This is a genomic window from Gordonia sp. CPCC 205333 (genome assembly GCF_048537885.1).
Classification (GTDB): Bacteria; Actinomycetota; Actinomycetes; order Mycobacteriales; family Mycobacteriaceae; genus Gordonia.
On sequence record NZ_JBCLVI010000004.1, the window covers coordinates 230686 to 288356 of the forward strand.

Below are 57671 nucleotides of genomic sequence, written 5' to 3' on the forward strand. Positions count from 1 at the left end.
TCTTTCATCACTCGATCCGATTCGGTAAAGGTCGGGTTGGAGACGACGCCGAGCATCCGCCGCGCCTGGTCGTAATACGGCGACAGTTCGTCTTCCCAGTCGGTGATGTGGTTCCACTGGGGGTCGGTGAAGAACGGCGTCGGGGGCTTGTACAGCGTGTTGGCATAGTTCAGCGAGCCGCCGCCGACTCCGGCACCGGCCAGGATCATGACGTCTTTGAGCAAATGGATGCGCTGAATGCCGAGGAGTCCCAGTTTGGGCGCCCATACGAACTTGCGCAGTCGCCAGCTGGTCTTAGCGAACTGTCGGTCCTCGAAGCGGCGCCCCGCTTCAATCACGCCAACGCGGTACCCCTTCTCCACCAGGCGCAACGCGGTGACACTGCCACCGAACCCGCTGCCGATAATGAGGACGTCATAGTGGCTGTTCGACATGGAGTCATCGTACTTATGCGCAAGTCGCCCGGTAAGGCAGGCAACCCTAAGTCGACAATGAGCGTTGTCGAGGTCGGCGTGAGCGAGTTGGCTGGGCTGTCAGGCTGAAGTCTGCGCGGTCGTCGTCGGAGACGTGAATTTTCCCCCGCAGTGTTTCAGGCCGCAGTCTTCAGCCGGCAGACCCTTCGGCTGAAGGCTGCGCTCCTAGCCGAGGCGAGGGAACCCCTCCCTGGAGACGCCTCTGAAGACAGGCTGCAGATGTCACCAGCTCGAATCTGCGCGCACAGCCGCACAGAGGGCAATGCCCCCTCCTAGCACCCCACGCCACAGAATTCAGTCCGCACAGCCGCCCGGCCCCGCGCAAAATTCGCCAGACCGCCCGGCCCGACTTCGGCGGCAACAGTCGGAGCGTGCGGAACGCGATGCGCAGGTGCTGAGCCTGTTCGGAAGACGTCGTCCGACTATCCCGAGCCGTAAATCTCGTCCCTGTAAGTGCCCTCGGAGGGCATATTGCCCTTCAATCCTGTTGAGCGGGATGAGATTTCGCGTGGGTACTGGACCCAATAATTTGAGCCCCAGATCCGTTCGGGATTTCACAACTGCTCTCCGCACCAACAGGTCTATCAAGGGAGATTTTCCCTCGGCTCACCTCTTGCCGCAGAATTCAGCCGGCCAGCTCAGCCCCGCCCTCAGGCCCGGACGTTCAGCCCGACCTTCTGGAACTCCTTGAGATCGGAATAACCGGCCTTGGCCATCGAACGTCGGAGCGCGCCAACGATATTCAACTCACCATAGGGGTCATCCGACGGTCCGTTGAGAATCTGCTCAAGGCTAGGACGAGCATCGCCTGCCTCAACTTGCAACAGCGCACCACGCGGCGTCGACGGATGCGCTGCCGCCGACGACCAGTACCAACCACGTCCCGGAGCGCTACTCGCCGCGGCCAGCGGCGTACCGAGCACTGCAGCGTCAGCGCCACAGGCGATGGCTTTCGCCAAGTCACCGGAGGTGTGGATATCTCCATCGGCGAGCACGTGCACATAACGACCGCCGGTCTCGTCGAGGTATTCACGACGCGCGGCTGCGGCGTCTGCGATGGCGGTCGCCATCGAAACACCAATGCCCAGAACCTCATTCGTCGACGTCGCGCCGGCGGCCGAGCCATATCCGACGATGACGCCGGCCGCACCGGTACGCATCAGATGCAGCGCGGTGCGGTGATCGTGGACGCCGCCGGCGATGACCGGAACATCGAGATCGGCGATGAATGTCTTGAGGTTGAGCGGTGTGCGGTCGGACTCATCCTCGTCGTCGGCAGAAACATGCTCCGCGGAGATGATGGTGCCGTGTACGACGAGCAATTCGATGCCGGCCGCGAGCAGGGCTGGCGTCAGCAGTTGGGCGTTCTGCGGGCTGACCCGAACGGCGGTGGTGACTCCGGCATCGCGAACCTGCGCAACGGCCTCACCCAATAGCTCGGGATTCAGGGGGGCGGCATGCAGCTTCTGCAGAAACCGCACGGCGGCTCGTGGATCCGGGTTGTTTTCGGCCACATCGAGCAGCGCTGCCAACTTATCGCCGACGTCGCGGTGCCGAGCCCACAGGCCCTCGCCGTTGAGTACACCGAGTGCACCTAGTTTGCCCAGTTCGATGGCCGTCTCGGGCGAAACCAGCGCGTCGGTCGGATGCGAGAGGATCGGCGAGGAGAACCGGTAGGCATCGATCTGCCAGGCAGTCGACACATCCTTCGAGGAACGGGTCCGACGGGACGGGATTATCGAAATGTCGTCCAGTTCGAAGGTTCGGCGGGCCGTCCTGCCCATGCCGATGTCGACGAGGTCACGCACCTTTGCGCCTTTCGTTGAAACTGCTGGTACACCGACAGGAAAGGATACCGGTTAGTGCGTGTAGTAGTTCGGAGCCTCTGCGGTCAGCGTGATGTCGTGCGGGTGAGATTCCTTGAGTCCGGCCGCGGTGATTTGCACAAACTGGGCCCGCTGCAGGTCCGATATCGACGACGATCCGGTGTATCCCATCGCCGCGCGAAGACCACCGACGAGTTGATGCACCACCTGTGACAGCGGACCGCGGAACGGTACCCGCCCTTCAATACCCTCTGGTACGAGCTTCTCCTCTTTGAGCACGTCGTCTTGGAAGTAGCGGTCTTTGGAATATGACTTGCCCTGCCCACGGCCCTGCATCGCACCAAGCGACCCCATGCCGCGGTAGCTCTTGAACTGCTTGCCGTTGACGAAAATCAGCTCACCGGGCGATTCAGCGGTACCCGCGAGCAACGAACCGAGCATCGCTGTCGACGCGCCGGCCGCCAGTGCCTTGGCGATGTCACCGGAGTACTGCAGGCCACCGTCGGCGATAACTGGAACGCCTGCCTTCTGACAAACTGTCACCGCTTCGAGGATGGCGGTGATCTGCGGGGCTCCCACGCCCGCTACCACGCGGGTGGTGCAGATGGAGCCGGGGCCGACGCCGACCTTCACTGCATCGGCGCCTGCGTCGATCAGGGCTTGCGACGCCTCGCGAGTCGCGACGTTACCGCCGACGACGTCGATCCGGTCGCCGACTTCCTTCTTCAGACGCGAGACCATGTCGAGGACGAGTCGATTGTGGGCGTGGGCGGTGTCGACGATGATGACGTCGACCCCCGCGTCGGCCAGCGCCATCGCGCGTGACCACTGTTCCCCGCCGGTGCCGACCGCGGCGCCGACGAGCAGTCGTCCATCGGCGTCTTTGGTCGCCAATGGATGCTGTTCGGTCTTGACGAAGTCTTTGACGGTAATCAGGCCGGTGAGCGTGCCGTTGCCGTCGACGATCGGCAGCTTCTCAATCTTGTTGCGGCGCAACAGTCCCAGTGCGGCTTCAGCCGAGACACCCTCCTGTGCGGTGATCAGCGGAGCCTTGGTCATCACCTCGGCGACCGGCCGATCGGTGTCAACCTCGAAACGCATATCGCGGTTGGTGATGATGCCGACGAGGCTGTTGCGGTCATCGACGACCGGTAGCCCGGAGATGCGGTAGCGCGCGCACATCGCGTCGACCTCGGCGAGAGTGTCGGTCGGCGAACAGGTAACCGGATCGGTGACCATACCCGCCTCGGATCGCTTCACGGTCTCGACCTGCCCGGCCTGGTCGTCGATGGAGAGATTGCGGTGCAGCACACCCATACCGCCCGCACGCGCCATCGCGATCGCCATCCTCGACTCGGTAACCGTGTCCATCGCTGAGGACACCAGCGGAACGCGCAGGCTGATGTTGCGGGTTACCTGCGTCGACGTATCGACCTCACTGGGGATTACATCCGACGCCGACGGCAGTAACAGCACGTCATCGAAGGTCAGGCCGAGCATCGCAACCTTGCCGGGATCGTCGCCACCGGTGCGTACGTTCGTCATCACATCATCCTATCGAGTTGCCGTTGCTACCGAAGAATCGCGTCGCGAGTCAACGACACTGCGCCATCGACCGCGATACGCCGCCTACCAGTGCAATCAGAAACACTGACCCGGCCACCGATGTTCCCTTCTGTGGCGTACGCCGCACCGTGGTCCGCTCAGGGCGCGTCAACAGGCAGCCGAATTACGCACAGCGCGAACTCTCCGAGGAGTGCATCACGCCTGGCATCGGCTACCGTGGGTATGTGCGCGATCATTTTCCACCCGGCCTTCCGCCGGACCCATTTGCCGACGACCCGAGCGATCCAGCGATGGCGCTCGATTCCGTCGAGCCGGGTGTGCCACTCGATTCGAATGAGCGGCTCGCTGTCGAAGAAGACCTCGCCGACCTCGCCGTATACGAGGCCCTACTGGCCAGGCGAGGTGTCCGGGGTCTTGTCGTCGTCTGCGAGGACTGCCACGAGGACCACTACCACGACTGGGATATGTTGCGCGCCAACCTTCTTCAGCTACTGATCGACGGAACCGTACGTCCGCACGAACCTGCCGTCGATCCTAGCCCCGAGGCGTATGTCACCTGGGACTACTGCCGCGGGTACGCGGACGCGCAAGAGAACTGATCCCGCACAACGTCGAGATTCCTTACCGAAGCGGTCGAATGGACTAGTTCGGCCGGATACTGAGCGGCGGCAGGCCCGTAGTCGGTCGAGGCCTCGGAGTCGCAGTTCTGGTCGATGGTGTCGGCACCGCGGTCTGATCGGTGGTGCTCGGAACCTCAGGAACCGTACTCGGCACCGTCTGGCTGGTCTGCGGCGGCTCAGTGGTCTGCGACGAGCGCAACTGGTTACGAATATCCGGTGGAATAGTGGCCGGATCACTGCTCTTGTCGGACGGTTCGGTCTTGGTATCGGTTGCCGACGCACTCGACTTGGACGTCGCTGCGGTATTCGGCGCGCTCGCACGCAGCCGGCCGATCCAATCGTCCATCTGCTTGCGGGTCTTCTCGTCGCGCACTGGTTTGAGGTCTTGCGCTGCCTTGTCGACCAGCTGCTGCGCCTGTGTGGTTTCGCCGCGTGCCATCGCCTCTTCGGCGAGTTCGAGGTTCTGCTGAGCGTTGGTGGCCGCTTGAGTCTGGCTGGCCTGCTCGGCAAAGACGACCTTCTTCACACCCCACAGCGGGTCACCGGGGGCGGCGCCTTGAGAGAGCACGGTAAGACCGGCGGCCGCGACCACCACGACGGCGGCCGCACCGGAGGCGAGTCGCAAATGCCGGACCGCTTTACGCGCCGGGCGCGGTTGCGATGCGATGATCGCACGTTCGACATCATCGACGGACGGAAACTCCGGGGCGGGCTCGCTGAGCATGTCGTGTCGCCAGCCAGCCAGCAATCCGGCCAGTTGGTATTCGGCGTCGTCGGCGGTCGACACTGGCATGTCCCGCGCGAGCGCCTCAAGAAATTCGTCGTCGGCGCGGACAGCGTTCATGTCCAATGGCTCTTCGGTGCCGTGGTGTTGCCAGCCCGACGAGTCACCCACGTCATTCGACGGCTGGTTGGGTACTGACCCCAACCTGCGGCGACTAAGCTCGTCGCTCATCGATACCTCCGGACCTGTTCAGTTCATCCTTCAATTTGGTGAGGGCGCGATGCTGGGCGACCCGTACAGCGCCGGGCGTACTGCCCACCATCTGAGCGGTTTCATCGGCTGACATTCCGACGACCATGCGCAAGATGAGCACCTCGCGCTGCTTCTCCGGCAGGATGTCGAGCAATTGCTTCATCCGCTCGCTGGTGTCTGCCTGGATGGCCATCTGCTCGGGGCCGCCGGATACCGACGGGGTTTCGGGCACGAGGTCGACCGGGTCTGCCTTAGTTCGGCCGACGACGCGCATAGCGTCGGCAACCTTGTGGGAAGCGATGCCGTATACGAATGCCATGAAGGGGCGCCCCTGATCCCGATACCGGGGCAGGGCAGTCATCACCGCCATCAAGGCCTCCTGCGCGATGTCGTCCGCGGAGAACAGGTGTCGTTCTCCGATTCCAATGCGTCCTCTGCAGTACCGAAGTATCGGTTCCTGCACACTTTCAAGCACTGATTCAAGTGCCGCGCGATCACCCTGCCCTGCGGCAAGGACTGCGGCGTCCAATTCAGCACCCGTCAAGTTCATCGGTAAGGAAGGCCCCTGTGTTACATCGGCTGTTACGGTCGGTGTCAAACGAGCAGGTCGAAGGCGTGGCTGTGGCAGACTCCCGCACGTTGCGACCAATGGCTGCTCGGCTGCGGTCGACCACCGGGTCCGACCCGGCCCTTACTCTAGCGGCGTCAGTGTGAGCGGCCCGAATCGCCCGTTCAGTCGAATGAGTGCGTCACAATGAAAACGCAGGTCACACCTGTCACGCCAATCCATCACATATACATACCCCGACGACGCAATTCTGTTGCGATGTCCGCGAGTTCGGTTCCTACTCCCTCCCGTTCTCCCTCCCGTTGCCCAGCCTGGTCTGCCATCCCCGACAACATGGTCAGGGCGGCCCAACGCAGGGGCAGCAACCCGTTGCCCGCGCAGCGTCGCGCGCACGACGCCGCCAACGCACGCGCTGTATCGACGTCATCGTTTGCCGCCGATGTCGCCGCCGCGATCAGGTCGGTTTTGATCCGATGACGTTCGGACGGCACCGATCGCGCCGCGTCGACGCCACGTCCGCTGTGTTCGACGGCGGCGGCGAAGTCACCACGATAGAGCGCAAGTTCGGTACTGACCCAACACCAACGAAGGTGGATGCGATCGCCGAAGATAAATCCGGCGTCGGACCCTATTGCCGGCAATACCTCTTCCTCGACTCGATTCAGCAGTCGCCCGCTCGCCCCGAATCTGCCGATCCCCAGGTTGTCGGCGGCTAACCCGGTGAGTGCGTCGCCGAGTGCCGCGACCGTCGACGCCGACGGATCAGCGTCGGTCCCCGCGAACGCGAACGATGCCGCCGCACCGTCAACGGTCGCGGCATCGGAGTGCCGGCCAGCTTGCCTGATCCAGGACGCACGTGTGCTGGCACACAGTGACGCAACGACCGGATCGGTGCCTCGAAAGGCATCCGACAATTGCCGCATTCTGCCTTCACCTGCACGAACATAACCTTGCGCACCAAGCGTTACGACGTTGTCCCACCACTGCCGCACAAACGCTGAGTTTGGAGTTTGCATGAATTTAACCTGCCGAATTCTCGCCGATATTCGTCACACTAGTCACCAGGGGATGGCACCGCTATTTCCCTGATGTTAATCGACATCGCCGAGGGTCACGGTGACGCCATGCCTGAACTACCTCGCAAGCAGCGGCATCGAGGCTGGTCAGCCCAGTTTGCGCAGCTCAGATCCATCGATGATGGCAACACCAAACTCGTGGAACTCGTTTGATCAGAAGCCAACTAAACAGTTAACAACCGGGAAACAAATACACGTTTTCGACACGAAATAGCCGAATTGACTCTATTTCTCGGCGCTGCCTAATGTGTGCATTGCACTTCGATAGCAGTCGCTGAGACAGCCGTCTTTCCGAAGAGGAGAACGCAATGCCGTTGCCACATGAGCTACCCGGTCCTAACGCCGATATCTGGGACTGGCAGATGCAAGGGATGTGCCGCGGCGTCGAGTCGTCGGTGTTCTTCCATCCCGACGGAGAGCGTGGCCGCGCCCGCGCCCAACGCGAGCGTCGCGCCAAACAACTGTGCAACCAGTGCCCGGTACTCGCGTCCTGCCGTGAGCACGCGCTGGCCGTGGCCGAACCGTACGGAATTTGGGGCGGGTTGTCCGAGTCAGAGCGCGCGATGCTGATCAAGCGCGGTCGACGTCGAATGGTCAGCTGAGCGCATTCGTTCCTACCCGACTTCGAGCTACTCAGCGTCGCTCCTCAATCGAAAAGTCCGCCCCGGCTCCTGATGGAGGCCGGGGCGGACTTGTCTGTAGTGCGAGTTGCTAGCTGACGACAGCGAGCACGTCGCGGGCCGAGAGGATCAGGTAATCCTCGCCGCCGTACTTGATCTCGGTGCCGCCGTACTTGCTGTAGATCACGACATCGCCCTCGGCGACGTCGAGCGGGATGCGCTTGTCGCCATCCTCGTCCCAGCGGCCGGGTCCAACAGCGATGACCTTGCCCTCTTGGGGCTTTTCCTTGGCCGTATCGGGGATAACTAGGCCCGACGCGGTGGTGGTCTCAGCCTCGACGGCCTGCACCAGGATCTTGTCCTCAAGCGGCTTGATGTTCACGCTCGCCACGATGTGAGTCCTCTTCTTTCGTTGGAGAAGTAAAGTTTGCGGCCCTGATGTGATCGCCTCGCCGTCGCGGGTGAACGAGGATTTCTCACAGTGCCACCTAGCACTCTATACAGGAGAGTGCCAGCACTCAAGGGGGGCGGGTGACAGCTTCCCAACCCTACGAATTAATCGCGCTCAATGCCTTCGCCTTCGCGCCGACAACGAGCGCTCCGACGAGACCTATCAACGACAACCCGCTGACTACCCAGATTGCCGTGGACATACCCGGCAACGGTTGGCCGGGCACCACCGCTTCGTGCGACGAAGCCAAGATGGCTGTTACCACCGCCATCATGACCGCTCCGCCGACTTGCGCGAAGGTGTTGACCAATCCCGAGGCCAGGCCCTGCTCATCGTCGTCTACGCCGGCGGTTCCCTGCGACATGACCGACGGGAAGGTCAGGGCGAAGCCGACACCGAGCAGAATTATCGTCGGCAGCAGGAAGCCCGCGTACGAACCGCCGCTCTCATGCGACCGCTCGAACCACAGGTACGCACCGAGGAACGCCGCAAAGCCCACCACCAGCAGTAGCTGGGTCGGCACTCGGTCGAGTACCTTGTCCATCTTGGTCGCGCTCAATGCGACGATCAGCCCAGCGGGCAGAAAGCCCAATGCCATCGCCAGCGGCGACCAGCCAAGTGATCGCTGCAGGTACAGGGTGACCACGAACTGGAATGCTACGTAGCCGCCGAACATCAACGCAGCTGAGATATTCGCCTGCACCAGCGACACTGATCGCAGAATTCCCAAGCGCAGCAACGGATGTCGATGCCTCATTTCGACGACGACGAACACGGCCATCAACACCGCAGCGGCTACCAGGGTCACGACGGTCGCCGGTGCGGCCCAGCCGACGTCAGGCGCGCGAACCACGCCGAACACCAACAGCAGAAGCGATCCGGTGCTCGTCAGCGCGCCGATCACGTCGAATTGCGCCCATCGGAACGACGGTGCGGCAATCTTGGGAATCACCCGCATACCGACGACGAACAGCAGAAGTGCAACTGGTCCAGGGAACAATAGCGTTGCCCGCCAGGACAATTCGGTCAACAGACCGCCGAAGACGAGGCCAAGGGAAAATCCACTCGCGCCGCAGACCGTATAGATACTGAGCGCACGGTTGCGAGCGGGACCTTCAGCGAAGGTGGTGGTAATGATCGACAAGCCGGCCGGAACCGTGAATGCCGCCGCGATCCCCTTGATGAAGCGCAACGCGATGATCAGCCCGTTGATATCGACGACGGCGCTGATTACCGACGCGACGCCGAAAACCCCCAGTGCGGCAAGGAATACGCGACGTCGACCGAATAGGTCGCTGGCCCGGCCGCCGAGCAGCAACAGCCCGCCGTAGCCAAGTACATAGCCGCTGACGATCCACTGCAGTTGCGACGAAGTCATGCCGAGGTCGTCGCCGATCGACGGTAGCGCTACCCCGACCATGGAGATGTCGAGGCCGTCGAGGAATAGTGCGCCGGCCAATACGACCAGCAGGAGCCACACCTTCGGTGACCACCCCGAGCCGGTCGTGATGTGCATTCTCGGGCCGAGACGCGCCTGCGTCTCGACGGTGGACAGTTCTGCGGAGACAACCTGTGATGAAGTCACGTCGGCAACTATATGCGTTCGCATCTAATGCGTCTACATTAAATGTTGGTGGATATATTTCCGCTGCATGTGATAGCATGCGGCTATGGGTTCGAAGGCGGACGCGGTCAAAGACGACGAGCTGGCAGCGGCATGGCAGGAGCTTTCGGTCCGCTACCACCGCATTCAATGCACCCTCGACCGCGAATTGCAGGCGAACCACCAGCTCACATCGAGCGAATTCGAGGTTCTGGAGCTGCTGATGCGTGGCAACGAACACTCCGCACGGATGAGCGAATTGGCCGATCACGTCCACCTGAGTCAGAGCGCGACGTCGCGCGTTGTCGCTCGTCTGGAAGCGGATGGCCTGCTGGCCCGCAGCATGTGCAGCAACGATCGTCGGTCGGTTTTCGCCGCGCTCACCGATGCGGGTGTGCAGCGGTACACCGAGGCACGGCCGACGCAACGTCGGGTATTGAATGATCAATCAGTCGGCTGCCAACAACTCCTGGTGACTGCGAAAGTCCAATAGCCCCAACACAACTGGACGCAAGGCATGAATTTCCGACCACGAAAACGGCGCCGTGGAGGGCGGGATTCTGCCAACTGAATCCGGGTGAGGGGCCCGCTCCCCCACACTCGACCATTCCGCAGATTTCAGTTCGCTTCAGTGACTAGGCGACGCTTATCTGAACCGACATTCCCGGGTCCGTCGCCACCGTCAGCGCCGACGGACGCGCTCCACCCGCGATCACATGAGCGCCGAGCGTCGCGATCATGACGCCGTTATCGGTACATAGTCGCGGCTTAGGCACCCGCAGTGTGATTCCTGCTGCGACACAACGCTCTTCGGCGAGACTTCGCAGACGAGAGTTGGCCGTGGCTCCCCCGCCGAGTACCAGGGTCTTGACACCGAGATCTGCACACGCACGGAGCGCCTTCATCGTGAGTACATCGGCCACGGCCTCTTGAAACGACGCCGCGACATCGGCGACCGGCACCGGCACCGCGTCGCGATCGCATTTCTCCACATAGCGTGCGACGGCCGTCTTCAGCCCGCTAAACGAGAAGTCATAGCGCGCGTCGCGCGGGCCGGTCATACCGCGCGGGAACGGGATCGACGTCGGATCCCCCTCGCGCGCTAGGGTATCGAGCACCGGTCCGCCGGGATAGCCGAGACCGAGCAACCGTGCGACCTTATCGAACGCCTCACCGGCCGCATCGTCGACGGTGGTCCCCAGCTCGATGATCGGTTGCGCTAAGTCCGACACATGCAGCAGATGTGTATGTCCACCGGAGACCAGCAACGCAACACATTCGGGCATAGGTCCATGCTCGAGTGTGTCAACCGCGACGTGTCCACCGAGATGATTGACCGCATACAGCGGCACTTCCCACGCGAGCGCATACGCTTTCGCGGCCGCGACCCCCACCAGAAGCGCACCGGCCAGGCCCGGGCCGATGGTCACCGCGATCGCGTCGGGCTTATTGATCCCCGCAGCCGCCAACGCTCGCCGCATCGTCGGCACCATTTCCTCCAGATGCGCGCGCGAAGCCACTTCTGGAACCACGCCACCGTAGCGCGCATGCTGCTCGACGCTCGACGCCACCTCATCTGCCAACAGGGTCGTCGTACCGTCGCCATTCCAGCGGACAATGCCGACTCCCGTTTCATCACAAGAGCTTTCGATTCCCAGCACTATCATGAGGGCTCCTCGCCGCCGGCCGCCATCGCGGCCACGCCGGCCGCCTGACGGATCATCGTGTACGCGTCCGCTCCCGACGGCTGGTAGTACCCTTTGCGCACCCCCGACGTCACGAACCCGTTGCGTTCGTAGAGCGCGATGGCCGCGTCGTTGTCGACCCGAACCTCCAGAAACACCGGCGCTCCAAGGTGATCGGCCACCGCCAGCAGTTCTGCCAGTAAGGCCCATCCCAATCCCAGGCTGCGGTGGGTAGGCGCCACCGCGATGGTGTGGATTTCGCACTCGTGCGCGCCCTCGGGACCGAGGATTGAAATGCCTGCATAACCGATGACGTCGCCGTCAATCGACTCTCGGGCGGCGAAGTAGCGGTTGTACGGTGCGTCGAGTTCAGCCCGGAAAGCCGCTGCGGGCCAAGGAGAATCACCCGCGAACATCTGCTGTTCGAGGACCGCGCACCGCTCGACGTCCGAGCGGCGCAGTGCGCCGATGAAGGTCATCGACGCTTCTTCTGATCTTTGAGTTCCACCGCATCTGGACGTCGAAGATACAGTGGCACAAGAGGGTCGGGCGCTCTTCGTGCCAGCACCGCGTTGGCGGCCACCGCCGCGAGTCCAGCGACCGACGGCCGCCGGACTCGGCCGACCGGAACGCCGAATCGATCGGTGAAACCATCGGTACCCACCACCAGGTCGACCGACCTATCGGCAAGGTCATCAGCCAGCGACTGTGGCGCAAGTACATTCGGCCCCTCGATACGCTGCGCGCCGCAATACAACGCCCAGTACACCTCGCGACGACGTGCGTCGGTAACCGCCAACACTGTGGACGTATCGACTACACCGTCGGAAAGTTCTTCTGACACCAGGGCATCAAGGGAACACACGCCATATACCGGCAGATCGAGTGCGTCTGCGTAGGCGGCTGCGGTCGCCAGCCCGACTCGCAGCCCGGTGAACGGGCCAGGGCCGCATCCAACGACGACGGCGTCGAGCTCGGATCCCGCCACGCCGGCATCAACAAGTGATCCGGCGATCAGGGTGGTGAGCAGTTCAGCATGCCTGCGATGATCGGTGACCGTACGCTCGGCGACGGTCGTCACCTGACCGTCGACCGATATCTCCGCGACACCGGTGACCACCGCATCGGTCGCGGTGTCGATGGCCAAAACCCTCACGCCGACTCCTTGTACGTCATCCCGCAGTACTCATTTCGCAGTACTTCATCCGCAGTACATCATTTCGCAGTACTTCATCCCGCAGATCGTCATCGCGCCGCTTCACACCATTCCCAGCTCACTTCGCGCACATCCGAATCAGGTTGTCGCCGTAGCCGAACCATCAGGTATCTCGACACGAGTCGTTCGGCGACCCCCTCACCCCATTCGACGACCACCACCGAGTCGGCGAGGTCGGTGTCGAGGTCGAGGGCATCGAGTTCTTCGTCGAGCGGTACCGCCGAGTCGGTCAGTCGGTATGCGTCGACATGCACCAGGCCCGGCCGATCCGGTGCGCCGGCCCGATGAACACGCGCAATGATGAAGGTCGGTGACGAGACTCGACCCTGCACTCCAAGACCTGCGGCGATACCTCGGGTCAACGCGGTCTTACCCGCGCCAAGCGGCCCGTCCAGAATTACGACATCACCCGCGCTCAGTGTCGCTGCCAACCGAATTCCGAACGCTTCGGTATCGGCTACGTCAGGCAATGTAATCGTCTGTGCCATTAGGCCCGCCGTCCCGCACGAGTTTTGCGCTTGGTGGTGTTCACCTGCGCCAGTACCCGGTGGACAAGTTCGACGATCGGTTCGGTAACCGATTCGGGCTGTTCCATCAAGACCATATGCCCGGCGGCCTGGACGATCGTCAGTCGTGTTGTAGAACCAAGTTCCCCGTAGAGGTCATAGGAGTTGTAGTAGGGCGTCATCCGGTCTTCGTCGCCACAGACGACGATGGTCGGGAGTTTTGCGAGGACGCTCAGCGCATCGGACTCGTCATGTGATTCCAAGGCGTGCAAGAAATTGACGATGGTGTGGATCGGCGTGTTCTGCAGCATCGACTCCACCGCGCGATCGGTTGCCGGACTGTAGAAGTCAGATCCCCAGCTCGCCGCAAGCAGGACCGGCTCGAGCAGTTTGCGAGTGCTACCGCGACCAGCCTGGACTAATCTCGGTGCGCGACGCACCGCGAGCCGAAAGGCGTCGATGACCGGATTTGACAGACCTTCACCGAGGCCGGCTTCGGTCAATCCTCTTGCAGCGGTGGCAATGAGCCCAACCCCGACGATCTGACCGTCAGGTGCGAATAGGGTGGGATGCCGGCGCGCGGCTCCCATGATCGCCATACCGCCCATCGAATGTCCCACCAGCACAACGCGACCGGAGGGAACCAACTGTTTGACAACCGCCGCGACATCGTCACCCAATTGCGAGATGGTGCAGGTGTCGTCGGGTGCGGGATCGCTCTTCCCGTGTCCGCGATGGTCGTAGAAGACCATCGCAATCGACAATCCTTCTTCGGCCCAACGCTTTTCGAGGGCGAATCGCTGAAAATGCCAACTCGCCATTCGCAAGCTGAAGCCGTGCACGAAGACCAGCGTCAAGTCGGGCTCTTTCGGTCCGACCCGACGAACCTCCAACCGCAGGCCGTCGTCAGTACGGGCCGACAGCGGCTCGCCGTCGTAGATCGCGCGGAAGTTCTCACCGGCCTGGGGATCGACGAGTAAGGAATCTCGGCGCGCTCTCCTGCTGGTGGTCACCCGCCGCGTTACTCCGGAAGCGGTTGCGGCACCTAGTGATCCGACGCTACCGGTACCGGCCCGCCACATCCGCTTGCGCTCACGCCTGGTCATTGTCGATCACTTCCGATCGCGCCCCACCGACGTACTGGCGGAACACTCGGGTCCCCAACCCGGACACAATCTCGTAGTCGATGGTGCCAGTGGCCTCGGCCCAGTCCCGCGCCGTCGGACCGCCGTCAGCACCGGTGCCGAATAGTATTGCCCGGTCCCCTTCGGCCACGCCCCCGCCGTCGGGGCCGAGATCGACGACAAACTGATCCATACACACCCGGCCGACTCCGGCGAAGGATTGACCGTTGATGAAGACCCGGATCCGCCCCGACAACGTCCGCGGCACACCGTCGGCATAGCCCGCCGGGATTACCGCGATCATGCTGTCTCGCTGAGCTATCCACGTCTGACCGTAGGACACTCCCTCGCCGGCCCGGACCCGCTTGACCAACGCCACCTCGGCTGACAGGGTCATCGCGGGGATCAGCCCGAAATCGCCTAGTGCAGGGATCGGCGTTCGGCCGTAGAGTGCAATACCCGGACGAACGATATCGCGGGAAAGGTCTTTCCGGCTAAGTGCCGCAGGAGAATTGGAGATATGCACCAGCTGCGGCGCGATGCCAAGGCGCGCCAGATCAGCCACCGCCGCGTCGAGTTCGGCGGCCTGCGCCGAGTTCAGTGGATTGTCCGGCTCGTCACCGCAGGCAAGATGGGTCATCATGCCCTGCAATCGAATCGAATTGTCCGCCAACGCTTTCGCGCACCCGTCGACAAAATCTGACCACTCTTCAACAGCAACACCACTGCGGCGCAGTCCGGTGTCGACCTTGATCGTAACGATGGCCGTGCTGCCTACCTCCCCTGCCGCGGCGACGACCGCGTCGAGTTGGCGCGGCGACGACACCGCGATATCAATTCCAGCAGCGACTCCGGCGGCGAAGTCGGTGGAACCGGTATGTAACCACGCGGTGATCGGCGCCTCGATACCAGCCCGCCGCAGCGCCAGCGCCTCCGGCAGCCGCGCCACACCCAATCCGGCGGCTCCCGCTGCGAGGACGGTACGCGCCACCGGTACCGCACCGTGACCGTAGGCATCGGCCTTGACCACCGCGAGCACGTCGCTGCCCGATGTGTCACGAAGCACACCGACGTTATGCGCTATCGCGGAGAGGTCGATGGTGGCGGTCAGATCTGGCGAAGTCATCGATTCCATTGTCGCACCACCGCGCCGGCCGAGGATCGGCGCAGCCGGGCGATCGCCGGGGAAATAGCGTCAAGCAGGCGTGATGCACCGAGTGGCGCGTCCCCGGCCCCGACCTGGGCGGCCACCGCGTGTACGCGCGCCGCCATCGAAGCGGCATCGACCGTGCTCAAGCCGGTGGCGAGTAGTGCACCGGCGACGCCGGCGAGCACATCACCCGACCCGGCAGTGGCCGCCCAAGACGAGCCGGCGTCGTTGCCGACGACCGGAAGACCCGCTTGCGGTCCGGCGATCAGCGTCGTACGTCCCTTCAACAGGACGGTTACCCCCAGTCGCTGCGCGAGTTCACCGACCGCCGCGGCCCGGTCATCACCGACGGGGTGTCCGGCGAGCCGTTCGAACTCACCCGCATGCGGAGTGAGCAGGGTCGGCGCGGTGCGTGACGACAACAGATCAGGCGTCTGCGCGACGAGGGTGAGTCCGTCAGCGTCGATAAGGACCGGGACGTCGGTAGCCAGCACAGTGCGCAGCCGGTCGCGGGCATCGTGGTCGGTACCGAGTCCCGGTCCGACCACCCAGGCTTGCACGCGACCGGCCGCCTGCGGCGTAGCACTGACCACCACTTCGGGAAATCGCGAAAGCACTTCCGCGCCAACCGATCCCGCATACCGTGTCATTCCCGACGTCGCGTGGATCGCCGCGCCGGTGCACAACACCGCCGCACCCGGATAGTGCGGCGAACCCGCCACGACCCCGACCACACCCTGCGTGTATTTATCATCGGCCGGTCCGGGCACCGGCCAACGTCGGCCGACCTCCTCGTCGGTCCAGCTCGTCAGGTCGGCACCGTCGACCTCGCCGAGTCCGATATCGATCAATTCGACGCGTCCGCATTGCGCGGCGGCCAGCAGGTGTGCTTTGCGCCGGATGCCGAAGGTCACAGTGACGTCGGCACGGACGGCCGGGCTATGGACAACGCCGGTGTCGGCGTCGACTCCCGAGGGCAGATCCACGGCGAATACCGGCGCGGTAACCGCGGCGAAAACCGTTGCGGCATCGGGTCGAAGCGGACCGGAACCGCCGATCCCCACCACCCCGTCGACCACGGCATCGAGGTTCGCCGGGAGCGCGCCGACGACGCGGCCGCCACTGCGTCGCAAAGCGCCCAGTCCCGCCGTATGGACGCGAGACGGATTGAGCAGCACCGCGAACACTGCTACCCCGCGTCTGGCCAGCCGGGCACCGGCGAACAGCGTATCGCCGCCATTGTCGCCCGAACCGACCACCAGGCCAACCCTGCGGCCATAACATCCGCCCGAGGAAACAAGATATGCCGCAACGCTATTGGCGACTCCGGCGGCCGCGCGCTGCATCAATACGCCGGAACGCAGAAGTTCACCGGTCTCCACCTCGGCGGCTCGAACGGCCGACGCGGTGAAATAGTCGACGGACATCAGGGCCGCCTACTCGACGGTGACCGACTTGGCGAGGTTACGCGGCTTGTCGACGTCGTAGCCGCGGGTTGCGGCGACCGTGGCCGCGAAGATCTGCAAGGGCACCGTCGACACGAGCGGTTGCAGAAGCGTCGGCGTCTTGGGTATCGCGATAAGGTGGTCGGCAACCGCAGCGGCTCCATCGTCGTCGGCCTCGGCAATGACGATGGTGCGGGCACCACGCGCCTGGATTTCCCGAATATTGCTGACCATCTTCGAATGCAATACCGCGCGTCCTTCTCGAGATGGCATCACGATGATCACCGGCAGACCATCCTCGATCAATGCGATCGGGCCGTGCTTGAGTTCGCCGGCTGCGAAACCCTCGGCATGGATATACGCCAACTCTTTGAGTTTGAGGGCACCTTCGAGGGCAACCGGATATCCGACGTGCCGGCCGATGAACAACACGGTGTCGGCCTGCGACAGATCACGTGCGAGTTGCCGGACCGGTTCCATCGAGCGCAGTACATCGGCGATGACATCGGCCATCTGCTCCATCGCCTCGAACTCGCGCGCCACCTCATCCGCATATTTCGTACCGCGCGCCTGCGCGAGTGCGAGTCCGACGAGATAGGCGGCGGCGATCTGCGCCAGGAAGCATTTGGTCGAGGCGACCCCGATTTCCGGTCCGGCATGTGTGTAGAGCACCGCATCGGACTCGCGTGGGATTTGAGCGCCATTGGTGTTGCAAATCGCTAGAACTCGAGCGTTCTGGTCCTTCGCGTGCCGCACCGCTTCGAGGGTGTCAGCGGTCTCGCCGGACTGCGAGATGGCCACTACCAGCGTCGAGCGGTCGAGCACCGGGTCCCGGTATCGAAACTCACTTGCCAGCTCGACCTCGACCGGGATCCGCGTCCAATGCTCGATGGCGTATTTCGCGAGAAGTCCCGCGTGATAGGCCGTTCCGCAGGCAACCACGAAAACTTTGTCGATATCGCGAAGGTCGTCGTCGGAGAGCCGCTGCTCGTCGAGGACGATCCGTCCATTCTCCAAATGGCCGGACAATGTGCTCGCCACGGCTTCAGGCTGCTCGGCGATCTCCTTCTCCATGAAGAAGTCGAAGCCGCCCTTCTCGGCCGCAGCCAGGTCCCAGTCGATATGGAACGGCTTCCCGGCGCTGGGAGTGCCGTCGAAATCGGTGATCGTATAGCTGTCAGCGGTGATGACGACGACCTGATCCTGACCGAGTTCGACCGCCTCGCGGGTGTGTTCAATAAAGGCGGTCACGTCGGAACTGACGAACATTTCCCCCTTGCCGACACCGACGACCAGCGGCGTCGAGCGGCGCGCCGCGACGATCGTGTCCGGGTGATCGGAATGGGTGAAGACCAAGGTGAATGCGCCCTCTAGTTTCCGGAGCGCGGCATAGGCACTCGCCACGAAATCCCCGGCATCGGCGCCGCCCGCGTACTCCTGTTCCACCAGATGTACGGCGGTCTCGGTGTCGGTATCCGAGGCGAATTCAATGCCGCCGTTCTCCAACTCGGCCCGCAGCGGCGCATAGTTCTCGATGATTCCGTTGTGTACGACGGCGATCTTGCCATCGGTGCTCACATGCGGGTGGGCGTTACGGTCGGTCGGCTGACCGTGGGTGGCCCATCGGGTGTGTCCCATCCCGGTGTGTCCGACGAGCGCATCACGCCCAACCGCGGCGAGCTGCTTGTCCAGATTCTCCAGCCGGCCGGCCTTCTTCTCGATCGCGGTGCGACCGTTGCCGTCGAGTATTGCTACGCCAGCGGAGTCATAGCCCCGGTATTCCATCCGCCGCAAAGCCTCGACAACCACGTCGAGGGCATCGCGCTGACCCACGTATCCGACGATTCCACACATAGGTGTTCAGGGTACCCGTCACTTAGTCGCGGAACGCTTCGACGCTTTCGCTCCGATGAGTTTTGAGAACTGATCCCTGGTGTCGGTCTCCGGCTCGGTCAGATCGACATACTCGACCCTGCCCAGGGTCTCGTCGGGATCGGAGAACGCCTGATACTCCGGGTCGCCCCCCAACGTATGAAGCAGAAATCCGGTGAGGATGGCCCTGACCTGCGCATGTGTCTTTCGATCGACCCCGTTCAGACCAATGAGCGACTTCACCGAGCGCTTCTCCAGCAGGCCGCGGTCATCGGCGTCGGCGATGGTGCGCAAACTCACGTCGCCACCGAGTGCCTGTGCGAGCGGTAACGCATTGGCGGTGACCGTGTTGAGGTCCGTGCCGGCCGCGATCACCGTCGCCGGCGCCGTGACCGATGCCGCCGCCGGAAGCAGGATCGAGGTTGTCGGGGACGGGAATACCGCGGCGACACCGCGGACCTGCGGCGGCCGTTGCCCGAGAAGTACCTCATCGCTGGCCGCGAGTACCGCAGCCGACGCACCGAAACCGTGTCCGGCCAGTCCCAACTTGTCGCGGCTGACCGTCAATCCGCCAAAGCCCAACGGCACGTTTCCGACGGCCAACAGGGTCGCACGCAGATCGGCGGCCAGAGCCGCGTCGGATGCGAGCGGACCGCTCTGTCCGTCCGGGGCCGCCACGACGATTCCCCACGACGCCAAATGGAAAAACAGATCCCGGTAGCGGGCGCTGTCCGCGAGCCAGGCGTGACCGAATGCCACCGCGGGAAGTTTGGTGCCCGAATCCGGCGTGAACACCTTGCCGGAGATGCCGACGAAGCCGAGGTCACCCCGCAGCACACGATGAGGCCCTCGACGCGTCAACTGCGTCATCAGCGCTGCCGGCGATTGCGATGGGCCCTTCTTCTTCCCGAACACGGGCTTAGCCTATACGGCGCCAAGCGGGTTGAGCCGGTAAGCCGGGAGTAGCGGTGTGGGTCACGGCCCTAATGCTCATCCACGTCGATGCGGACTGTCGTGCGCTAGGTCAGCGGGCAAAAGAATCTGGGGCGGTAAATCGACGCATTCGGCGGCGGCGCGCAATCGCTCACAGAGCGCGTGATCTCGGTCAGGCATCGCCTGATCTGCGTCCTGACGCATGTCTGTGCGCTCTGGTCGCGCTCGCGTAAACGTATGGAGTGCGGCGCGGAGGTCATCGGTGTGTCGGCGCGCCGCGGGCGAAATCCGATCGGTCATTGATCACCCGCCAGTGCCAATTCACCCGACGACATGGTCACGTCGATACCGACCAGCTCGGCGAGAATATCCCGCACACCACGACGCCCGATTGCCGTAGCGGTAGTGAAAAGTCTGACGCGCGCAGCGATCTCATCGGCTACCACGGCTGAGCGCAATGCCCCGGCACTGAGCGCGGCGGGCACAGACGGCAACGCGTGTCCGACAAGAGTCGGTTCGGAGGCTTGTTCCAATGCCTGGAAGACGTTCTGCAACAACAGTTTCAGTCCAGCAAGTGCCGGGGTGGCAGCGGCCGCCGCTGCGGTCAGCGTCGCCAGTTCGGTGTCTCGATCGAGCAGCTGGGAATCGACGGCTGCCGACGCGGCACCACCTGCTCCCCCACGCCAAGACGTGGAGATCGGTCGCGCGGCGACCATGTCGGTGGCTACGACGTAGTCCTGGTGTGCCCCGACCACTGCGTCGAGATCGCGCAGAATACGCGGAATATCAAGGTCGGTCAGAAAGTCGATGGATCGGTCGATGGTTGTGGCATCGGGAAACGGAGCGCCGACGGTTGCGGCTACCGGAGCGAGCTCGCGGAATACCGCGACCCGCCCCACGACATCGACTACCCGATCGGCCAGTTCTGCGGCACCGAGGGAAATCGTCATCAGTTCCCCCAACTCAGATCGGCGTCGACCAGACGCTTTGCCCCACTCGACAGACGATTGCTCAGCCCTTCGGCGGTCGAGGCGTATCGCTCGAGTTCATCGGCCGCCTGCGCTGCCAGCCGCGCGAAAGACGCTCCAAAAGCGGCGATCTCCGCATCGACACCCCACTCTCCGACCCGGTCACCACGCAATCGCGTGGCCACTGCAAGCAGCGATGTCGCTTGATCCTGGTATGTCCGCGCTATGGTGACTACTCGCTCGGCATCGATCCACACACTCATCGTCCTTAGACGCAGCGGCCGCTCGTTTTGGTTCCACCGAAGTCCACAAATCTTCGTGGCCGGACTGTCGCTACCATTGCTGGCGTGGCTTTCCGACTTATGAACTCACTGACCAGCTTGGTTTCCGACCGCGTGACGTCGGCAGGCCTACAACGATCCTTCACACTCGGTGATCTCACCGATCTTTCCGGGGCCCGTCCGCTCGACGGCCGTCATGTGTTGGTCACCGGCGCGTCCTCGGGTGTCGGTGAGGCAACCGCTCACGCATTCGCATCGGCCGGCGCACGGGTGACCCTGGTCGCCCGGACCGCGGAGACACTGGCCGCGGTAACCGACGAGATTCGCGAATTCGGCGGTGCCGCAGACTATCTCACCGGAGATTTGGCCACCGAGGATGGCGTTGCCCAACTTCTGGATGAGATCACCGCGGCCGGCGTCCCCGATATCGTCGTGAACAACGCGGGCCGGTCAATCCGACGCAAGGTTCTCGACGCGACTGATCGCCTGCATGATTTTCAGCGGACGATGGCGATCAACTACTTCGGCCCGGTCCAACTGACCCTTGGTCTTCTGCCGACGATGGTCGAACGCGGACACGGGCAATTCATCAATGTCGCCACCTGGGGTGTCGCGAGTGGTGCGATGCCTAAGTTCGCGGCCTACGCTGCTTCCAAGGCCGCCGTGGCGACCTTCGGACGCAGCCTCGCCGCCGAACTCGACGGAACCGGCATCGCGATCTCGACGATCTACTTCCCACTGATCCGCACGCCGATGATCGCCCCGACCGCCGACTACGACTCACAGCCGGCACTGACCAGCGACGAAGCGGCCGAGTGGATTTTGCATGCCGCACGGCATCGGCCACTTGAGGTCATGCCGCGCTACGCGAAGGTCCTGCGTTCGATCACGGCGATCTCGGCTCCGGCCTCCGACGGCCTGGTTGCCAAGTCCTTCATCTGACCGCTGAAACCGCGCCGGCTAGCGACTGCGGGACAGCGCCTCGGGGAGGCCGGATCAGGCTCGACTATCGAGGGCCGCGACAACTTCGGCGATCCGCTGCGCGGTGCCATGCGCGGCCTCGGGCGTCGTCGCCTCAACCATCACCCGGACCAAATGCTCGGTACCCGACGGGCGCAGGAGCACCCGGCCGAATTCACCCAGCTCCGCCTCGGCGTCGGCGACTGCCTGTTTCACCGAAACAGCTTGCGCCACAGCATGTTTGTCGGTAACCGCGACATTGATCAGTTCCTGCGGCAGCACTGTCATCACCGACGCGAGGTCGGCGAGACGCCGGCCGCTGCGCGCGATCTGCTCCATCAGCAACAGGCCGGTCAAGATGCCGTCACCCGTGGTCCCCGCCCCCGGCACCACGATGTGCCCCGACTGCTCGCCACCGAGCGAGTAGCCGCCCGAACGAAGCTCTTCGAGAACATAGCGGTCGCCAACGGCAGTGGTGCGCAACGTGATTCCCGCTTCGCGCATCGCGATATGCAGGCCGAGATTGCTCATCACGGTGGCTACCAAGACATCGTCGCGCAATCTGCCCGCTTCGGCCATCGCGGTAGCCAGAATGGCCATGATGATGTCGCCGTCCACGATAGCGCCGGTCGAATCGACGGCCAGGCATCGGTCGGCGTCGCCGTCGTGGGCCAGTCCCAGGTCGGCGCCATGCTCCAGCACCGCGGCCTGCAACTTGCCCAAATGCGTTGAGCCACAACCTTCATTGATGTTCAGGCCGTCAGGTTGGGCATATATCTCGATGACGGTGGCACCAGCTGCCTCGTATGCACGGGGGCCCAACTCCGATGCCGAACCATTCGCACAGTCGACGACGACGGTGACGCCGTCGAGCGGATGAGAGATCTGCTCGGCCAGATGAGCAAGGTATCGATGCTGGGCATCGGGTGCGTCGCGCAATCGCCCGACGCCCGCGCCGACTGGACGCGTATGCGTCAGATCACCGGCGAAGACCGCTTCGATGCGATCCTCGACGGTGTCATCGAGCTTGTGGCCACCGGGACCGAAGATTTTGATGCCGTTGTCGGGCATGGGGTTATGCGATGCGGAGATCATCACGCCGAACGCGGCGGAATAGTCGGCGGTCAGATAGGCGACCGCGGGGGTCGGCACCACACCGACCCGAATCGCGTCGATTCCTTCGGCGGCGAGGCCAGCGCATACCGCGGCCTCCAGCATCTCACCGGACGCTCGGGGATCCCGTCCAACGACGACGGGGGGATGATCGGTTTTTCCTGGGTTGCCCAGAACCTGCGCGGTGGCCGCGGCCAGGCGCAACGCGATCTCTGGGGTGAGATCGGCGTTGGCCCGGCCGCGAACTCCGTCGGTTCCGAAGAGCCGCGAAGACAACGCGTCAGCGCTTGCTGTACTGCGAAGCCTTGCGGGCCTTCTTCAGGCCGTACTTCTTGCGCTCCACAGCACGCGGGTCGCGAGTGAGGAAGCCTGCCTTCTTGAGCGCCGGACGATCGTCGGGGGTGACCTCGATCAGGGCACGGGCGATGGCCAGACGCAGGGCGCCGGCCTGACCCGAAGGTCCGCCACCGGAAAGCTTGGCGAAGACGTCGAACGATTCGGTGCGTTCGACGGTGACCAGCGGGGACTTCACGATCTGCTGGTGCACCTTGTTGGGGAAGTAGTTCTCCAGCGAACGGTTGCCGTTCAGGGTGAACTCACCGGTGCCGGGGACCAGGCGTACGCGGACGATTGCTTCCTTACGACGTCCGACCGTCTGGATCGGGCTATCGAGTACAACCGGCTCACGCGGGATCGAGGGAGTTTCTTCGACAGCCTCTTCGCTGTAGTCGTCGGCACCTTCGACAGCCTCTTCGACGTACTCGGCGGCTTCGGTCACGGCCTCGTCAGCAACCTCGACGGCTGCTTCAGCGTTTTCCACAGCCTCTTCGACGGCCGCGTCGTTGACGTTTTCCTCGGTCACTGGGACACCTGCTTGATCTCGAAGGGGACGGGGCGCTGAGCCGCGTGGGGGTGGTTGGGGCCTGCGTAGACATGCAGTTTCGACGCCTGGGCACTGCCAAGCTTCGTGTGCGGGAGCATGCCCTTGACCGCGGCCTCGACGAGACGATCCGGGCGGGTCTCCAGAATCTCACCGACCGAGCGGGACTTCAGGCCACCGGGGTGTCCGGAGTGGCGGTAGATGCGCTTGTCGTCGCGCTTGTTGCCGCTGATGGCGACCTTTTCCGCGTTGATGATGACGACGAAGTCGCCGCCGTCCATATGCGGTGCGTAGGTGGGCTTGTGCTTGCCACGGAGCAGATTCGCGGTCTGCACGGCGAGGCGGCCAAGCACCACGTCGGTGGCGTCGATGACATGCCACGTACGCGTGATGTCACCGGCCTTCGGGGTGTAGGTAGACACAGTTGGTCCTCAACTCTTGTCGATGTGGTTGCTGGTCAAGTGCGTTCGGCCAGATGATTCCCGGCGACCAGTGGGGACCCGGGGCCTGCGTTATCGTGCGCCGACCTGGACGGAAGGCAAACGATGCCATGCACCAGCGATCCAGATTACGCGATCAGGCAGGTCAGGTTCAAATTGGTGCTGACGTGCACGACGATCGCCCGCCTCAGTCGATCGTCGCCGAGCCAACCGCCGCCGCACACTCGGCGTGCATCGCCTGGGCGTCTGAACCCCCCTGACACCCGATACTGACTTGTAAATCATGTTCCACCAGCACGTACCAGGCAATCGGCACCCCGGATGCCGGCGTCTCGCGATAAGCGATCACATCCCGGCCGCCCATACGCATCGACGGCGCGAACTCGACGACCGCGTTGTCGCCGCGCTGGGCGATCTTGTTCGCCAGGCTGCGAGCCACCGAGTCGGGGGTCGAGCCCGCGCGAACCGTCGTCTGCACGACAATGATGCGCCGTCCGTCGTCGCGTCGCACAAATACCGCCCGCGCCACCTCACCGCTACCCATCGACTGCTCCGCACGGTTCCAGCCGGACGGAATTACAACTGCCACTCGACCGACCCGCATCGACTCGGGGGCCGACAACGAATGCCCCGACCGGACCCCGCCGACGATGGCGGTCGCCGCGATCACCGCCGCGATCGTGGCACCGGCCAACACCCGCCGACGGCGGCGACCTGCCGGTGCGGCAGCCTCTTCGGTCCACGGTTCGGCAACGTCGAGCCGACCTTGTGCCGGACCGGGATCGGCGCCATATCGGACTACAAGGTCGGTGTCGACAGCGAGGATCCGGCCGATACCGGTGTGCATGCGCAGCCAGTCGAGTGCGTCACTCGCGGTCGGATCGTCGACAAGGATGACGGCGACATCGTCATACTCGCCGCCCGGCCACGAGTCCGAGTGCAGATCCAGCGGCAACGTAGTGACGAGTTCCCACCCATGAACATTCCGGACCAACCTGTGCGCCAACGGATTTGCTTCGCGGATCGAACAGCCGGATACACCGAACTCGACGACAACGCAGGCCGAGCAGGCCAGATCGGTGTGGCTTCGCGCAATCGCGATCGCCCTGGGTACCAAGACAATTGGCCGGTCCAACGTCCCCAGAATACTGAGCAGCCGCGTCCGACGCGGTTCACCCCACACCGTTGGCACGGTCATCACCAGTGGCAGGCAAGAGGTCGCACTGCCGCAGATCAGTGCGCTCACCGACGCATGCCAAGCCCGCGACGCAGCCGGAGTCGACGCGTCGTCGACCTCCCACGCGACCTGATCAGCAGCAAGATCGACGACCCTCGGCAGATCGACGGCAAACGTCATGGTGTGCCGAGGTCGTCTGGCGGATAGGCGATGTGAATCATCTCCGGCGGCCTGCTTCGACTGATCAATTCGCCGCGACCGGGTACCAAGCGCTTTAGTCGTGACTGCCCGACGATGTAACCCTCGTCGCGGTCTCCACTCATCAGCAACGTGTCGGTGGAGAGGTCACGCAAGCGCGCGATGACCGGGTCGAACAGTGCACGTCCGACACCGCCGGAGCGCCGTACCAAAATCAGGTGCAGTCCGATGTCCCGGGCGTGTGGCAGCAGATCAAGCAAACTCAACAGTGGATTGCCCGAAGACGTCGCGACCATGTCGTAGTCGTCGACGAGAACGTAGATCTCCGGCCCCGTCCACCAACTGCGTTCACGCAACTGAGCAGGTGTCACGTCGTCGGCGGGCAGTCGACCGGTGCAAATCTCGGCGAGTTCGGTCAACATCGCCGATGCCGACGACGACGAACTCGCGTATCCGGCGACGTGATCGCCTGCGATCAAACCCAACATCGTGCGGCGGTAGTCGATGATCACCAGCTTTACTTGTGCCGCTTCGGAATCGGCGACCAACCCGGTCGCGATCGTGCGTAGCAGAGTCGTCTTGCCGTGCTCGACATCGGCGAACGCTACGAAATGCGGTTGCGCGGCGAAGTCGAGAACCACTGGCGCCAAGTCAGATTCACCGATCCCGATCGCTACTCTATTCGGACCCAACATGATTCGGGCATCTCGCACGGCCAGCGCCAGTGTCCCAGAATCGATCTCGCTGCCGAGCAGCCGCACGCGTGGAGCGCGGCGCTCTGGGTAGATGGCGGCGATCGCATCCACCCCGGCCGCCACTCCCGAACTCAACGTCGCGACGTCGCCCGTTCCGTCGAAGCGGGGCAACGCCGTCAACGTGTGTAGATTACCGGCCGTGATTCCGCGGCCAGCCCGATTCTCTGGGACCAAAAGTGCCGCACCCCTGCTTAACTCCGAATCCATCGCGTCACCCAGCTTCAGTTCGATGCGCGTACCGAGCATGTCTTTGATCGCGGGACGGATCTCGGCCCAGCGCGATGCACTGATAATGACGTGCACGCCGTAGGACAAGCCCTCGGTGGCGAGGGAAGCGACGGCGTCATCGATGGCTTCCCATTCACCACGGAGTACCCCAATCCCGTCGAAGACTAGGAACACGTCACCGAATCGGTCGCCTTCAGTTTCGGGGGCACTCGCGGCCAACCGGGCTCGGTAGTCGCGCATCGACTCGATTCCGTATGACGCGAACCGTTGTTCGCGGTCACGCATCACCGCCGTGAGTTCGGCGACGGTGCGCCGAATCGCGTCGGGATCGGCGCGTGTTGCCACCGAGCCGACATGCGGCAGGCCAGCCAGCGATGTCAGCGTGCCACCGCCGAAATCGAGGCAGTAGAACTGGATCTGCTCGGGGCTGTGGGTGGCAGCGGCCGACAACATCAGTGATCTGATCGCCACCGACTTGCCGGCCTGCGGGCCACCGACCACCGCGACATTTCCTGCCGCACCGGATAGGTCGATCAACAGCGGATCGCGACGTTGGTCATAGGGACGATCGACCACCCCCATCACGACACGCAAAGTGGCGACGTCAGCTGCCGGCGCGGCCGGCAGCACCCCGAGATGATCGAGAGTCGGCGGCTCATCTAGTGGAGGTAGCCACACTCTGTGCGCGGCCGGTCCACGGCCGATCATCTGTCCGACCAACGTCTCGAGCACCGACGGCCCCAATGGTCGCGTCGACAATTCTGGGTGAATATCTGTTGTGGTGGTAACTGATTCACGAGTCTCGGCCACCGCGGATACGTCGGCTTGATCGGCCACCGGCAACGCGGTGAACATGAGCAACCGCACCGATGCGGCGGTCGAATGTGGCATACCGTCTGGTGCACTCGGCCCGACGTTTCGCGGTAGATACGGACCTGACACGTAGCCGGCCTTGAACCGTTGAACTTGCCCCGAATCGCATTTGAGGTATGCCGAACCCGGATCACTGGGCAAATGATAGGCGTCCGGCACGCCGAGCACGGACCGAGATTCGTGCGCGGAGAAGGTCTTCAGACCGATCCGATACGACAGATGAGAGTCCAGCCCGCGCAGCTTCCCCTCTTCCAACCGCTGTGACGCGAGCAATAGGTGGATATGCAGCGATCGCCCCAATCGGCCGATCGCCACGAACAGTTCGGCGAAATCTGGCTTCTGCGAAAGCAATTCGGAGAATTCGTCGACCACGATAAATAGTGCCGGCAGCGGCGCGAGCGGAGCACCGGCCGCTCGCGCCCGTTCATACTCTCCGACATTCGCGAAGTTGCCCGCCGCGCGCAACACCTCTTGGCGTCTATTCATTTCACCCGAGAGCGCGTCGCGCATCCGGTCTACCATTTCCAATTCTTGTTCGAGGTTGGTAATCACCGCCGCGACATGCGGCGCGGCGTCGAGCCCGAGAAATGTTGCGCCACCTTTGAAGTCCACCAGGATGAGATTGAGTTCGGTCGGCGAATGGGTGGTTATCAGTGCTACCACCAGGGTGCGCAAGAACTCCGACTTGCCCGACCCGGTCGCCCCGATACAGAGTCCGTGCGGCCCCATCCCACCTTCCGAGCTCTCCTTGATATCTAGTTCGACAGGCAAGCCATCGGGAGTGCAGCCGATCGGGACACGGAGTCGGGCGCCAGGGTCCCTTCCCCGCCAGAATGTCTCGGGGAAATATGCCGCCGCGTCACCGATACCCAATAGTCCCAACAGATCCGGATTCACCTCTCCGGGTTCGGCATCAAGGTCGACCAGGACGGTCCCGCGGGTCAGGTGATATCGGGCGAGTTGTCGGGCCATCGCTTCGGCGTCGGCGATGGTCAACTGGTCGACATCGGCGAATTCTTCAATTCCCGATGCGCTGCGTGCGGCGATTCTGTTGTCCCGCACCATGAGCTGGATGCCTCGGCGACTGCCCGGCCCGACATCGGGGTTGACCAAGTCGATCACCGTGACTCCGTCGGTACCCACCTCGTTGACCAGTCGCTCGGAGCCGTCTATGTAGCCGTCATCGAGGATGACGACAAGCTGCGGTGTGGCGTGTACCGGCGACGATCTACTGAATCGACTGCGTTGGTTGAGTTCGTCGGCAAGCGCATCCTCTAACTCCGCCAGTCCATGCCAGATCATCCGGACCGGCCCCAGTGCATCCCGGTCAGCGGGATGGCCAACGTGCGGGAGCCATTTGGCCCAATCCCAGTATTCGGCGAGCGGGTCCCGGGTGACGATCGCAACGCGCAACACGTCGGGCGCGTGGAAGGTGCACAACTCAATGATCATGGCACGCAACAGCGCTCGCGTCTCAGCCTGGCTGCCGGAGATGCCGATGGTGCCGAACCCACGCATGGAGATCGCCGTCGGCAGTTGGTGTACCACCGAGTGCGTACGCACGAACCGCCGTAGCGCCACCATCGACACCGGTTCCAAATCCTCTGGCGGACCTATCTCCGGCGGGTTGAGCCGGGTAGCCAGCCGCTGCGATCCGACTCCGAGCCGAACATGACCGAAGTCTGGGTCTGACTCGGTTCGCTCCCACATCCGGCGCGTACCGATCACCTCGACCAGCGCCGTCGGAGCAGGGTGTGACCAGGTCATGGTTTCCCGCTGAGCGGTCTCGGTGTCGCGTACCTCAGAACGCAACTGTCCCAGGTATCGGAAGTAGTCTTTGCGGTCCTCATTGAGTTCAGCCGCAGGTTTCGCACCGCTGCGATTTCCGGCGAACATTCCGAACATCGACATCAGCATCATCATCGGGAACATCAGGAACAGTGGATTCTCCAGAACATTGCGACCGCCGGTGACGAACATCAACGCGATCATCCCGACCATAGCGACTACCATTACCGCCGGCAGCAGTTTTAGCAAGACATTTCCGGGAATATTTCGTGAAATCTCGGGCGGCGCAGCAATATTCACCTCGCCCGCCGGGGCCCGCGGGACTACCACACGTGGCCGCCGTACATACCCTTGAGTCGTCATGAATCTCCCCCCGTCGCCCAGTGTCACCTACCCGCCCGTCGGCCATTGTTGCGCCAAACGCCGCGCGGTGTGCACGGTTTGCGCTAACTTGGCCCGACATACTTTTCGGTGGGGAGGTCGAAGAGAACTATGTCGGTATCAACAACTGTCCTTGACGGTGCGGCCAGCACGACGAGTGTCGATGCGTTCGAGCCGCTCATCGCGCGCGTGTCGATCCTCGGCGGGCACACCCAACTCGACGTCGGGTTGCCCGCGGATATTCCAATCGCCGCGCTGCTGCCAACGCTGATCGAGCGAATCCAGTCACGAAATCCGTTGGTGTCCAATGATAGTCGCATCGATGACGATGATGACACGATCGGGCCACTACCCGATCCGCGGCGCTGGACACTGGCACCGATCGGGCGTGACCCGCTGCCAACCGAGCTCAGCCTGCACGACGCTGGAGTCCGCGACGGCGATCTGCTCGCCCTGCGATGTATCCGTGTCGGTGACTCGCCCGCGTTATTCGACGACGTGCTCGACGCGCTGGCCGAGTTGAGTAACGCCCGGTTTCGGCACTGGACACCGGACGCCGCGCGACGCGTCGGCCACGGTGTCGGGCTGGCCGCCGCCGCCCTCGGTGCGACATCACTCGTTGCCGGACATTTCGTGCCGCAACACGGACTTTACGGGTGGTGGCCCGGGCTCATCGCAGTGATCGTCGGCGCCGGGCTGTTGGTCAGCGCGCTGCTGGTCCGCCGATACCAATCGGATGTGCCAACCGTTGCGGTGCTCAGTTGGGCGGCGCTGATATTCGCCGCCGCCGGTGGGGCGTCTCTGAATCCCGGCCGCTTTTCCTCGACGACCGTCGTTCTCAGTGCGGCAACGGTTTTGGTAGTCGCGGTCGGGTCACATCGTGCGCTGGGGTGCAGTCCGACAGTGCATAGTGCGGTAACGACGGTCGCGATGATCGTGTGGCCCGCGGCGCTCTGCCAGGTTTTCATCGGTACGCCAGCCCAAGTGGCCGCCGTCGTTGCCGCGATCAGCGTCGGAGTGGTGTTCACCGCGCCTCGAATGACCGCGATACTGGCCAAACTGCCGTTGCCATCGGTACCGACAGCCGGGGACCGGCTTGATATTGACGAGATGGCCACCACGCCTATCGAGGGGATCGGCGCGGTAGGCGCGATCACCCTGCCGCAGGTCGACTCACTTGCCGCCCGCGCCGTTGTGGCGCAGGCCTATCTAACCGGCATCTCGGTGGGCGCTGGGTTCGTCAGTGCCGCCGCTGCGGCGATCGCCGCGACGCCCTGGTCTGGGTTCGACACGCGCGCATGCGGCTACGCAGCGATCATCGCGACAGTGCTGGTGCTGCGCGGGCGCTCCCATACCGACCTCGTCCAGGCTGGCGCGCTGATAGTCGTCGGCGCACTCTCCCTCCTAGTCGTCCTGGCCGGGCTGCTCACCAGTGGGATTGCCGCGTCACCTGACCGAGTGCTTGCCGTATTCGGCTGTGCGGCATTGATTTTCAGCTTTGCGATGATATTCGGCATCGTCGCCCCGGCACACGACTTTTCACCGGTCGCTCGACGGCTGGCCGAACTGGCGGAGTATCTGCTTGTAGTGGCGATCATGCCGCTGCTCTGCTGGCTTCTTGACTTGTATGACAGCATGCGGTCGTTACGATGATCCCGTTGTGTCCGAGAATGATTCGCCGAGGAATCGTTGCGGCCGCGGTGCTGGTCGCGGCAACCGCGCCCGGCCCGCCCGCGTCGGCGGTGACTCCGCCATCGGTCTTCGGCGCACCTCCGCCGCTCGGCGTCGCACCCAGTCCACCTGAGCCAACCGAACAACGCTCCCTGTGCGGGGTACCGATCGCCCGCGGCCGCATCTCCGAACCACCCGCCGCATACCTGCTGAACCTGTCGGGCGCATGGCAATTCAGCCGCGGTCGCGGACAGACAGTCGCTGTCATCGACACCGGGGTGACACCGCATCCACGGTTGCCGCGACTGCGCGGCGGGGGCGACTACGTCGGGCGGGGCGATGGCCTGTCCGACTGCGATGCCCACGGCACCATCGTGGCTGGAATCATCGCTGCCACAACAAGTTCCGCCGATTCCTATGGCGGTGTGGCACCTGAGGCGACAATCCTGTCGATCCGGCAGTCGAGCGGGGCTTTCGCAGTGCGCGCTACTCGAGTTGACGACGAACCTACCTTGGGCGGCGGAGTCGGGACCGTACGGACGCTCGCGGCAGCGGTGGTGCGCGCGGTGGAACTCGGTGCCACTGTCATCAACATTTCCGAAGTGGCATGCACGCAAAACCCGCGCGCTCTGAACGACGCGAGTCTGGGGGCCGCGATCCGATTCGCCTACGGCCGTGACGTCGTGGTGGTCGTTGCAGCGGGTAACCTGTCGTCGAACGGCGCTTGCCGTCAACAGAATCTCGCATCGGCGCCCGGCCGCGAATGGGACTCGGTTACCACCGTCGCGAGCCCGGCATGGTTCGCGCCGTATGTCTTGACCGTCGGCGCGGTGGATTCAAACACCGGTACGCCGAGCGGCTTCAGTTTGCATGGTCCGTGGGTATCGGTCGCTGCCCCCGGTACCGACATCGTCGGGCTGAGCACCATTCGCCACGGGTCATCGCTGATCAACGCCATTCAGTCCGACAACGGTTCCATGCCGATCAACGGGACTAGTTTCGCGGCGCCGTACGTAGCGGGACTTGCCGCGTTGATCCGCGCCCGCTTTCCGCATCTGCGTGCGGCACAGGTGATGGCCCGGATAGTCCAGACCGCGCACTCGGCTGGGGGTGACCGCGACGGTCAGATCGGCGCGGGCGTAGTCGATCCCGTCGCGGCGCTGACTCATGAACTCTCCGACGGTGCGACGCCACCGCCGAATCGGCGACCGATCGCCGCTCCCCCGGTGATGCCGACGCCGGACCCGTGGCAGCGCAATGCGGCACTAATCGGGGCCGGCACGGCGGTAGTGATTGTGCTCGCGCTATTGGGACTGGGTTTGCCCCATCGCCGGGTGAGGAAGTTGGGGCAGGACGAGTTCTGACGACGTTGGGATCGTTCGCAACGCTGCGTGGAAACTCAGTTCCGCGCCGGCCGCAATTCACGGGGCAACGCGAACGTCAGAGTCTCGTTGGCCGTGGTCACCGCACCGACATCACCGAAGCCGTGCTCGGCGAGTAGATCGACCACGCCGCGTACCAATACCTCGGGTACCGACGCGCCCGACGTCACGCCGACCGTCAACACACCGTCAAGCCAGGTCGGATCGATCTCACGCGCGTAGTCCACCAGATACGACGCGTCCGCGCCGTTCTGCAGAGCCACCTCAACCAGCCGCTGTGAATTCGACGAGTTCTGCGACCCAACGACGATCACAAGTTCGCAATGCGGCGCCATCGCCTTCACCGCGACCTGTCGGTTCTGCGTCGCGTAGCAGATATCGTCGCTCGGCGGATCCTCCAACTGGGGAAACTTCTGCCGCAGCCGCTTGACCGTCTCCATCGTCTCGTCCACCGACAGTGTGGTCTGCGAGAGCCAGACCAAACGCACGCCGTCGCGCACAATCACATCATCGACGTGGTCGGGGCCGTCGACGAGCTGGATATGTTCGGGTGCCTCACCTGCGGTGCCTTCGACCTCTTCGTGACCCTCGTGGCCAATGAGGAGAATGTCGTAATCGTCACGGGCGAATCGCTTTGCTTCCTGGTGCACCTTGGTAACCAGCGGGCAGGTGGCATCGATCGTCTTCAGACTGCGCGCCGCCGCGGTTTTGTGAACCTCCGGGGAAACGCCGTGCGCCGAGAAAACGACAAGCGCCCCTTCGGGAACTTCGTCGGTCTCGCCGACGAAGACCGCGCCCCGCTCGGTCAATGTGTCGACGACGTGCCGGTTGTGAACGATCTCCTTGCGCACGTAGACGGGCGCACCGTGCTTGTCGAGCGCACGTTCGACGGTCTCGACGGCACGGTCGACACCAGCGCAATACCCACGCGGTTGCGCCAAAAGGACCCTCTTGTGCTCAGACATAGTTCCTACGATACTTGCCATCGGTCTCGAACTCTCATCTCCGCAGGCGGGGCATCGGTTGGCTGTATCACACACTAATGGCAGAGTTGACCGCATGATCCGACCTCCCTACACCGCTCGCGTCGCCGCTGGCCTGCTTGCCACGGTTGTCGAAGAGACGAAGAAACTACCCACCTATGCCGTGACGCTGCCGATGACAGCCGTCAGCCAGGCGCTGCAAGCCGGCATGCGCATGCAGCAAAATGTCGCCGAACTCGCCATCAAGGGCGACACCGTTTTCGACGGTCTCTTCGGCCAGACCGAGGAACAGCCCAGCTGGGCAGTCTTCGACGAGGACGCCGAGGCGGCCGCGCCGGCGATCGATAAGCCCGCCCCGGCGTCGGCCACGAGAACACCCGAGCCCACGGGAGCGGCAGCACCGACACCCGCCGAGTCAGCACCGATCAAGGCCGTGAAGACCGCGCCTAAGCCGGCCAAGCGGGCACCTGCCAATTCGGCGGCCACGAAATCCGCTCCAGCAAAGGCTGCGAAGACAACCGCCAAACGAGCCAAACGAGCCAACCCGACAGCCACCAACGCCGCCGCGAAACCTACGGGTGACTCCCCCGCATCGACCGGCCGCTTCGCGCTCTACAGCTCCACACCCGATGACATCGCATCGACGACGCCGACCAAGAACGATGCCGCCGAGTTCGACGGCATCGTTGGCGAACTCGACTACGACGCCCTCACCTTGGCTCAATTGCGTGCGAAACTCCGCACCATCGAACTCGATGACTTGCGCACCCTCGCCGAATACGAGAAGGCCAACCGCGCCCGCACTCCGTTCCTGACGATGTTGGAGAACCGGATCGCCACCAAATCCGAGAAGTAGCCACACCACGCGTGGCTGCATCGGATGCACCGAACTCGGCCGACAATCCGTGGCCGGTCCGGACTGTCAACACAAAGATCGCCGACTGGGTGCACCGGCTCGGTCAGATCTGGGTAGAAGGGCAACTGACTCAGATCAACCGCCGGCCGGGCACCCGGGTCGCCTTTCTTACCCTCCGTGATCCCGCGGCCGATATCTCCATCTCGGTGACCTGCTCGCCGGATCTACTCGCGCGCAGTCCGGTACCGCTGACCGAGGGCAGCCGCGTCGTCATGGCCGGGCGGCCAACGTTCTACACCGGGCGGGCGACATTGTCGTTGCGTGTCACCGACATTCGCCCCATCGGTGTCGGCGAACTACTCGTCCGCATCGAACGACTTCGTCAGTTGATGGCCGCCGAAGGACTCTTCGAGTCGCGCCGCAAACGGCCAATTCCGTTTCTGCCGAAGACAATCGGACTGATCAGCGGGCGCGCGTCGGCGGCCCAACACGACATCGTGTCAGTAGCCACCAACCGCTGGCCCGCCGTGCGTTTCGACATCCGCGACGCGCCCGTGCAGGGCCCGACCGCGGTACCCCAAATCCTCAAACATCTTGCCGCGCTTGACCAGAACGACGACGTAGACGTCATCATCGTCGCACGCGGCGGTGGCAGCGTCGAAGACCTGCTGCCCTTCTCCGACGAGGCTCTGTTGCGTGCCGTCGCCAACCTCACCACACCGCTCATCTCGGCGATCGGTCACGAACCCGATTCGCCGCTACTCGATCTGGTCGCCGACGTCCGCGCTGCCACCCCAACCGACGCCGCCAAACGCGTCGTCCCCGACGTCGCCGCCGAATTGACCGGCATCGACTCGCTTCGACGCCGAAATGCCAATGCACTACGCAACTGGCTGCACCGCGAGGAACATCGGCTCGACGGTCTTCGCCAGCGCCCGGTACTGGCCCGACCGACGTCCGTACTGGACACCCACCAGGCCGACATCGACCGCATGCGCAGAACGCTGCGCCGCGATGTGAGCCGCTCGGTGGATACCGCGCACACCAAGATCGAACATCTGTCGGCGCGACTCGCCACGCTCGGGCCGGCGCAGACACTCGCCCGCGGGTATGCGGTGGTGCAACGTCTCGGCGAACCGGACCACGACATCGACCCATATGTCGTGTCATCACTCGAGGACATGCCGGACGGCGCGCGGCTACGTATTCGCGTCAGCGATGGCGCGGCCATCTCGATCGTGACCGAATCAACCGACCCCACCACCGAAGGAGCACCGTGACCGACGACCGCAGCCCCGTCGAAGACCTCGGCTACGAGGAGGCTCGCGACGAATTGATCGACGTCGTCGCGACGTTGGAACGCGGCGGACTCGACCTAGACTCGTCGCTGTCGTTATGGGAACGCGGCGAAGCGCTCGCGAAGCGGTGCGAGGAGCATCTGGCCGGGGCACGGACTCGCATCGAAACGGCGCTGGCAGCAGAGGACGACGAAGACTGACCGGGGGCCAGACGGCGCTGGGATCCGTCCTAACCCCGCTTGGCTAACGGCGTCGCGGACTGCACCGCCGTGGCGAGCGTGGTCAGGTCGGCGTCGGGACCTTTGCTGAGCACCGCGATACGCACGTCACCGAGATCGGTGATCCAGACCTTAGCCTTGTCTCCGGCCTCGTAGGCAACCCACCGCCGGCCGTCGATCATACGCGTTCCGGCACCGAGCAACTTCGCCATGTCAGCGTCGGAACCACGGTCGGACAGGTAAACCACCAGGTCACTCTCATCCGCCCCGGACTGGGTCAACTGGATATAACTCCCGGCGTCGGTGATCCAGCCGACATTGCTCGCCATTGACGTTCCAACAGGTTGAGTTGTCCCCGAATTCGGTTTCCAGGTGCCGGGGACCTGAGGCTGGCGGATCGGGAACGACATCGCATCGGCGTCGGCACGCAGCGCCGCGGTCACCGCGAACGGCGGCGTCTTGTCGTCGCTGGAATCGCCCTGCAGGCCGACTGAACAGTTCTGCGATGCGAAAGCAACGAAGGCACACAACAGCACGAGCGGAATCAAAGACCAGATCATGTCTTTGCTGCTGTTGAGTATCCGCGGTTTGGCTGCCATGAAACGAGTATCCCAGGCCAATGCCATCGTGCTCAAAGCGGGATGAAAGGATTGACACGACCTATTCACGCGTATCAGGAGAGCCGCCAATGTCCGATTCGTCATCCAAACAAGCTCCCGACCGCAACCTCGCGATGGAATTGGTGCGAGTCACCGAGGCCGCGGCACTCGCCGCTGGCCGCTGGGTCGGCCGGGGTGACAAGAACGGCGGCGACGGCGCGGCCGTGGATGCGATGCGTGAATTGCTCTCGACCGTCTCGATGCGCGGCGTCGTGGTAATCGGTGAGGGCGAGAAGGACGAAGCGCCGATGCTCTATAACGGCGAAGAGGTCGGCAACGGTCAAGGCCCCGAGTGCGACGTCGCCGTCGATCCGATCGACGGCACCACGCTGATGGCCGAGGGGCGTCCCAATTCGATCGCTGTTATCGCACTCGCCGAGCGCGGCGCGATGTACGATCCGTCCGCCGTTTTCTACATGGATAAGATTGCCGTCGGTCCAGAAGCCAAGGGCGCCATCGACATTGACCAGTCAGTCGAGTGGAACGTGAATTCGGTCGCCAAGACCAAGGGCATCGAGGTCGGCGACGTGACCGTCGTCGTGCTGGACCGGCCACGGCATGCGGACCTGATCGCCGACATCCGTAAGGCTGGCGCCAAGGTGCGGCTCATCTCCGATGGCGATGTCGCCGGCGCCGTCGCTGCGGCCGGCGATTACAGCTCGGTGGACATCTTGATGGGCGTCGGCGGCACCCCCGAAGGGATCATCACCGCCGTCGCGATGAAATGTATGGGCGGCGAGATTCAGGGCAAACTGTGGCCGCGCAATGACGAGGAGAGGCAGAAGGCACTCGACGCGGGCCATGATCTTGATCGCGTGCTCGGCACCGACGATCTGGTCGGCGGCGACAACACCTTCTTCTGCGCCACCGGCGTCACCAACGGCGACATGCTGCGCGGCGTCACCTACCGCGCAAATGGCGCTACCACTCGGTCACTGGTGATGCGCTCCAAGTCGGGCACGATCCGTCGCGTCGAGAGCGTGCACCGCGTCGAGAAGCTACGCGAGTACGCGCGTATCGACCTGTAAGGCAATACTTACCGAATATCCGGGGCGGACCCGGCGATAGCATCACTGCTTGTGAGCACATCAGCCCCCGCTCCGGATTTTCTGTATTCAGATCTTTTGCCGATCGGCCCCGACGCGACGCAGTACCGCCTGATCACTACCGATGGCGTATCGAGTTTCGAAGTCGACGGACAGAAGTTCCTTCGAGTCAGCCCCGAAGCGATTACCCAACTGACGGCAGCGGCGATGCATGACATCAGCCACTACCTACGACCCGCGCATCTGAAGCAGCTGCGCAAGATCATCGACGATCCCGAAGCGTCCGGGAATGATCGCTTCGTGGCACTCGATCTGCTCAAGAACGTCAACATTTCGGCAGGCGGTGTTCTACCGATGTGCCAAGACACCGGCACGGCGATCGTGATGGGCAAGAAATCAGAAGGCGTGCTGACCGGCGTCGACGACGGCGAGTGGGTGTCCCGTGGTGTCTACGACGCGTACACGAAGCTGAATCTGCGGTATTCGCAGAACGCGCCGATCACGATGTACGACGAGCGCAACACCGGCACCAATCTGCCTGCGCAGGTGGAGATCTATGCGACCGAGCAGGGACCGAAAGGGCCGGAGTACAAATTCCTGTTCATGGCTAAGGGCGGTGGCAGCGCCAACAAATCCTTCCTGTTCCAGGAGACCAAGGCGATCCTGAACCCCAAGCGGCTACTTGAATATCTCGATGAGAAGATCCGCGCGCTTGGCACGGCGGCGTGTCCGCCGTATCACCTCGCGGTCGTCGTCGGTGGTACGTCGGCAGAGTTCGCACTCAAGACAGCGAAATACGCGTCGGCGCATTATCTCGACAACCTGCCGACTGAAGGCACCATGGCCGGGCACGCGTTTCGCGATCCGGAACTTGAGGAAGAAGTCTTCAAACTGACCCAATCCTTCGGTATCGGAGCACAATTCGGCGGCAAGTACTTCTGCCACGACGTCCGCGTAGTGCGGCTTCCCCGTCACGGCGCATCGCTTCCGGTGGCCATCGCGGTGTCGTGTTCCGCCGATCGTCAGGCACTTGGCAAAATCACGGCAGATGGCGTCTTCCTTGAACAGTTGGAGACCGATCCTGCCCAGTACATGCCCGACGCCGGTGTCGCCGAGGATATCGAGGGCGGCGAAGTGGTCGATGTCGACCTCAATCGACCGATGTCGGAGATCCTCGCGCAACTATCGCAGTACCCAGTTAAGACGAGGTTGTCGCTGACCGGGCCACTCGTCGTTGCCCGCGACATCGCGCACGCGAAGATCGCCGAGCGACTCGACGCGGGCGAACCGATGCCCGACTACCTGAAGAATCACCCCGTCTACTACGCCGGTCCGGCGAAGACTCCCGAGGGGATGGCGTCGGGATCATTCGGCCCGACGACAGCGGGCCGAATGGACTCCTACGTCGAGCAGTTCCAGGCGGCCGGTGGCTCAATGGTTATGTTGGCCAAGGGAAATCGCTCCAAACAGGTCACCAACGCGTGTGACGCGCACGGTGGCTTCTACCTCGGTTCTATCGGCGGGCCAGCCGCGCGACTCGCTCTGGACTGCATCAAGAGCCAGGAGGTCATCGAGTACCCCGAACTCGGCATGGAAGCGGTCTGGAAGATCGACGTCGAAGACTTCCCCGCGTTCATCGTCGTCGACGACAAAGGCAATGATTTCTTCACCGACCCCAGTGGCTCGGTAACCGTGCCACTTGGCGGGGTGCGGATTCGTTCGACGGAACGCTAGCCGCCTGAGGGATACCCCACAACATGGCGTCGCCGCCGCGCAGTAACGTGTGTGAGGACACCCTTACTCCAACCGATCGCCGAAGGATCGCCGCGCCATGACCGAACAGCAGTACCGCATCGAGCACGACACCATGGGTGAAGTTAAGGTTCCCATCGACGCGCTCTGGCGGGCACAGACACAGCGCGCGGTGGAGAACTTCCCGATCAGCCATCGGCCGCTGGAACGCGCACAGGTTCGCGCGATGGGGCTACTCAAGGCTGCCTGCGCACAGGTGAATAAGGACCTGGGTTTGCTCGACGCCGAGAAGGCCGACGCGATCATCGCCGCGGCGACCGAGATCGCCGACGGCAAACACGACGACCAGTTCCCCATCGACGTCTTTCAGACCGGGTCGGGCACCAGCTCGAATATGAACGCCAATGAGGTTATCGCATCCATCGCGAAGGCGAACGGTGTCGAGATCCATCCAAACGATCACGTCAATATGTCGCAGTCGTCGAATGATACTTTCCCAACCGCCACCCATGTGGCGGCGACGGAGGCTGTCGTGACAGATCTGATTCCAGCTCTTGAGCATCTGCATGGCGCGCTCGCGGAGAAGGCGTCGCAGTGGCGCTCGGTGGTCAAGAGTGGTCGCACTCATCTGATGGATGCGGTGCCGGTAACCCTCGGCCAAGAGTTCGGCGGATACGCACGCCAGGTCCAGGCCGGCATCGAACGCGTCTCCGCGACACTTCCGCGGGTCGGCGAGCTACCCATCGGTGGTACGGCGGTCGGCACCGGACTCAACGCTCCCAACGGATTCGGCACTAAGGTGACCGCTGAGCTGGTCAAGCTCACCGGCGTCGATGCCCTGTCGCTGGCTGACGATAATTTCGAGGCGCAGGCCGCTCGCGACGGGCTAGTCGAACTGTCTGGCCAGTTGAAGACCGTCGCTGTCTCACTGACGAAGATCGCCAACGACGTGCGCTGGATGGGATCGGGTCCGCTGACCGGACTCGGCGAAATCCAGCTACCCGACCTTCAGCCGGGCAGTTCGATCATGCCGGGCAAGGTGAATCCGGTTCTGCCCGAAGCGGTTACGCAGGTGGCCGCCCAGGTAATCGGAAACGACGCAGCAGTTACCTGGGGCGGTGGCAACGGCGCTTTCGAGCTGAATGTGTACATCCCGGTGATGGCACGCAATGTGCTGGAGTCACTGAAACTGCTCGCCAACGTCTCGCGCCTATTCGCCGATCGATGCATCTCCGGACTCGTCGCGAATGAAGAACGCCTCAAGACACTCGCCGAGAGTTCCCCGTCGATCGTGACGCCACTCAATTCCGCGATCGGTTACGAGGAGGCCGCCGCGGTGGCCAAACAAGCCCTCAAGGAGGGCAAGACAATTCGCCAGACGGTGATCGACCGCGGCCTCATCGGCGACAAGCTGACCGAAGATGAACTCGACAAGCGTCTCGACGTCCTGAAAATGGCCAACGTGGATCGGGAGCGGTAGCCGCGCCCTGCATGTGCCAGCGAGACGAGCCCTGCATATGGCCGGTCGAGTGGGCACGACGAGCGCCAGCGAGACGAGCCCATATCGAGACCCCGCAACACGAGCACCAATGCGCAGCAACAACACTCAACGAACGCGGTCTCGATATGCCCCGCGCACTCGACCAGCGTCGGCGGCCGTCACGCTCGCGCGCCTCGGTTCGCACTAGGCCTCTTGTCCGAAACCACATCAGCCGGATGACTGATTCGGCGTAGCGTCTGGGTCATGGCTCAGCTACTGCCCTTCCCCATCGATTTTTCCACCGCCCTCGTCCTGGTCGCCCACCCCGACGATCCCGAGTACGGCATGTCCGCGGCCGTTGCCCGGTGGACATCCGAGGGGCGAAAGGTGTTCTACGCCTTGGCTTCCAGTGGCGAAGCCGGCATCGAAGGCCTCGCTCCGACAGAATGCGGGCCGGTGCGTGAAGGTGAGCAGCGTGCGTCGGCAGCAGTAGTCGGCGTCTACGACGTCGAGTTCTGGGGATTCCCCGACAGCAGCATCTTCAATACGCCCGAACTGCGCGGCAAAGTCGTCGAGACCATCGAGCGCTCACATCCCGACATAGTCATCGCAACCTACGGTGGCCCCGAGTGGGCGCCCGGAGCACCGAATCAACGCGACCACATCGAATTCGCGACCGCCGTCGTCGAGGCATATGACTCGATGGACTCACCGCCGCGCTGCCTGTTCGTCAACGGCCCAACCCCGACCCACGCCGTTGAAGTGGGCGGTTTCGTCGACGCCGCTGTCAATTCCCTTGCCGCCCACGACCGTTACCTTTCGGTACTCGATCCCACGACTCCGGTAGTCGAGCAAGCGCGAGCTCAAGTGGCGATGATGGCGCAGCCGCGCGAGGACTTCGGCGGGGTGGTGGCCAGCTGTTTCGAGTTGCTGCGCGGCACCGCTTGAACCGGTACAACCAAACAGGTCCCCGACGCCGGAGCGCCGAGGACCTGTTGTCGCACAGAAGTATTGAAGTCTAACTACCAGCCGCGGTGCCAAGGATCGAAGGGATCAGGCTCAGTAGGCTATTCGCCAGTCCGGTGAGAATGCCGTTGGAGTTTGCGCCACCCGGAGTGGTGGTTCCCGGTGCGTCAGCAGTCGGGGCACCCTTGTTGACGCCAATGGTGATCTTCGGCTCCTTGGCCGGATCGAGCCAGGCGAGAATCTTCTTCATCGACGCCTTGTCGATCGCGACACACCCCAGGGTGGGTTCACCGTTGGTGACGTGTAAGAACATTGCCGACGCCTTGCCCGGGGTGCGCTGCGGGTTATGCGCGATATTGACCGCGTAGTCGTATACGGGCCCCGAGTTGTACAGGTTCTCGCTGTCGCCACCCGGGCTCTTGCCTTTGACGTGAGTGTTGTAGGTCGGCGACTTCATATTGGAGTCCCACCAGTCGGCGGTCGTCGCCTGGAAGTACGGCATCTTGGTGCCGGGATTCGCGTCGCGGCCAAAGGCCTGGTCCAGCGCGAAGGTGCCTTCCGGCGTGCGCGGTACGTTGTCCTTCGGTTCGCCCATGCCCTGCGAACCCAGGAACGCTTTCACCGGACCGGCGAATGTCGACCATTTGCCGTCGGCACTCTTCTCAAATGCGGTGAGCGTCGCAGTGGTATCGGTCGCTTTGGGCGCGGTGACCACGATCATCTGCGACGTCTTGCTCGGCGTCGCAGGCCCGTCTGACGAGCCGCCGATACCCGCGAGGGTGTTCAAGACCGTGTCGACCAGCGCTCCGCCGGTGTTGGCGGACGGAGCGGTAGGCGTGGTGGTCGGGGCTGCCGACGCGATGGCGGGCGCCGCGATGAGCGACACGATCGCCGCGAACACCACGAGTCCCATTAACCTCATTTGCCTCATAAGTAACTTCAGCACCACACAAGTGTGCCAGTGGTCAAGGCTCGATAAGTCACGTGAGGATCACAAGGCAGTCTTGATCTGATCACTGAGGTGAGCGATGGCACAATTCGGTGCCAAAATCCGGCCGACTCGATCGCCCAGGGACGGAAATCGCCCACAGTTAGATCGAGTTTCACGACAACTATTGTCGTGAACGGTATTTCAGCTGTGGCCTAGTCGCGGGATAACTCAGCACGGAAGCCCAGCTCGACTTCGTCAGCGACCTTCAGGGTGCCCATCATCAGCGAGAAAGGCTTCAGTCCCACGTCGCTGTGCCGAATGACGCTGGCCGCCGAGAGACTCCAAATCGCGTCGGCTTGCGAAGCATCGATACCGATCGATTGATCCACTGTGCGCCCACAAATCGCTAGTTGACCCGAGACAAGGTATCCGCCGTCGATCGGTTCGACACTGTCGCCCACATAGGCGATCTCGCGAAACTTCTTCGCCTGCAGGGTCTTTAGCGCGTTAGATCGCGCCACCACCTTTTCGGCCCCAGTTAGTGGAGTGACGCCACCTTCGCCGCGCAATACCGTCAGGGAATCCACGACAATCGACAGCATGACAGTGCTCGGCGCACCACCGATCAGCGTCGTACTGCCCGACCACGATTCAAAGGAGATGGTCAGCCGGTGCCCGGCCTTGGCGGCGGGCCCGGCCACTCCCGTGCGAAGGATCAATTCACCGTTGTGTGGTCCAACCGTCAGCTTCTCACTCACGAGGGCGAGGGTACCTGGGCTGGCGACCGACCACGGGGGTCTCGATACGGGCGCGTCTCGCTAGCGCTCGGCGGACCCACTCGACCAGCGATCAAACCGCGGCCCGCCAACCGCCAATCGAGCGCCCACCAAACCACGAACGCGGCCCGTCAACCGCTGGTCGAGTGCCCGGCGAGGCGTTAGCCGAGGCGGGTGTATCGAGACCCACCACATCCACCACGCTCACCGATCACTCGACCGACCGTCAAACCGCTATGCTCCGGGCGCGAACTCTTCCAGCATGTCCGTCACCAGCGCCGCGATCGCCGACCGCTCGCTTCGCGTCAGCGTGACATGCGCGAACAGCGGATGTCCCTTCAACTTTTCGATGACTGCGGCGACGCCATCATGTCGCCCCACACGCAAGTTGTCCCGTTGCGCGACGTCGTGCGTGAGCACCACTCGCGAACCAGTTCCCAAGCGGGACAACACCGTTAGCAAGACATTACGCTCCAATGACTGCGCTTCATCGACGATGACGAACGAATCATGCAGCGACCGACCGCGAATGTGCGTGAGCGGCAGCACTTCTAGCATTCCGCGGCTCAGCACCTCGTCGATCACTTCAGGCGAGGCGAGTCCTTCGAGGGTGTCGTAGACAGCTTGCGCCCACGGTCCCATCTTCTCGTCGGCACCACCGGGAAGATAGCCAAGCTGTTGTCCGCCAACGGCATACAGCGGCCGGAACACGACGACCTTGCGCTGGGTCCGGCGTTCGAGCACGGCCTCCAGCCCGGCGCACAGCGCCAGTGCCGACTTGCCGGTGCCAGCCTTACCGCCGAGCGAAACGATGCCGACGCTGTCGTCGAGCAACAAGTCCAGCGCCACTCGCTGCTCGGCGGACCGGCCGTGCAGGCCAAAGGCCTCGCGGTCACCCCGCACTAGCTGAACCTGCTTGGTCGCCGTTACCCGGCCAAGTGCCGACGCGCCGTTGCCCAGCAAGCGAATTCCAGTGTGGCAGGGCAATTCTCGTGCCGCGTCGACGTCGATGACACCATCGGAGAACAACGCGTCGATAGCTGCCGGCTCGACGTCGAGTTCAGCCATCCCCGACCATCCCGACACGACGACGTCCTGAGCGTGGTACTCATCGGCATCCAGACCCACCGCACCGGCTTTGACTCGCAGTGGAGTGTCCTTAGACACCAACGTCACATCTTTGCCTTCAGCGCGAAGATTCAACGCGCAAGCCAAGATTCGCGAGTCGTTGTCGTCAGTTCGAAAACCTGCGGGCAACACGGACGGATCGGTGTGATTGAGCTCCACCTGCATGGTGCCGTTCTCGGAACCGATCGGAATCGGCAAGTCGAGGCGACCGTGTTCCAACCGAAGATCATCGAGCAGGCGAAGAGCCTCCCGAGCGAACCAACCAAGTTCGTGGTGATGGCGTTTGCCCTCGAGTTCGCTGATGACAACCAGCGGCAGGACGACGTGGTGCTCGTCGAATCGTGTTACGGCCCAAGGGTCGGACAGCAGCACGGAGGTGTCGAGGACGTAGGTGCGAATGGTCACGTCAGGGCTCCTAGTGTGTGCGGCGCCCGCACACACGCTTTGCGGTGACCGGTCGGTTCTGGCTCTTTCCCGCCATCAGGCGGGAAGGGCGAGGACCGGGGCCGGTCCTCTCGCTGCGCTTTTCGCTACCACGATTCGAACCTTCCGGATGGACCGCTTCCCCGCAGTCCATCAAGGCTCAAGTTACGCCGACGCCCCCTACGAGATGAACTCGTAGAGGGCGTGTCGGCGTGAAATCTGGGTTAACCGATCCCCAACTAAACTGCGGCCAGCGCGAGGATTCGCTGTCGCGCGGCCTCGGCCTCGTCGGATAGACCATGCACGGTGTTGAGTTTGAGCTGATCGATCAGCGTTGCCGCGATCTTTCCTCTGGTCTCGTCATTCTCATAGTCGGAGATCAGGGCCCATTCGGCGTCGAAATCGCGGACGTCGGACCCGATCTGCTCCAGTTTCGCCAGCGCGTTGTCCACGGCGATGACCGTTGCCTCTTGATCAGCTACCAATCCTGCGTTCAGGAACGAGCCGAAGGTCTTCGCCTGCGCACCGTCGTCGCCTGCAATCTTGGCGAGGATCTGCCGGTAGACGTCGTCGGTGACCACCGACGAAAGCCGCTCGATGAAGGCGACGCACTGATTTTCGTGCACTGCCATCAGCGCCAGCGTGTCCAGCGGGCTGAGCCCGACGACTTTCTCGGTCTGCTGCCGGTAGCCCTGCGTCACGTGATGCAGTCGACGTTCTTCGGCGTCGAGCGGATCGATAGCGCGGGTCACCACGAGGAAGTCGCGCAACACGATCGCGTGCCGGTTGTCCTCCGCGGTCCACACGCCGACCAGCTGACGCCAGTCAGAGAATGCCGGGAAGTGGATCGCGAGCACGCGGTGATAGGACGGCAGGTTGTCCTTGGTGAGCAGCAGCGCCAGTGTCGCTGCGCGCTCTTCCGGTGACAACGTGCCCTGCGACGGATCCCAGTCGTCGCCGCCCAGGAAGGCGAAGTTGCGACCCGAATCCCACGGAACCCAATCATGCGGGTTCCACGGGGTCGCGATCTCCGCATGTTCCTCAGCGATCTCGGGGAGCGCCTTCTCCAGTGCGATGATCAGCTCGTCTTCCGGCAATACAGTCACGTCCGAAAGGATACAAGCCGACGGCGTCGAACTAAATCCCGGCCTTGTCGGCACCACGCACGCGAGTATCGGCCTCCGCTCTCGAAGCGACGGCTTCAACCTCGACAGTTGCCTCTTCGGCGAACGGCACTTCCTCGATGTCGACCGTCGTGCGCAATGGACGATTCGGGATGAACACCACGGCCAGCAGCGCGACCACCGCGCATACCGCGCCGATCAGGAAAATGGCTGCGGTGGCGTCGCCATACGCTCCGCGGACCACCTCGACCACCGGCGCGGGCAGGGTCGATAGGTCCAATGAGTCACCACTCGCGTGTGCACCGGTGATGCCGATCTTCGACAGTCCTTCGGTAGTCAGATTGGTCACGCGGGTCGCGAGAATCGACCCCATCACCGAAACGCCGATGGCACCGCCGAAGGTTCGGAAGAAGGCGACATTCGCCGATGCGGCGCCGATGTTCTGCACGCTGACTGTGTTCTGCACAGCGAGCACCAGGTTCTGCATGAGCATGCCGGTGCCGAGACCCACGAGGAACATGTACACGCCCAGCAACCACAGCGACGTGAGGTGATCGATCGTGCCGAGTAACCCGAATCCCGCGATGAGCAGTGTCGCGCCGCCGATCAGGAAGGGCTTCCACCGGCCGAAGCGGGTGATCAATTGCCCCGAGACCACCGAACCGCCGAACATGCCGATGACCATCGGGATGGTCAGGATGCCTGCCTCGGTCGGCGAGTAGTGACGTGCGGTCTGAAAATACTGGCCGAGGAATGTGGTCGCGCCGAATAGTCCGACGCCGACGGCCACCGAGGCGAGAATGGCCAGCGCGGTGGTGCGTTCGGTGACGATACGCAGCGGGATGATCGGCGAGGCCACCCGAGATTCGACGAATACCGTCGCGATGAGCAGCAACACTCCACCGCCGACGTACATCGCGGTTTCCTTCGAGATCCAGTCATAGCTCGAACCGGCGAACGACACCCAAATCAACAACACGCTGACACCCGAGGTCAGCAGAAGCGCGCCGAGCCAGTCGATCGAGACGTCGTCCTTGCGAATTGTCGCGATATGCAACGTCTTCTGCAGCAGGATCAGCGCGATAAGAGCCAACGGAACACAAACCAAGAAGCACCAGCGCCATCCAAGTGGGCTGTCGACGATGACGCCGCCGAGGATTGGGCCGCCCGACATCGACACCGCCATCACCGCACCCATGTAGCCGGAGTAACGACCACGGTCGCGCGGTGACACGATCGAGCCGATGATTGCTACCGCCAGTGCTGTCAGCCCGCCCATGCCAACGCCCTGGACGACGCGGCCGATCAGCAGGACCGGCACGTTATGGGCGATACCCGCGATCAGTGAACCAGCAACGAAGATCACCAGTGACAACTGCACCAGCAGCTTCTTGTTAAAGAGGTCGGACAGCTTGCCCCAGATCGGCGTCGACGCCGCATTTGCCAGCAGCGCAACCGTGATGACCCAGGCATATTCGGTCTGGGTGCCTTTGAGATCAGCGATGATCGTCGGCAGGGCGGTTGCCACGATCGTCGACGACAGCAAAGCGGTAAAGAGACCGGCGAGCAGGCCGGTCATCGCTTGTAACACCTCGCGGTGAGTCATCGTCGGTGAGCTGGCCGCGGACGGCGCGCTCATCGCGGTTGGAGCAGCAGACATTTGATTTCCTTCGTGAATTGTAGAAATAGCACTACTTGACATCGCGCTGACACTTGGAGGCACGCGACGAAATCTATTGGGAGAGGGCAGATCTCAGTTTCATGAGAGTTCCCAGAGCGGCGGTCGCATCGGCGTCGGACCACTGAGTCAACTTGGGTGCGATGCAATCGAATCGGCGGCGCATCGCGGCCGCGAGCGCAGCACGTCCAGCCTCGGTGATGCCGACTTGAGTCGCCCGCCCATCTTGATCGTCGCGGATGCGTTCCAGCAGTCCATCGGCGACGAGCTTGGATATCTGCCGGCTCAACACCGATTCGCTGACGAAGAGCTTGTCGGCGAGGCAGTTCTGCCGGACTGGCCCGGACGCGTCCAAGGCCCACAGCACACCGACCAGCGGCGCGGCCAACCCTCCGACCGCCCCGTCGGCGCGGGTGATGTCGGCGCGAACGGCACGGCCGAGCAGCATCAACTCGTCAAGCAGCGCAGCCACTGACGAATCACTGACAGTCATTGGATCACCTTTCCGATGAATTACTTGCTGAAAGCAACCGGTTGCATAGTGCAATTATTCCTTGGCCTCCGCGACTGTCGCTATGCGACTCGTCACATATCGAAATTTGTCTGCCGTGAGCTTGGCGTCAGCACGTCACTAGGAGATCGAAAAAAGACCTCGGCCCCGTCAGTGAGTTCAAAGGGCAATATGCCCTTCGATACCCCTGAGGGGGCCGAGATTCACGCCTGCCCCGGCTAGTCACCGGGAACTATTGAGAAGTCAGATGCGGCTCATCAGTCCCCACGACTCCAGGCCGTCGTAGAGCGGAAAGTCCAACGCCAAATGCGACACTCGCGCGCGCAGAGCTGAAACGTCCGCCGACTGCCCCGCTGCCAGCGCGGTACCGATGATGTCGGCGACCTCGGTGAACTGCTCGGCGCCGAAGCCGCGAGTGGCCAACGCGGGCGTACCGATGCGCAAACCCGAGGTAACCATCGGTGGGCGCGGGTCGAACGGCACGGCATTGCGGTTCACGGTGATACCGACCTGGTGCAGCAAATCCTCGGCTTGCTGGCCGTCGAGCGAGCTATTACGCAGATCGACCAGCGCGAGATGCACATCGGTGCCGCCGGTCAGCACCGAGACACCGGCCTTCTCGACGTCGGCGCCGGTCAGGCGTTCCGCGAGAATCTTGGCGCCCTCAATGGTGCGACGCTGCTTGTCGGCGAATTCTTCGGTGCCGGCGACCTTGAGCGCGACAGCCTTGCCCGCGATGACGTGCATGAGCGGACCACCCTGTTGACCGGGGAAGACCGCGGAGTTGAGCTTCTTGGCCCACTCCTGCTTGGCCAGGATGAGGCCCGACCGTGGCCCGCCGAGGGTCTTGTGCACGGTCGTGGACACGACGTCGGAATGCGGCACCGGGCTGGGATGCAGGCCAGCAGCGACCAGACCGGCGAAATGCGCCATGTCGGTCCATAGATACGCACCCACCTCATCGGCGATCGAACGGAATGCCTCGAAGTCGAGGGTTCGCGGATACGCCGACCAGCCGGCGACGATGACCTTCGGCTTGGTATCGAGGGCGATCTTGCGCACCTCGTCCATGTCGATGCGGAAGTCTTCTTTGCTGACTCCGTAGAAGGCGTTCTCGTAGAGCTTGCCGGAGAAGTTCAGACGCATACCGTGCGTGAGATGACCGCCGTGTGCGAGATCAAGACCAAGCAACGTCTCACCGGGTTCCATCAATGCCTGCAGCACCGCTGCGTTGGCCTGCGCACCCGAATGTGGTTGCACGTTGGCGAAATCCGCACCAAACAGAGACTTGGCACGATCTCGCGCGATGTCCTCGACGACGTCGACGTACTCGCAGCCGCCGTAGTAGCGACGCCCCGGGTACCCCTCGGCGTATTTGTTGGTCAGCACACTTCCCTGCGCCTGGAGGACGGCGCGTGGAACGAAGTTCTCCGACGCGATCATTTCCAGAGTGTCGCGCTGACGACTCAACTCACCATTCATCGCCGCCGCGACGTCGGGGTCGAGTTCGGCTAGCGACATCGAATTCACGGACGGTGCGGAGTCTGTGTCACTCATGGCGCCAAGTTTATGGTGGCCGTTGATCGCGACTGCTATCGGGTGTGGCTCATTCGGCGAGTTCCGCTCGCAGCGCGGCCGGGGTCAGCGGCTCATCGAGTAGTCGACCGAATCGCACCAACCGCTGCGATGCCGTCACCGCGTCGAGCCAGGTGTTGAGCAACCGATAACCCTCGACATAGGTGCTGATATAGGCCCGCCACAACGGCGAAGTAAGGAATCGAAGCATATGGCGCGATCGGGCCGGCGGCGTGAGTAGCCAGGTTTGGAGGAACTGTGCGACGGTGCCCTCGTCGGCCTGCCGATCATGGAGTAGCAACGCCGCATCCTGCCGCACCGAAAGCAGGCCAGCGGTTGCGCGGCCCACTCGCTGCGCACGCTCACCGTCGAACCGCAGCCCCAGGTCGGCGTAGATTTCCTGGGCCCACACACCCCAGTGCGGCCCGACGGCGGCGACCAGCGCGTGATCGGCCAATCCCTCTGCCATGAGGCACTGCGGAGTGTTCACCAGGAATATCGATTGTTCTTGCTGTCCCGCGCCCACCAGGAACTGCTCTTTCCGGCAGTGTTCGGTGTGATGCCCGGGATATGCCTCGTGAGCGATGAGATGCGGCAACGACGACATGTACTGCGTGAGATCGCCGTTGATGGCAACCCGCGACGAATAGTTGCCCAGGTAGTAGTTGAAACCCGACCACGGCTGGTCGGAGACCACCTCGAAGTCGACGGTCTCGTTGTCGGGCAACGGAAATGTGCTTCGCACCCGGTCACGTAAGGCACTGGCGAATGCTCGCACGCATTCTTCGACCCGGTCCGCCGGGATCTCGTCCCGACGTCGGTGGTCGGCATATGCGTCCGCAATGGCGACCACCGGAGCGTCGAGGACGTCGGCGAGTTCGGTCTGCGCGTCCCGATACACCTGCGGATCGGCCAGTTCGATGTCGACGTCGAAATATGCACGCACCTCGTCGACGAAATTGATCTGGTCACCGGCCATTTTGCGGGCGGAGCATTCGAGCGCCGCCAGTTGCGAGTCGACGAATGCCGCACGCGCCGAGGGCAATTCGCCTGGTAGCTGTGTACGCAGGTGCCGCGCGCGACGGACAAGTTCGACGGGGTCGGGCCGGGGACCGGATTCGACGTCGGCCCGCAATCGCGGGTCGCCGGTATACGCATCGACGAATCCCGGCTCCAGACGGTCGAACGCCAGGCCGAGTCGCAGGTACTCCTCCACCACAGTTGTCTCCATAAGGCCTCCACGATAGCGACGCCGATGAGCCGATCACCGCTCCACGTGCCTAAGCTAGGACGATGTTCGCATCGACGACCTGTCCGTTGACCCCGCGGATGCGCTGATGGCACGCGACGCTACCGGGCGCGACCCGAGCCTCTATATCGAACTCGACCGCAAACAGTGGCGTGATCTTCGCCAGGCGATGCCGATGGTGCTCAACGAGGCCGAACTCGACTCTCTCGTCGGCCTGGGCGAGCAGATCGATCTCGACGAGGTCGCCGATGTCTACCTGCCGTTGTCACGTCTGATTCACCTTCGGGTGGCGGCGCGGCAACGGCTCTATGCCGCGACATCGACCTTCCTTGGCGAATTACAGACCAGTCGTCAAGTTCCCTTCGTCATCGGCATCGCCGGCAGCGTCGCGGTTGGCAAGTCGACGACGGCGCGTGTGCTCGCCGCCCTCCTCGCGCGGTGGGATTCGCATCCGAAGGTCGACTTGATCACCACCGACGGATTCCTGTTGCCCACCAACGAGCTTCAGCGGCGAGGGATCATGCACCGCAAGGGCTTTCCCGAATCATATGACCGCCGGGCACTGCTGCGTTTCGTCACTGAGGTCAAGTCGGGCGCGCGGGAAGTCACCGCTCCGGTCTATTCGCATCTCACCTACGACCGGGTGCCTGACGTTATGCATTACGTCCGCCAACCCGACATCCTGATCGTCGAGGGCCTCAATGTGCTGCAAACCGGCCCAACGCTGATGGTGTCAGATCTATTCGACTTCTCCATCTACGTCGACGCGAAGATCCGCGACATCGAAAAGTGGTACATCTCAAGGTTTTTGCAGATGAGAACCACGTCCTTCGCCGATCCCAATTCGCACTTCCACTCGTATGCGGGGTTGACCGACGAGCAGGCAACCGCCGCTGCCAGCGATATCTGGACGTCGATCAACCGCCCGAACCTCATCGAGAACATCCTGCCGACGCGACCTCGGGCAACTCTGGTGTTACGCAAGGATTCTGATCACTCCATCAACCGTGTGCGACTGCGAAAGCTGTAGTGCGGCGATGCCCCGCCTATCCCGACTCGCGCTCATCGAATGACGTCGGGTAGCCGCCCGAGATAGCTATGCGATTCCAGGTGTTGATCATCGCGATACTCGCCAGCACCTGACCCAATTCATAGTCGTCGAAGACCGCACGGGCCGCCTCGAAAACGCCACTCCTGACACCACTTTCGGCTATCCGGGTCACCTCATCGGTCAGCGCCAACGCGGCGCGTTCGCGATCGTCGAAGATGCCGGTCGACTCACGCCACGCCGCGATCAGTCCGAGTGTGACCGGGTCCGCACCGGATTCCAGCGCATCGCTGGTATGCATGTGTAAACAGTAGGCACAGCCATTGATCTGCGACGCCCGAATGTAGATCAATTCCACGAGTCCGGCATCAAGGTCCTTCGACGACGCACGCTGCAGGGCGACGAGCGCTTTGTACACAACGGGATTCGAGGCTGGCATCCACATCCGGGTCTGCTCGGGTGCGACGGTCATGCGTTCGCTCCCTCGGCGGCACCTGCCGGGTAAGTCGCGTCGAGCCACTGCGCGAAGGTGGTCGGCGTCTGCTTGAACTCGCCGCGCGGAGTCAATGCTCCCGAGCGAATCGCCTTGCCGCCGTAGTTGATTCCCAGAACCCATTTTGGTGTGCCGCGCCGCTTCGCGATCGCACGAGCGGCGTCAAGCATATCCATATCTGCCGGACCAGCAACGTCGAGGTCGGTCACGCCACCGTTGATCGCGGTGTCGGCCAACAGTTTCGCACCGTCGGCCGCTGCCAATGGTCGCGACAACATATGAGCACTGATGCCGATCGGGCCAATACTCATCGCGTCGGTCAAGGTCCTAGCCAACTCGAACCATTGCCCGGTGCGGAACACGATGGCGCGATCTCCCAGTTCTTGTCGGTACACCTCTTCTTGTTTGGCCTTGCCCTGGTAGTAGCCCATCTTCGCGTTGACGTCCGGGTCCGCCGCATTGACGATCGACAAACAGACGACGCGTTCTACCCCCGCGTCGATGGCGGCCGCGCTGACGTTGCGTGCGACCGTGCCGAAGAAGTCAATCGATTTTGCGGCGCTCTGCGTGACGACGTTGGCACATTCGACGATGACGTCGACCCCACGAGCGGCGTTGGCCAGCCCGTCACCGGTGTACGCGTCGACACCCGCCGCGCGGTTGGCCCGCACCACGTCGATTCCGCGGCTGTCCAGTTCGTCGGCGACCAAACGCCCCATACCGCCGCTGGCCCCGATCACCAGGATTTTCATATCCGACCCTCTTCTCGTTGTTGTCATCGCTTACCGAACCAACGTAACCGAGAATTGGCACGTATTATCGGTGCAATCTACCGCCTGAAATTTGGGCCAATTGGAGTGTTGTGACGCCGACTGACCATTGGGCCGCCGTCGCCCAGCGCCTGGGCACCGACCTGTTTCTCGACCTTCAGCCCGATCCGACGCTGTCGGCGCACGGCCGAGGCGCACAACTGCGCAGATCATTGACAACCGAACTTCGCGCAGCGATCAGCGACGGCCGACTACCGGCGGGCACCCAACTGCCACCGTATCGCTCACTGGCCGCGGACCTCGGCGTCGCGCGCGGCACCGTATCGGCCGCCTACGCCGAACTCATCGCCGAAGGATGGCTCACCGCACGACAGGGCTCGGGCACCGTCGTCGCACACACATCCACTCCGTCAGTTCTGCCGAATACCAGGCGAAAGCCCGACGGCCCAACGCATGACTTCAGCCTGGGCGCTCCCACACCATCGTTGTTTCCACGCTCCGATTGGATAGCCGCAACACGCGTCGCAATAACCGACGCGCCACATAGCGCCTTCGGCCCAGGTGATCCACAGGGGAATTACGAACTGCGCGAAGAACTTTCACGATATTTGGCCCGCGTCCGCGGAGTCCGCACGAGTCCGGACAACATTGTGCTCACCACCTCGGTCCACTCGGCACTGGTGTCGCTGTGCAGCAACGCGGTCGACGGCGCACTAGCCGTTGAAGCCTTCAACATGCCATTTCACCGTGCGTCGATAGAAGCGGCCGGCACACCAACATTGCCGATCCCGATCGATCGCGACGGAGCCGACGTCGACACGCTCAGCGACGGCGCGTACAGCGACGCCCGTGCCGTCTTGCTGACGCCTTCTCATCAATTTCCCACCGGAGTCGCATTGAGTCCGGGTCGGCGCGCAGCGGTCGTCGCCCACGCACGCTCGCGCGGCATGTACATCGTCGAGGATGACTACGACGGTGAACTCCGGTACGACCGTGAGCCGATCGGTGCACTGCAGGGACTCGCGCCCGACTGCGTCATCTACACCGGATCGGTCAGCAAATCCCTGTCCCCTGCGGTTCGCACCGCATGGCTGGTGGTACCCGACGCCGTCGTAGAGCCGCTGGTGGCAGCGAAGGGCCCCCGCGAACCCGACGCCAGCATCGTCGACCAACTCGTCCTGACCCAACTCATTCGGACCGGCGCCTATGACCGACATATCCGTCGCAGCCGTCAGTTCTACCGGAAGCGGCGCGATCATCTGGTCGCGCGCCTGCGTGACGTCGGAGTCGACACCGGCGGCGTCTCCGCGGGACTGCATATCGTTCTGCCGTGCCGCCCCGACGCCGAAGACGAGCTACTCGCGACGGCGTGGAGAGCGGGATTCCTGGTCTTCGGACTGAGCCAATTTCGTCATCCGACGGCACCACCCGATGGTCGCGGCGGAATCGTCGTCGGTTTCGGTTCACCCCCCGACTCCAGTTTCAACGCCGACATCGACGCGCTGGCCGGGTTGCTCGCAGCGTTCACGTGACGTCAGACACCGAATCCTCGACATCGTCGCAACGGTCGGTCGAAGCGCCCGACGCGGCCGTTACTTTCCGTACCGCCTGCTGCGCGCCGAATAGTCCCGTAGCGCGCGCAAGAAGTCGACGCGTCGGAACTCCGGCCAGTACGCGTCGGTGAACCAGATTTCGGAATAGGCGCTCTGCCACAACAGAAATCCCGATAGCCGCTGCTCACCTGATGTCCGAATAACCAGATCCGGATCAGGCTGGCCCTGGGTATAAAGATTGCGGTCGATCGCATCGACGGATACCGCGTCGATCATTTCGCGCGGCGACGCACCTTCGTCGACCGCCTTGGTAAGCAACGACTGGACGGCATCGACGATCTCCTGACGGCCGCCGTAACCGACCGCGACATTGACATTCATCCCGGTGCGCTCGTCGGTGCGCGACGATGCCGTGCGCAATCTTTCCGCGACGGCGTCGGGTAATCCATTCAGCGTGCCGACGATCCGCACCCGCCAGTTGCCCTCGGGCCCGGAGATCTCATCGACGATATCGGGCACGATCTCCATCAGGGCGTCGAGTTCCTCCGACGCCCGTTGCAGGTTCTCCGTCGACAGGAGATAGATGGTGACCGTCTCGATCCCGAGTTCCGAACACCAGCTGAGCATCTCCGCGATGCGCGCCGCACCGACCCGGTGCCCCGCGCTCACATCCTCGAAACCCGCTTCCCGCGCCCATCGACGATTGCCGTCGCAGATAATCGCAACGTGCTGCGGATTCTGGGTGGGGTCCATCAACTGGACTAGACGACGCTCGTAAATCTGATACATCGGTCGCCGCAACCGGTCTGGAAGGATCTTCACCTACTTCAACTCCCACGAACGCAGCGAAACTGTCACCTAGGACACCTTACGCGCCAACCTGAGAGCAGACTGACAGGCAGCTTCCACACTCCTGACCACCAAACCTACGGTACCGTAGGTTCATGGTCTTGACTCCCCCGGATGAATCGGCGACGCCCGTCAAGCCGCTGCTACGCGGAATTATCCACCACTATTCCGCATTCGTCGCAATAGCTGCCGGCATCGCGCTAGTCATCGGCGCGGCGGTACTTCGCAACACCGGAGCCGCGCTCGCGTGCGCGATCTACGCGCTGACCGTCGTCGGTCTATTCAGCGTCAGCGCCACTTACCACCGGGTCACCTGGAAAACCGTCAAGGCGCGCACCATGATGAAACGTGCCGACCACTCGATGATCTTCATCTTCATCGCCGGCACCTACACACCATTTTGCGTTGTCGGGCTCCCCGACCCGACGCGATGGTGGGTTCTGGGCATCGTCTGGTCTGGCGCGATAGCCGGCGTGTTGGTGAAACTGGCTTGGCCGGGTTCACCACGGTGGCTGGGTGTCACCCTTTACATCGTCCTCGGTTGGGTCATCGTGGCGGCGGCGCCGTCACTCATCGAACACTGTGGCGTTGCCGTCCTGGTTTTACTCGCGGTCGGCGGCGTCTTCTACAGCGTCGGCGGAATCCTCTACGCGACGCGGTGGCCCGACCCGTGGCCCGAGTTCTTCGGCTATCACGAGGTCTTCCACGCGTGTACGGCAGTCGCCGCGATCACGCACTATATTGCGGCCTGGATTCTGATCGCAGGATAAGCCTGATGCAGGTCATCGCGTCGTCGGCGGCTATTCTTACCCGGTGCCCACCTCCGCCGGACTGACGCTGCGCCGCGTGCGCGGCTGTGTCGCTGGCGGTCTGTCGGGCGCGACGAGCATCACTGCGCACGGCCTCGCGGGGGGTGGCGAGCCGCCGTCGGGCAACTCGGTAATGCTGTTGGTTGTGGCGTGCGCGGCTTTCGGTGCGGCCATCTCGGCCGTACGAGTCGACCGGGGCGCCCTGCTTCCGCTCCTCACAACCATCTTCGCGGGGCAGCTAGTCGGTCACACGACGCTGATGCTCGGAACCCACCACGCACACGCCGGCCTGGTGGAGAGCCTGACCCCGAATATGCTCGCCTTCCACTGCGCCACGGCGATAGTAGACGTCGTATTGATCTGGCTGGCGGAATCGGCTGCGGTGTGGGCCTTGTCACTCCTGCATCGGCTGGTCGTCGACGCCGGCGACACCCCGCTCGCAGCGACTCCCATGTGGGTGGTCGCCTCGACACCGGCTCAGTCCGCATATGGCCTACTGATCTCCTGCGCGAGCGTCACTCGCGGACCACCTCACGCCCTCATCTCGCACTGAATTCCCTTGCGCGCCCGGCATAAGCCCGGCGCGCCAACAGCCCATTCGCGAAATGAGTATCCCCATGTCTTCCCCTCCCCTGTCTCCGTCGACCCCGGAAACCGGTCCGACGCAATCTGATTCACCGGCCAAAACGCC

The 57671-nt window shown here is 63.2% G+C and carries 55 protein-coding genes (2 of these 55 only partly in view); 18 read left to right on the forward strand and 37 right to left on the reverse strand.

Translation table 11 applies throughout. The features are described 5' to 3' along the window. The 3 genes from AAFP29_RS15585 to guaB form a co-directional block, all read right to left on the reverse strand. Positions 1–434: the start of a GMC oxidoreductase gene (locus AAFP29_RS15585; protein ID WP_419218307.1), read on the reverse strand. 1354 nt of this gene lie to the left of the window's left edge; the window shows 434 of its 1788 coding nt (coding positions 1–434); the start codon lies at positions 432–434; the stop codon falls past the left edge of the window. 689 nt (positions 435–1123) lie between these two features. Next, on the reverse strand, positions 1124–2281 hold the full coding sequence (locus AAFP29_RS15590; protein ID WP_419218308.1) for a GuaB3 family IMP dehydrogenase-related protein: 1158 nt from the start codon (positions 2279–2281) through the stop codon (positions 1124–1126). Between the two features lie 51 nt (positions 2282–2332). Beyond that, entirely contained in the window at positions 2333–3844 is a 1512-nt protein-coding gene (guaB, locus tag AAFP29_RS15595) for an IMP dehydrogenase (RefSeq protein ID WP_419218309.1), read from the reverse strand. Between the two features lie 245 nt (positions 3845–4089). Between guaB and AAFP29_RS15600 the strand changes: the two genes are divergently transcribed. After that, positions 4090–4464, forward strand: a complete 375-nt coding sequence (locus AAFP29_RS15600) for a DUF5319 domain-containing protein (RefSeq protein ID WP_419218310.1) — start codon at positions 4090–4092, stop codon at positions 4462–4464. Positions 4465–4507: 43 nt separating this feature from the next. Here the strand turns inward: AAFP29_RS15600 and AAFP29_RS15605 are convergent, their stop codons facing one another. The 3 genes from AAFP29_RS15605 to AAFP29_RS15615 all read right to left on the reverse strand — a co-directional run bounded on the left by AAFP29_RS15605 (position 4508) and on the right by AAFP29_RS15615 (position 7045). Beyond that, the gene (locus AAFP29_RS15605) at positions 4508–5440 is read right to left on the reverse strand and encodes an anti-sigma-D factor RsdA (RefSeq protein ID WP_419218311.1); all 933 of its coding nucleotides are present in this window, start codon (positions 5438–5440) and stop codon (positions 4508–4510) included. Then, positions 5424–6011, reverse strand: a complete 588-nt coding sequence (locus AAFP29_RS15610) for a sigma-70 family RNA polymerase sigma factor (RefSeq protein WP_419218312.1) — start codon at positions 6009–6011, stop codon at positions 5424–5426. The genes AAFP29_RS15605 and AAFP29_RS15610 overlap by 17 nt, the downstream gene beginning before the upstream one ends. 239 nt (positions 6012–6250) lie before the next feature. Then, complete coding sequence (locus tag AAFP29_RS15615; RefSeq protein ID WP_419218313.1) at positions 6251–7045, reverse strand: hypothetical protein; 795 nt, start codon at positions 7043–7045, stop codon at positions 6251–6253. 368 nt (positions 7046–7413) lie between these two features. On the opposite strand from AAFP29_RS15615, the gene AAFP29_RS15620 reads away from it, so the two are divergent. Continuing rightward, positions 7414–7707 carry a WhiB family transcriptional regulator gene (locus tag AAFP29_RS15620; protein WP_419218314.1) on the forward strand — a complete coding sequence of 98 codons (294 nt, stop codon included), beginning with the start codon at positions 7414–7416 and terminating at the stop codon, positions 7705–7707. A 109-nt stretch (positions 7708–7816) separates the two neighbouring features. Here AAFP29_RS15620 and groES read toward each other — a convergent pair whose 3' ends face one another. Both groES and AAFP29_RS15630 read right to left on the reverse strand, forming a co-directional pair. Then, on the reverse strand, positions 7817–8116 hold the full coding sequence (groES, locus tag AAFP29_RS15625) for a co-chaperone GroES (protein WP_007319047.1): 300 nt from the start codon (positions 8114–8116) through the stop codon (positions 7817–7819). Between the two features lie 157 nt (positions 8117–8273). Continuing rightward, a complete protein-coding gene (locus tag AAFP29_RS15630) occupies positions 8274–9692 on the reverse strand; it encodes an MFS transporter (RefSeq protein ID WP_419218748.1) in 1419 nt (472 codons plus the stop codon). Between the two features lie 154 nt (positions 9693–9846). Here AAFP29_RS15630 and AAFP29_RS15635 point away from each other — a divergent pair, with 154 nt between their 5' ends. Further along, on the forward strand, positions 9847–10272 hold the full coding sequence (locus AAFP29_RS15635; RefSeq protein WP_419218315.1) for a MarR family winged helix-turn-helix transcriptional regulator: 426 nt from the start codon (positions 9847–9849) through the stop codon (positions 10270–10272). A gap of 142 nt (positions 10273–10414) precedes the next feature. Here AAFP29_RS15635 and tsaD read toward each other — a convergent pair whose 3' ends face one another. The 11 genes from tsaD to AAFP29_RS15690 form a co-directional block, all read right to left on the reverse strand. Continuing rightward, the gene (tsaD, locus tag AAFP29_RS15640) at positions 10415–11446 is read right to left on the reverse strand and encodes a tRNA (adenosine(37)-N6)-threonylcarbamoyltransferase complex transferase subunit TsaD (RefSeq protein WP_419218316.1); all 1032 of its coding nucleotides are present in this window, start codon (positions 11444–11446) and stop codon (positions 10415–10417) included. Then, a complete protein-coding gene (rimI, locus tag AAFP29_RS15645) occupies positions 11443–11943 on the reverse strand; it encodes a ribosomal protein S18-alanine N-acetyltransferase (RefSeq protein WP_419218317.1) in 501 nt (166 codons plus the stop codon). Before rimI ends, tsaD begins: the two co-directional genes overlap by 4 nt. Further along, positions 11940–12620, reverse strand: coding sequence for a tRNA (adenosine(37)-N6)-threonylcarbamoyltransferase complex dimerization subunit type 1 TsaB (gene tsaB, locus AAFP29_RS15650; protein WP_419218318.1), 681 nt, complete (start codon positions 12618–12620; stop codon positions 11940–11942). Before tsaB ends, rimI begins: the two co-directional genes overlap by 4 nt. A gap of 89 nt (positions 12621–12709) precedes the next feature. Further along, on the reverse strand, positions 12710–13168 hold the full coding sequence (gene tsaE, locus AAFP29_RS15655; RefSeq protein WP_419218319.1) for a tRNA (adenosine(37)-N6)-threonylcarbamoyltransferase complex ATPase subunit type 1 TsaE: 459 nt from the start codon (positions 13166–13168) through the stop codon (positions 12710–12712). Then, entirely contained in the window at positions 13168–14292 is a 1125-nt protein-coding gene (locus AAFP29_RS15660; protein ID WP_419218320.1) for an alpha/beta fold hydrolase, read from the reverse strand. The genes tsaE and AAFP29_RS15660 overlap by 1 nt, the downstream gene beginning before the upstream one ends. After that, complete coding sequence (gene alr / locus AAFP29_RS15665) at positions 14279–15436, reverse strand: alanine racemase (protein WP_419218321.1); 1158 nt, start codon at positions 15434–15436, stop codon at positions 14279–14281. Before alr ends, AAFP29_RS15660 begins: the two co-directional genes overlap by 14 nt. Continuing rightward, complete coding sequence (locus AAFP29_RS15670) at positions 15433–16887, reverse strand: NAD(P)H-hydrate dehydratase (RefSeq protein WP_419218322.1); 1455 nt, start codon at positions 16885–16887, stop codon at positions 15433–15435. Before AAFP29_RS15670 ends, alr begins: the two co-directional genes overlap by 4 nt. 9 nt (positions 16888–16896) lie before the next feature. Next, positions 16897–18759: a glutamine--fructose-6-phosphate transaminase (isomerizing) gene (gene glmS / locus AAFP29_RS15675; protein WP_419218323.1), complete on the reverse strand. Its 1863-nt coding sequence runs from the start codon at positions 18757–18759 to the stop codon at positions 16897–16899. 18 nt (positions 18760–18777) lie between these two features. Beyond that, entirely contained in the window at positions 18778–19692 is a 915-nt protein-coding gene (locus AAFP29_RS15680; RefSeq protein ID WP_419218324.1) for a dienelactone hydrolase family protein, read from the reverse strand. Between the two features lie 314 nt (positions 19693–20006). After that, positions 20007–20660 carry a hypothetical protein gene (locus tag AAFP29_RS15685; protein WP_419218325.1) on the reverse strand — a complete coding sequence of 218 codons (654 nt, stop codon included), beginning with the start codon at positions 20658–20660 and terminating at the stop codon, positions 20007–20009. Next, the gene (locus tag AAFP29_RS15690) at positions 20660–20941 is read right to left on the reverse strand and encodes a hypothetical protein (RefSeq protein WP_419218326.1); all 282 of its coding nucleotides are present in this window, start codon (positions 20939–20941) and stop codon (positions 20660–20662) included. The genes AAFP29_RS15685 and AAFP29_RS15690 overlap by 1 nt, the downstream gene beginning before the upstream one ends. Positions 20942–21016: 75 nt before the next feature. Between AAFP29_RS15690 and AAFP29_RS15695 the strand changes: the two genes are divergently transcribed. Further along, positions 21017–21901 carry an SDR family NAD(P)-dependent oxidoreductase gene (locus AAFP29_RS15695; RefSeq protein WP_419218749.1) on the forward strand — a complete coding sequence of 295 codons (885 nt, stop codon included), beginning with the start codon at positions 21017–21019 and terminating at the stop codon, positions 21899–21901. A gap of 54 nt (positions 21902–21955) precedes the next feature. Here AAFP29_RS15695 and glmM read toward each other — a convergent pair whose 3' ends face one another. The 5 genes from glmM to eccCa form a co-directional block, all read right to left on the reverse strand. Further along, positions 21956–23308, reverse strand: a complete 1353-nt coding sequence (glmM, locus tag AAFP29_RS15700; protein WP_419218327.1) for a phosphoglucosamine mutase — start codon at positions 23306–23308, stop codon at positions 21956–21958. Positions 23309–23312: 4 nt separating this feature from the next. Continuing rightward, positions 23313–23894, reverse strand: a complete 582-nt coding sequence (gene rpsI / locus AAFP29_RS15705; protein WP_419218328.1) for a 30S ribosomal protein S9 — start codon at positions 23892–23894, stop codon at positions 23313–23315. Continuing rightward, the gene (gene rplM, locus AAFP29_RS15710; protein ID WP_419218329.1) at positions 23891–24334 is read right to left on the reverse strand and encodes a 50S ribosomal protein L13; all 444 of its coding nucleotides are present in this window, start codon (positions 24332–24334) and stop codon (positions 23891–23893) included. Before rplM ends, rpsI begins: the two co-directional genes overlap by 4 nt. A 205-nt stretch (positions 24335–24539) precedes the next feature. Further along, positions 24540–25709, reverse strand: a complete 1170-nt coding sequence (locus AAFP29_RS15715; RefSeq protein ID WP_419218330.1) for a type VII secretion-associated protein — start codon at positions 25707–25709, stop codon at positions 24540–24542. Further along, the gene (gene eccCa / locus AAFP29_RS15720; RefSeq protein WP_419218331.1) at positions 25706–29734 is read right to left on the reverse strand and encodes a type VII secretion protein EccCa; all 4029 of its coding nucleotides are present in this window, start codon (positions 29732–29734) and stop codon (positions 25706–25708) included. Before eccCa ends, AAFP29_RS15715 begins: the two co-directional genes overlap by 4 nt. 129 nt (positions 29735–29863) lie before the next feature. Here eccCa and eccD point away from each other — a divergent pair, with 129 nt between their 5' ends. Beyond that, complete coding sequence (gene eccD, locus AAFP29_RS15725) at positions 29864–31405, forward strand: type VII secretion integral membrane protein EccD (protein ID WP_419218332.1); 1542 nt, start codon at positions 29864–29866, stop codon at positions 31403–31405. A gap of 17 nt (positions 31406–31422) precedes the next feature. Further along, a complete protein-coding gene (mycP, locus tag AAFP29_RS15730) occupies positions 31423–32787 on the forward strand; it encodes a type VII secretion-associated serine protease mycosin (protein WP_419218333.1) in 1365 nt (454 codons plus the stop codon). Positions 32788–32822: 35 nt separating this feature from the next. On the opposite strand, the gene AAFP29_RS15735 is transcribed toward mycP, so the two are convergent. After that, on the reverse strand, positions 32823–33770 hold the full coding sequence (locus tag AAFP29_RS15735) for a 4-hydroxy-3-methylbut-2-enyl diphosphate reductase (protein ID WP_419218334.1): 948 nt from the start codon (positions 33768–33770) through the stop codon (positions 32823–32825). A gap of 94 nt (positions 33771–33864) precedes the next feature. Here AAFP29_RS15735 and AAFP29_RS15740 point away from each other — a divergent pair, with 94 nt between their 5' ends. From AAFP29_RS15740 to AAFP29_RS15750, 3 genes are read left to right on the forward strand one after another with little or no spacing between them, the layout of a single operon-like run. Then, entirely contained in the window at positions 33865–34644 is a 780-nt protein-coding gene (locus AAFP29_RS15740) for a lipid droplet-associated protein (RefSeq protein WP_419218335.1), read from the forward strand. A gap of 11 nt (positions 34645–34655) precedes the next feature. Beyond that, entirely contained in the window at positions 34656–35924 is a 1269-nt protein-coding gene (gene xseA / locus AAFP29_RS15745; RefSeq protein WP_419218336.1) for an exodeoxyribonuclease VII large subunit, read from the forward strand. Then, positions 35921–36142, forward strand: coding sequence for an exodeoxyribonuclease VII small subunit (locus AAFP29_RS15750; protein ID WP_419218337.1), 222 nt, complete (start codon positions 35921–35923; stop codon positions 36140–36142). Before xseA ends, AAFP29_RS15750 begins: the two co-directional genes overlap by 4 nt. Positions 36143–36171: 29 nt before the next feature. Here the strand turns inward: AAFP29_RS15750 and AAFP29_RS15755 are convergent, their stop codons facing one another. Continuing rightward, positions 36172–36759, reverse strand: coding sequence for a DUF4245 domain-containing protein (locus tag AAFP29_RS15755; RefSeq protein ID WP_419218338.1), 588 nt, complete (start codon positions 36757–36759; stop codon positions 36172–36174). Between the two features lie 89 nt (positions 36760–36848). Here AAFP29_RS15755 and glpX point away from each other — a divergent pair, with 89 nt between their 5' ends. The 4 genes from glpX to AAFP29_RS15775 all read left to right on the forward strand — a co-directional run bounded on the left by glpX (position 36849) and on the right by AAFP29_RS15775 (position 42045). Then, positions 36849–37847 carry a class II fructose-bisphosphatase gene (gene glpX, locus AAFP29_RS15760; RefSeq protein WP_419218339.1) on the forward strand — a complete coding sequence of 333 codons (999 nt, stop codon included), beginning with the start codon at positions 36849–36851 and terminating at the stop codon, positions 37845–37847. Between the two features lie 51 nt (positions 37848–37898). After that, entirely contained in the window at positions 37899–39599 is a 1701-nt protein-coding gene (locus AAFP29_RS15765; protein ID WP_419218340.1) for a fumarate hydratase, read from the forward strand. Positions 39600–39696: 97 nt separating this feature from the next. After that, complete coding sequence (locus AAFP29_RS15770; protein ID WP_419218341.1) at positions 39697–41097, forward strand: class II fumarate hydratase; 1401 nt, start codon at positions 39697–39699, stop codon at positions 41095–41097. A gap of 264 nt (positions 41098–41361) precedes the next feature. Beyond that, positions 41362–42045 carry a PIG-L deacetylase family protein gene (locus tag AAFP29_RS15775; protein ID WP_419218342.1) on the forward strand — a complete coding sequence of 228 codons (684 nt, stop codon included), beginning with the start codon at positions 41362–41364 and terminating at the stop codon, positions 42043–42045. Positions 42046–42115: 70 nt separating this feature from the next. Here the strand turns inward: AAFP29_RS15775 and AAFP29_RS15780 are convergent, their stop codons facing one another. From AAFP29_RS15780 to AAFP29_RS15815, 8 genes are all read right to left on the reverse strand, one after another. Beyond that, a complete protein-coding gene (locus AAFP29_RS15780) occupies positions 42116–42985 on the reverse strand; it encodes a L,D-transpeptidase family protein (RefSeq protein WP_419218343.1) in 870 nt (289 codons plus the stop codon). A gap of 221 nt (positions 42986–43206) precedes the next feature. Further along, a complete protein-coding gene (locus tag AAFP29_RS15785) occupies positions 43207–43752 on the reverse strand; it encodes a YceI family protein (RefSeq protein ID WP_419218344.1) in 546 nt (181 codons plus the stop codon). A 252-nt stretch (positions 43753–44004) separates the two neighbouring features. Then, entirely contained in the window at positions 44005–45303 is a 1299-nt protein-coding gene (locus tag AAFP29_RS15790) for a PhoH family protein (RefSeq protein WP_419218345.1), read from the reverse strand. 257 nt (positions 45304–45560) lie between these two features. Beyond that, a complete protein-coding gene (locus AAFP29_RS15795; RefSeq protein ID WP_419218346.1) occupies positions 45561–46427 on the reverse strand; it encodes an acyl-ACP desaturase in 867 nt (288 codons plus the stop codon). 31 nt (positions 46428–46458) lie between these two features. Continuing rightward, on the reverse strand, positions 46459–48105 hold the full coding sequence (locus AAFP29_RS15800; protein ID WP_419218347.1) for an MDR family MFS transporter: 1647 nt from the start codon (positions 48103–48105) through the stop codon (positions 46459–46461). A gap of 73 nt (positions 48106–48178) precedes the next feature. After that, positions 48179–48616, reverse strand: a complete 438-nt coding sequence (locus AAFP29_RS15805; RefSeq protein WP_419218348.1) for a MarR family winged helix-turn-helix transcriptional regulator — start codon at positions 48614–48616, stop codon at positions 48179–48181. 261 nt (positions 48617–48877) lie between these two features. Further along, positions 48878–50155: a serine hydroxymethyltransferase gene (gene glyA / locus AAFP29_RS15810; RefSeq protein ID WP_419218750.1), complete on the reverse strand. Its 1278-nt coding sequence runs from the start codon at positions 50153–50155 to the stop codon at positions 48878–48880. A gap of 85 nt (positions 50156–50240) precedes the next feature. Beyond that, on the reverse strand, positions 50241–51440 hold the full coding sequence (locus AAFP29_RS15815; RefSeq protein WP_419218349.1) for a DUF885 domain-containing protein: 1200 nt from the start codon (positions 51438–51440) through the stop codon (positions 50241–50243). Positions 51441–51546: 106 nt separating this feature from the next. Here AAFP29_RS15815 and coaA point away from each other — a divergent pair, with 106 nt between their 5' ends. After that, positions 51547–52488: a type I pantothenate kinase gene (coaA, locus tag AAFP29_RS15820; protein ID WP_419218350.1), complete on the forward strand. Its 942-nt coding sequence runs from the start codon at positions 51547–51549 to the stop codon at positions 52486–52488. 16 nt (positions 52489–52504) lie between these two features. On the opposite strand, the gene AAFP29_RS15825 is transcribed toward coaA, so the two are convergent. Next, positions 52505–52978, reverse strand: a complete 474-nt coding sequence (locus AAFP29_RS15825; protein WP_419218351.1) for a carboxymuconolactone decarboxylase family protein — start codon at positions 52976–52978, stop codon at positions 52505–52507. Beyond that, on the reverse strand, positions 52975–53751 hold the full coding sequence (locus AAFP29_RS15830) for an SDR family oxidoreductase (RefSeq protein ID WP_419218352.1): 777 nt from the start codon (positions 53749–53751) through the stop codon (positions 52975–52977). The genes AAFP29_RS15825 and AAFP29_RS15830 overlap by 4 nt, the downstream gene beginning before the upstream one ends. Before the next feature lie 110 nt (positions 53752–53861). Here AAFP29_RS15830 and AAFP29_RS15835 point away from each other — a divergent pair, with 110 nt between their 5' ends. Beyond that, on the forward strand, positions 53862–55301 hold the full coding sequence (locus AAFP29_RS15835; RefSeq protein ID WP_419218353.1) for a PLP-dependent aminotransferase family protein: 1440 nt from the start codon (positions 53862–53864) through the stop codon (positions 55299–55301). Between the two features lie 60 nt (positions 55302–55361). Here AAFP29_RS15835 and AAFP29_RS15840 read toward each other — a convergent pair whose 3' ends face one another. Continuing rightward, on the reverse strand, positions 55362–56144 hold the full coding sequence (locus AAFP29_RS15840; RefSeq protein ID WP_419218354.1) for an isoprenyl transferase: 783 nt from the start codon (positions 56142–56144) through the stop codon (positions 55362–55364). A gap of 122 nt (positions 56145–56266) precedes the next feature. Here AAFP29_RS15840 and trhA point away from each other — a divergent pair, with 122 nt between their 5' ends. The 3 genes from trhA to AAFP29_RS15855 form a co-directional block, all read left to right on the forward strand. Further along, positions 56267–56941 carry a PAQR family membrane homeostasis protein TrhA gene (gene trhA / locus AAFP29_RS15845; protein ID WP_419218355.1) on the forward strand — a complete coding sequence of 225 codons (675 nt, stop codon included), beginning with the start codon at positions 56267–56269 and terminating at the stop codon, positions 56939–56941. A gap of 43 nt (positions 56942–56984) precedes the next feature. Then, positions 56985–57533, forward strand: coding sequence for a hypothetical protein (locus AAFP29_RS15850; protein WP_419218356.1), 549 nt, complete (start codon positions 56985–56987; stop codon positions 57531–57533). A 64-nt stretch (positions 57534–57597) separates the two neighbouring features. After that, positions 57598–57671: the 5' portion of a PepSY-associated TM helix domain-containing protein gene (locus AAFP29_RS15855; protein WP_419218357.1), read on the forward strand. The gene runs 1423 nt beyond the window's last position; only the first 74 of its 1497 coding nucleotides appear in the window; it begins with the start codon at positions 57598–57600; the stop codon falls past the right edge of the window.

Coding starts and splice junctions, on each gene's coding strand:
- guaB (WP_419218309.1), bottom strand. CDS start 3,844: ATGACGAACGTACGCACCGGTGGCGACGATCCCGGCAAGGTTGCGATG.
- AAFP29_RS15605 (WP_419218311.1), bottom strand. CDS start 5,440: ATGAGCGACGAGCTTAGTCGCCGCAGGTTGGGGTCAGTACCCAACCAG.
- AAFP29_RS15610 (WP_419218312.1), bottom strand. CDS start 6,011: ATGAACTTGACGGGTGCTGAATTGGACGCCGCAGTCCTTGCCGCAGGG.
- AAFP29_RS15615 (WP_419218313.1), bottom strand. CDS start 7,045: ATGCAAACTCCAAACTCAGCGTTTGTGCGGCAGTGGTGGGACAACGTC.
- AAFP29_RS15620 (WP_419218314.1), top strand. CDS start 7,414: ATGCCGTTGCCACATGAGCTACCCGGTCCTAACGCCGATATCTGGGAC.
- AAFP29_RS15630 (WP_419218748.1), bottom strand. CDS start 9,692: ATGCACATCACGACCGGCTCGGGGTGGTCACCGAAGGTGTGGCTCCTG.
- AAFP29_RS15635 (WP_419218315.1), top strand. CDS start 9,847: ATGGGTTCGAAGGCGGACGCGGTCAAAGACGACGAGCTGGCAGCGGCA.
- tsaD (WP_419218316.1), bottom strand. CDS start 11,446: ATGATAGTGCTGGGAATCGAAAGCTCTTGTGATGAAACGGGAGTCGGC.
- rimI (WP_419218317.1), bottom strand. CDS start 11,943: ATGACCTTCATCGGCGCACTGCGCCGCTCGGACGTCGAGCGGTGCGCG.
- tsaE (WP_419218319.1), bottom strand. CDS start 13,168: ATGGCACAGACGATTACATTGCCTGACGTAGCCGATACCGAAGCGTTC.
- AAFP29_RS15660 (WP_419218320.1), bottom strand. CDS start 14,292: ATGACCAGGCGTGAGCGCAAGCGGATGTGGCGGGCCGGTACCGGTAGC.
- alr (WP_419218321.1), bottom strand. CDS start 15,436: ATGACTTCGCCAGATCTGACCGCCACCATCGACCTCTCCGCGATAGCG.
- AAFP29_RS15670 (WP_419218322.1), bottom strand. CDS start 16,887: ATGTCCGTCGACTATTTCACCGCGTCGGCCGTTCGAGCCGCCGAGGTG.
- glmS (WP_419218323.1), bottom strand. CDS start 18,759: ATGTGTGGAATCGTCGGATACGTGGGTCAGCGCGATGCCCTCGACGTG.
- AAFP29_RS15685 (WP_419218325.1), bottom strand. CDS start 20,660: ATGACGATTTCCCTCGGTGCCGCAGAACTGGCCGATCGGGTAGTCGAT.
- AAFP29_RS15690 (WP_419218326.1), bottom strand. CDS start 20,941: ATGAGTGTGTGGATCGATGCCGAGCGAGTAGTCACCATAGCGCGGACA.
- AAFP29_RS15715 (WP_419218330.1), bottom strand. CDS start 25,709: ATGACGTTTGCCGTCGATCTGCCGAGGGTCGTCGATCTTGCTGCTGAT.
- eccCa (WP_419218331.1), bottom strand. CDS start 29,734: ATGACGACTCAAGGGTATGTACGGCGGCCACGTGTGGTAGTCCCGCGG.
- eccD (WP_419218332.1), top strand. CDS start 29,864: ATGTCGGTATCAACAACTGTCCTTGACGGTGCGGCCAGCACGACGAGT.
- mycP (WP_419218333.1), top strand. CDS start 31,423: ATGATTCGCCGAGGAATCGTTGCGGCCGCGGTGCTGGTCGCGGCAACC.
- AAFP29_RS15735 (WP_419218334.1), bottom strand. CDS start 33,770: ATGTCTGAGCACAAGAGGGTCCTTTTGGCGCAACCGCGTGGGTATTGC.
- AAFP29_RS15740 (WP_419218335.1), top strand. CDS start 33,865: ATGATCCGACCTCCCTACACCGCTCGCGTCGCCGCTGGCCTGCTTGCC.
- AAFP29_RS15755 (WP_419218338.1), bottom strand. CDS start 36,759: ATGGCAGCCAAACCGCGGATACTCAACAGCAGCAAAGACATGATCTGG.
- glpX (WP_419218339.1), top strand. CDS start 36,849: ATGTCCGATTCGTCATCCAAACAAGCTCCCGACCGCAACCTCGCGATG.
- AAFP29_RS15770 (WP_419218341.1), top strand. CDS start 39,697: ATGACCGAACAGCAGTACCGCATCGAGCACGACACCATGGGTGAAGTT.
- AAFP29_RS15775 (WP_419218342.1), top strand. CDS start 41,362: ATGGCTCAGCTACTGCCCTTCCCCATCGATTTTTCCACCGCCCTCGTC.
- AAFP29_RS15780 (WP_419218343.1), bottom strand. CDS start 42,985: ATGAGGTTAATGGGACTCGTGGTGTTCGCGGCGATCGTGTCGCTCATC.
- AAFP29_RS15800 (WP_419218347.1), bottom strand. CDS start 48,105: ATGTCTGCTGCTCCAACCGCGATGAGCGCGCCGTCCGCGGCCAGCTCA.
- AAFP29_RS15805 (WP_419218348.1), bottom strand. CDS start 48,616: ATGACTGTCAGTGATTCGTCAGTGGCTGCGCTGCTTGACGAGTTGATG.
- glyA (WP_419218750.1), bottom strand. CDS start 50,155: ATGTCGCTAGCCGAACTCGACCCCGACGTCGCGGCGGCGATGAATGGT.
- AAFP29_RS15815 (WP_419218349.1), bottom strand. CDS start 51,440: ATGGAGACAACTGTGGTGGAGGAGTACCTGCGACTCGGCCTGGCGTTC.
- coaA (WP_419218350.1), top strand. CDS start 51,547: ATGGCACGCGACGCTACCGGGCGCGACCCGAGCCTCTATATCGAACTC.
- AAFP29_RS15825 (WP_419218351.1), bottom strand. CDS start 52,978: ATGACCGTCGCACCCGAGCAGACCCGGATGTGGATGCCAGCCTCGAAT.
- AAFP29_RS15830 (WP_419218352.1), bottom strand. CDS start 53,751: ATGAAAATCCTGGTGATCGGGGCCAGCGGCGGTATGGGGCGTTTGGTC.
- trhA (WP_419218355.1), top strand. CDS start 56,267: ATGGTCTTGACTCCCCCGGATGAATCGGCGACGCCCGTCAAGCCGCTG.